Origin of the sequence: Weizmannia sp. CD-2023, assembly GCF_036225245.1 — a bacterium.
GTDB classification, from domain to species: domain Bacteria; phylum Bacillota; class Bacilli; order Bacillales; family Bacillaceae_C; genus Weizmannia; species Weizmannia faecalis.
Map to the genome: position 1 here is coordinate 1 of NZ_JARTJQ010000027.1, position 57,671 is coordinate 57,671.

The window sequence follows — 57,671 nt, forward strand, 5'->3', positions numbered from 1 at the left end:
ATCACAATTCAGCAATCAATATTAAAAATGAAGGTATACGCTTATTAGCGTTATCATAAGTAACAAAACTCTTGGAACAAGAGGGTTAGCTCGGTCAGTTTTCGTTGGCTAGTAAAAGCAACGATAAGTCGAGAAGCCCCCACTTCAATCAAACCGTAAGGTTGATAAGTGGAGGGTAGTTCACTGTTTATGGCATTCCGCTCCTTGTATCGAAGGCAAGCCAAAAACAGCTCGGTGAGAAAGTCATCATCGATTACAATCCGAATAAAGGGTACAAACTTTCTTCAGATCAGGAAGTTTACCAATACAATCTTGACTTGACAAGAGCCGAGTAAAAAGAGGTGCTTTGCATTGAAAGAAACTTTTCGTGCATTGGTCATGGAAAATGCATCACAGCCGGCACGCTCCGTACAGGAATGGGATACGGGCCGGCTGCCGGCAGCGGAAGTCACCGTAAAAGTCGCCTATTCAAGTGTCAATTACAAAGATGCGCTTGTTGGCGTGAAAGGGGACTTTGTCAAATCGTATCCATTTATACCGGGAATTGATTTGGCAGGGACGGTGCTTGCATCCGCTGACAGCCGCTTTAAAGAAGGCGATGAAGTGATCGTCACAAGCTATAAGCTGGGCACCGGGCATTTCGGCGGATTCAGTGAAATGGCGCGCGTGCCGGCTGCCTGGGTGGTACCGCTTCCGAAAGGGCTGACATTAAGAGAATCCATGATTTTAGGGACAGCCGGCTTTACGGCAGCGCTGTCCGTGCAAAAACTGGAAGACCACGGGCTCAAACCGGGACAAGGGCCGGTGCTTGTTGCCGGAGCAAGCGGCGGTGTCGGCAGTGTCGCTGTCGATATTTTGGCAAAAAGGGGTTATGAAGTCACGGCCTCAACCGGGAAAAAAGAGGCACACGCTTATTTGAAACGGCTCGGTGCGGCCCGCATCCTTGATAGGGAGGCCGTTATGGACCATGAAGACCGGCCGATCCGCAAAACGGAATGGGCAGCGGCTGTCGATCCCGTCGGCGGGAAAACGACACAATACATCATCAGCTCCCTGCAGTACGGCGGGGCGGTGGCAACGAGCGGCCTCACCGGCGGAAGGGAAGTCAAAACAACCGTAACCCCGTTTCTCGGGCGGGCCGTCAGCTGGATCGGGATTGATTCTGTTTTTTGCCCGATGGATCTCCGCGTGAAAGTTTGGGAAAAACTTGCTGGCGAATTCAAACCGGAACATTTGACAAGTGAAATTGTCCGGGAAATCAGCCTTGAGCAAGTTCCGGCCGCACTTTCGGATATTTTGGAAGGCAAGCTCCAGGGCCGGACAATTGTAAAAATGTAACAAAAAAGGATGCGTGGCACTCGCGCATCCTTTTTTACCATCCAGAAAAAGCGCTGGTTAAATGGATAAAGGCACCGGCTGGCGTGCTTTTATCCATTCCGGGTTTTACCTTTCCTTCGAATGCACCTCCATCACCGGCTGGCATGCATGCAGAGTCGGGTTTCAGCTTTCCGCCGGCTCTACATGCACAATGACCTCATATACTTCACAATCGCGGATCAGTGAATTCTCCACTTTTGTGGAAATGTCATGGGCATGACGCAAATCAAGAGACGGATCAACGCCGATGACAAGATCAATGACCGTATTGTTTCCGTACTGCCGCGCTTTAATATCCTTCACGCTTTGGACGCCGGCTACACTTAATACTTTCGCTTTATAATTTTCCAGCTCCGACTCATCAAATCCGTCTGTTAAAAGATGGGAAGTATCACGGAAAATTTCCCAGGCGGTTTTGCAAATCAATAAGCCGACAACAATCGCAGCCGCCGGGTCAAGCCACGGAAGATGGAACTGCGAACCGATGATGCCGATGCTCGCGCCGATACTCACCCAGGCATCGGACAAATTATCCATCGCGCTTGCCCGCACCGCCTGGCTATTGATGCGCTTTGATAATCGTTTATTGTACAAATAGACAAAAAACATGACGGCGGCACAAAGGAATCCGGTCCATGCCGCAGCCATATCCGGGGATTCGGATTTTCCATGTATGATCGAGACAATGGCATCATAGAGCACCTGGATGCCGACCGCCATCATAATGAGAGAAGCAACCATGGAGGCGACATTTTCCGCTTTCCAATGCCCGTAAGGATGGTCGCGGTCCGCCGGTTTCCGGGAGAGGCGAAGCCCGATCAGGACGGCGATCGAAGACAGGATGTCCGTAATATTGTTCAGCCCGTCTGCCTTCAGGGCGCTTGAATCCGTATAGAAGGCAATTACCAGTTTCAGCACCGACAGGCTTAAATAGGCCGCCATGCTGACCATAATGCCATACTCGCCTAATTTTAAATTTTGGTATTTTTCTTCATTCATTGCATTCACTTCCAATTGGTTTACTTCTCTATCATAACAATGAAGGGCAGGGTGGGTCTACAGCAACGTTTTTTCCGGCCACTATAAAAGTTAGATGCGGGAAAATTCGCCTTCACATTCATTAAGGTCTGGGATTTCAACAAATTTATGCTAATATGGAAATAGAAAAATTTTTACAGGAGGCCAACATGAGCACTGATTGGAAAACTTCTTATGAAAAATGGAACCGCTTTGCAGAGCTGGATGCCACATTAAAAGCAGAATTATCCGGTGTGAGCGGGGATGAAAAAAATCTGGAAGACCGCTTTTATAAAAACCTCGAGTTCGGAACGGGTGGTATGCGCGGGGAGCTGGGCGCCGGCACGAACCGCATGAATATTTATACAGTCCGGAAAGCATCAGAAGGGCTGGCAAACTTCATTCTCGACCAAGGGGAAGAAGCCGTAAACCGCGGGGTCGCGATTGCCTACGATTCAAGACGCAAGTCGCCGGAGTTTGCGCTTGAAACCGCAAAAACGCTTGGCAAGCACGGGATCAAAGCCTATTTATTTGATTCCCTCCATCCGACGCCGCTTTTGTCCTTTGCGGTCCGGTACTTGAACGCTTATGCCGGCGTTGTCATCACAGCGAGCCATAACCCGAAAGAATACAACGGCTACAAAGTTTACGGGCCGGATGGCGGGCAGATGCCGCCGAAAGAAGCGGACGAACTGACAGGATATGTGAACCGTGTCGAAAATGAGCTGCTTGTCGAAGTCGGCGAAGAAAAGTATCTGATCGAAAAAGGCTTGCTCGTTTATATCGGCGAAAATGTAGACAAAGCTTACCAGGACCAGCTCATCAAACTCCGTCAAAACAAGGAAGTGATCAGCTCGGTTGCAGATTCTTTCAAAATCGTCTATACGCCGCTGCATGGGACAGGCAATCTCCCGGTCCGCCGCGGCCTTAAAAATTTCGGTTTTCAAAACGTCACCGTTGTAAAAGAACAGGAATTGCCGGATTCCGAGTTCTCAACAGTAAAATCGCCAAATCCGGAAGAACATGCCGCTTTTGAACTTGCCATCCGCTACGGCGAAGAAATCGGCGCTGACATTTTGCTTGGCACCGACCCGGACACTGACCGCCTTGGCGTTGCCGTAAAAAACCCGGAAGGAAAATACGAGGTTTTAACTGGTAACCAAACAGGTGCATTACTGCTTCATTATCTTTTAACACAAAAACAAAAGCAAGGGACATTGCCTGAAAACGGTATTGTCATCAAAACGATTGTGACGTCAGAAATCGGCCGCGATATTGCCCGGTCTTTCGGCATCCCGACGATCGACACTTTGACCGGTTTTAAATTCATCGGTGAAAAAATCAAAGAGTTTGAAAAAACCGGTGCCCATACTTTCTTATTCGGGTATGAAGAAAGCTATGGTTATTTAATCGGCGATTTTGTGCGCGATAAAGATGCGGTGCAGTCGGCAGTGCTTGCTGCGGAGGTGGCCGCTTACTATAAGTCGATGGGAAAAACATTGTATGAAGGCCTGCTTGACATTTTCGAACAGTACGGCTACTATAAGGAATCCTTAACATCGCTCACTTTGAAAGGAAAAGAAGGATCGGAAAAAATCGCCGGCATCCTTGCCAACTTCCGTGCCCATCCGTTAACAGAAGTGGCGGGCATCCCGGTATCCGCCCGCGAGGATTATCAATCACAAGTGCGGACCAACGCGAAAACGGGAGAAACGTCAAAAATTGAACTGCCAAAGTCCAATGTGCTGAAATTTTTCCTTGAAGACGGTTCATGGTTCTGCATGCGCCCGTCCGGAACAGAACCGAAAGTGAAGTTCTACTTTGGTGTGAAAGCGGACAGCCTCGCGGAGAGCGAACAACGGAACAAACGCTTAAGCGATGAAGTTATGAATCTCGTAAATCGTATGCTTGAATAGTATTTATGGGGTCCCCCGGGCGGATCCAACGTCCGGGGCGTTTTTTTGCATTATTGCAGAATACTGCCGGACTACCGCAGCCCAGGCGGATCAACATTTTCACCGATCCGGCCATCTCTCCGGGACCGCCCCCGAATTTGCCGCCCCTGCTTTTTGCCTCGGCCCTTCTATCCTCTTTTCATGCAGGTTCAGTACAATTGCCCTTTCTGCAAAAGCAGGCATAACTTGCAGAAATTTGCCGAAAAAATGAGCCTGATTTTTCTTTACTTTAAAAATAAGGCATGATATATTCTGGGCAGATGCACCTTTCGGCAAAAAAATCCAAAATATTGATACCGGTTTCATTTCGGCCGGATCAGCCATTTGGTTGCCTTTGGATGTGCAATTAAGGGGGAAAGAGAATGAAAAATGCCGGTACGGCTAAAAAACTAGTATTCTTGCTTTTAACGGTTGTACTCATTTTTTCAAACGGGATCCTGTTGGCGCCATCGAAATCAAAAGCCGCCGGAAAAGAGAAAACGAATCCATTGGTGAAAATGCCTGACCGCAAGAAACCGGACGGGCTCGATCAGGCGGAAAAATATAAAGAGGACCGGCAAGTGCGCGTCATCATTGAGCTCGCCGGCTCGCCGGCCATTACTTACGCAACAAAGCGCGGCATCCGCTATAAAGATCTCTCCAAAGACAAAAAAACAGAACTCCAGCAACAAATCAAAAACCAGCAATCTGGTGTTCTTTCAGCCATCCGGTCCAAAAAACTGTCGCTTAAGGTAGAAAACCAGTTTACAACAGTGGCTAACGGCATCAGCGGCACCATCCCATACGGCAAAATAAAAGAATTAAAGAAAATTGAAAATGTATCCCATGTTTATATCGTCAACCGGTATAAACGGCCGCAGGACAAGCTACAATCCGTATCCAGCAACGGCCTTACCGGCGCGCCTGAAACGTGGAATTTAAAGTATAAAGGGCAAGGCATGGTCATCGGCGTCATTGATACAGGGATCGACTACCGCCACAAAGATATGGTGCTGTCGGAAGGCACGGTGCCGAAACTGACCCAGGCAAAAGTCTCCGACCTCGTAAAAAAAGATGCCCTTCCCGGGAAATATTTTACGGCAAAAGTCCCGTACGGCTATAACTATGCAGATAAAAATACCAACATTATAGATGAAGGGGACGGCGCTTCCATGCACGGCATGCATGTCTCGGGCATTGCGGCGGCAAACGGCAATGAATCGGAAGGCGGCGTGAAAGGGATTGCACCTGAGGCCCAGCTTTTGGCGCTAAAAGTGTACAGCAATGACCAGGATCAGGCATATACGTACGGCGACATTTATATGAAAGCCATTGATGATGCCATTAAACTCGGTGCGGACGTATTAAACATGAGTTTTGGCACGCCGGATGTTTCCACGGACGGGAATGATCCGGAACAAAAAGCGGTCAGCCGCGCAGTCGACAATGGGATCTTCATGTCCGTTGCAGCCGGAAACGAAGGCCAAATTGGCGGGGAAGAACATAGCCCGTTCGCATCCAACCCGGACATTGGCACCGTCAATGCACCGGGTACCGCACCGAATGCCATGTCTGTTGCCTCGATGGAAAATACGAATGTCCATGCTGATCTGCTTGATTATACAGTTGCAGGTGGAAAGACGGCCTCCATTCCATTTTTCTCGGCAGGAAGCAGGCACCCGAACGATGTCGTAAACAAAACATACGATGTTGTGGATTGCGGGTATGGCACAGCAGAAGATTTTGCAGGGAAAGATCTATCGGGCAAATACGCTTTGATGGCGCGCGGCGGCAATACAAATCTTATTGAAAAAACAGCCAATGCCCAAAGTGCTGGCGCTAATGGGGCCATCATTTACAATAATGAAAGCGGTATTCTCGAAATGGCTTCAGACCGGTTCATCAAGATTCCGCAAATTTCGGTATTGCAGGCGGACGGGGAAGCGATGAAAGCCGCTTTATCGGAAGGAAAACAGGTAAGCCTCACCTTTACCGGAAAGAAAGCCGAAATCCAAAATCCAGAAGCCGGAAAAATGAGCTTTTTCTCCTCTTGGGGAACGGCGTCCAACTTGGACTTCAAGCCGGAAATCACGGCACCTGGCGGGGAAATTTATTCGACATTAAACAATGACCAGTACGGCACCATGAGCGGCACATCGATGGCCACCCCGCATGTTGCGGGCGGCGCTGCGCTTGTATTGCAGTACATCCAGTCTGCATTTCCGTCACTAAAAGGCGCAGATAAAATAAAACGGGCAAAGACACTGCTCATGAACACGGCAATGCCGCTAACAGACCCGGATTCCAAAACGTTTTATTCGCCGCGGAAGCAAGGCGCAGGGCTGATGCAAATCGACAGGGCGGTGACAACGCCGGTGTATATTGTCCGGAAAGGGACAAGCGACGGAAAAGTGGCGCTTAAAGAAATCAGCGCCAACAAATTTTCTTTTACCTTAACAGCAACCAACTTTGGCAATCGAGACGCTGAATATACCGTTAGCACAAAACCGGTCGCGGACAGGGTCGATGCGCAAGGCAAGCTGGCGTTATCTTCCGCGGAAATCGAAGGCGCCACTGTCACGATAGACAATCCGTCTGTGAACATTCCAAAAGGCGGGTCAAAAGACATCACGATTACGATTGACTTGTCTAGGGCGGATGCGAATTTGGCAAAGAAAATGAAAAACGGCTACTTTGTTGACGGTTTTGTCACGTTCCATGAAGAAGGATCTGGGCTTCCGGATTTGTCCGTCCCTTATTCCGGTTTTAAAGGGGATTGGGGGAAGGCACCTGTACTTGACCAGATGGTGTATAACTGGAAACAGTCATTTTTCCAAATCTCCGGCATGGTGGATGGAGACGGTTACTACCTCGGCGAGGATCTATTTGAAGAAAACCATTTCGACCAAAATAAAATTGCCATTTCGCCGGACGAGGATGGTTCGGGCGATACTGCAACACCGGTCCTGTCTTTCTTGCGGAACAGCAAAATGGCCGAATTCAGCATTTTGGACGGGAACAAAAAAGAAATCCGGAAGCTCTATACTGAGTATGATTTGCCGAAAAACATCTGGGATGACCTGCCGTATACTTATCTTCCGGATGAGACGACATGGGACGGCACTGCGAACAATAAAAAAGTAGCGGACGGAAAGTATTATTACCAGATTAGGACAACACCGGGCGATTCCGGAAAACCGGGGCAGACGATGCAGATTCCTGTACTGGTCGACACAAAAGTGCCGGAGATCAGCCATATCAGCTATGACCATGACGCCGATGAAGTCAGCTTTTCCGCCATGGACAACGGGGGAAGCGGCGTTCAATACATCCTGCTGTTTGTTGACGGGAATTTGGAAGGCGCAGTGGAGCCGGACGCCGGACAAACGTACCATGTCCCGCTCAGCGTGAAAGCCAATCAATCGATTACCGTAACAGCCTACGATTATGCCGGTAACCATGCCACTAAAACAGTAAGCGGGAAAAATGCTGTTTCCGGCATCCATTTGGAGGAGCCGTTTGCGCTGACACCGTATGATTCAAGGGATATAGATGTATACGGAACGATTACGAGTCCGTATAAAGTCAGATTTGTTACGGTGGAAGGAAAAGATTTGGCTGTTTCGCCGGTGAAAATACCGGTAGATGAGGATGTGGACGGAACTTATTTGTTTGATTCAACAATGGCCGGCCAACCGATCCGGTTCAAAAAAGACGGCATATTTGACCTGAAAATTTCCGCTATCGATGAAAAACAAAATAAAATGGAATTCAACAGAAAAGTGATCATTGACTCGACAGAACCGGAAATCAAAGCGGATGGTTTGCCGAACGACAATCGGACAGAAGCAGGGACTGTCAAGGTGACGGTAACGGACAATTTTGACCGGCTCCGTTTCACGGAAAACGGGAATGAAATTTTCAATCATCCATTCGGCAAGGACGTAAAGAGCGGGGACCAGTTTGCCATGCGGAAATTCAGCAAAACGATGACGCTCAAACTGGCAGACGGGAAAAATGTTTTTAAAGCAGAAGATTTTGCTGGCAACATCACTGAACTGGCAGTCATTAAAATTCCGCCGAAGCCATCGCATGTGGACAAAGTGGGTGACCGGGATACGAAAGTGACGGGCTCCGCCAAAAGCGGCCTTGTTGTCGAAGTAAAAGCCGGTTCTAAAAAGCTTGGCAGCGCGGCTGTAAAAAACGGTAAATTCTCCGTCCCGATTCCGAAACAAAAAGCGGGCACAGTATTATCCGTCTCGGCCAAACAAACAAGCACCGGCTATGCCAGCAGAACGGTGCAAGTGAAAGTAGCGGATGAAACACCGCCACCTCCGCCAAAAGTGCGGACCGTCACCAACTTTTCAAAAAAGGTCACCGGCACAGCGGAGCCATATGCGAAAATCACGGTGAAAGCCGGTAAAACAACAATTGGAACCGGAAAAGCCGATAAAAACGGGAAATTTGCGGTCAAGATACAATCGCAAAGCATTGGCAAAAAACTGTATGTCTATGCAACCGATGCAGCGCGCCATACAGGAAAGGCCGCAGCCACAACCGTAAAACCGCCGGCACCGTCCGCACAGGGCGTTAAAGCAGGCGCAACGAAAGTGACCGGAACTGCACTTAGCGGGTCCAAAGTCTATGTCAAAACCGGAAAAACGGCAATCGGCCATGCTGTTGCCGGAAAAAATGGCAGGTTCACCGTGAAAATCAAAAAGCAAAAGGCAGGCGCAAAATTGTCGTTGTATGCTGTTAAAAACGGCATTTGGAGCGACGCTAAAACGATTACGGTACAAAAATAGGAGAGCGGATCACCCCATTCAAAACGATATCGCTTTTCAAAAGGAGCATAACGTTTCAGGGCCAAAAAGGCCGGGAGCCGTCCCGGTTTTTTTGCTTATGATAAAGGGCAAATGCCATGCTTTTTTCTTCCGCGGAAACGGCTGAAAAGGGCGGCTTCTTTTTTTGTCCGTTGGAAGAAAAACGCCCAAAAAGGATGCAACATTTTTCTTACTCATGTAAAATGGAAAGAGCGAATAGGAGGCTTTGCCATTGCTCATGAAGAAAAAACAAAGCGCGCTGGTGCTTGCAGGTCTCTGCATCCTGTTTATGGCTGCCATGTTTCTTTTCTCCAACCAGCCCTATAAGGAACAGGACATGCGGCCGGAACTGGAAAAGCTGGTACACCTCGATGCAAACACATTGCCGAAAATCGAATTTTATTACGGGGGTGCGCTTGTCACGTCAACGCTGCCGTATGATTTTATTGAATTCTGGATCCGGAAATCCTGCCATGTGGCGGAATATGCCGTCTGTACTTTGCTGATCCTTCTAACTTTGCGCACGGTTTTGGTTCCTGTCCGTTTTGCAGTTCCGGCCGGCTTTCTGGCAAGTTTTCTCTATGCCAATCTTGACGAATGGCATCAAAGTTTTGTCAGCGGCAGAACAGGGCATTTTATAGATGTCATCACTTTTGACAGCTTCGGAATCATGATTGGCGTCTGTCTGTTTTTATGGTTTACGCGAAGGAAAAAATCCCGATAATGCTTAACGAACGGCATTTGTTTCTTTATAATAATCGTATTGAATATACAACAGGGAGTTCTAATCTATGAGCATATCTGTCAGATTTAAAAACGTTTCGAAAAAGTATAAAATGTACCGGAGCAATTCGGAAAAAATTCTCGACATCATTTTGCCGGGCGGTTACGGGGATGATTTTTACGCCCTGCAGAATATTTCTTTTGAGGCGAGCAACGGGGATGTCATCGGCGTGATCGGCGTTAACGGCGCCGGCAAATCAACCTTGTCCAATCTGATTACCGGCATTATTCCGCCCACAACCGGAACGATTGAATTAAACGGCGAAACATCGCTGATTGCCATCAACTCCGGCTTAAACAATGAATTGTCAGGCCTTGAAAATATTGAACTGAAATGCCTGATGCTTGGGTTCACAAAAAAGCAGATTAAGGAGCTAACCCCGCAAATTATTGAATTTGCGGATATCGGGCAGTTCATTGATCAGCCTGTTAAAAAATATTCAAGCGGGATGAAGTCACGGCTCGGATTTGCCATCTCGGTCAACGTTGACCCTGATATTCTTGTCATTGACGAGGCGTTATCAGTCGGCGACCAGACATTTGCCGATAAATGTTTTGAGAAGATGAATGAATTCAAGGATGCGGGCAAAACGATCTTTTTCATCAGCCACTCGATGGGCCAGGTAAAGAAATTTTGCGAGAAAGCGATGTGGCTGGAAGCAGGGGAAATTAAGCAATACGGCGCGATCGATGATGTCCTGCCAAATTACGAAAAGTTCCTGAAAGAATTCAAATCATGGCCAAAAGACAAACAGAAAAACTTCAAACAGATGATTCTCGAAAAACGGAGCAAAGAAAGAAAAGAAAAAGTGGCAGAATAAGGAGGCGGCTGCCCGGAATGCTTGTTGCGTGCCGGGCAGCCGCTTTTTGCTTACCGGGATTTTCGCTGGAAAACCGGGAGTGAACGGCTGAAGAACGATTCCAGCCAGGCAAACTGTTTTTCGCAAAAAATAGATATAAAAATTGACAGCGCTTACTTTTTAGCGGTATAGTGAAAATGTGTACATACTCACAATGGGAGGGAATCATAATGGCCAGCTTAGAAAATAAAATTGCAATTGTCACAGGCGGCGCTTCCGGGATCGGGCTTGCAACCGCAAAAGCTTTTACGGAAAAAGGGGCGAAAGTGGTCATTTCCGATTACAACGAAGAAAGCGGCAAAGCGGTTGAAAAGGAACTTAAAGAAAAAGGAGCGGATGTATGCTTTATTCGTGCCGATGCATCTGATGAACAGTCCGTCGCCGATCTTATCGCAGAAACCGTCAACCGGTACGGCAGAGTGGATATTATGGTGAATAATGCCGGCATTGGCGTCATGGCCACAACCCATGAATTGAGCTTTGAAGACTATCAAAAGGTCATTTCCGTCAATCAAAACGGTGTATTTTTCGGTTCGAAATATGCCATCCGTGAAATGTTGAAAACAGGCGGTGGCTGTATTGTCAATACATCCTCTATTTTAGGGTACGTCGGCGAACCGGGCGCTTTTGCCTACAATGCAAGCAAAGGTGCCGTCAACCTGATGACAAAGTCGCTGGCCCTTGAATATGCATCAAAAGGCATTCGCGTGAATGCGGTGAACCCGGGGTATGTTGAAACCGGCATGGTGAATAAGGAAGCACTCGGCGATTTTTATGACGGCCTTGTCGCAAGGCATCCGATCGGCCGGCTCGGGCGTGCGGATGAAATCGCCCATGCCATCGTGTTCCTGTGCGAAAATGAATTTGTAACCGGCATTGCCCTGCTCGTGGACGGCGGTTATACAGCGCAATAAGTGCGGCATAACCAGCGCCAAAAGGCATCCATCCGGTCCGGGTTGATACCGGTTGATGCGTTCAAGCCATAAACCGGCCCTCGGGAAGAATCGCCGATTTGGCCGTATTTGCAAATGCGTCTGTCCGGACAAGCCATAAAAAAACCTGCATCCGCTAAAAGGATGCAGGTTTTTTTGGTTAAAAGTGCATAACCCAGATGGTTCCGTAAACAACGACGATCGCAATGATGATGCTGTAGATCATATTGCTGACATTGATCTTTCCGTTTTCGCCTTCTTTGACGTGCATGAACATAAATAATTGCACGCCAGCCTGGAGGAAGGCAAACAATCCGATTGTCCAGATGATCGCCGTTTTAGAAAGGTTGGTATACAAAGCAACATACAGTGCCACAAGGGTCAATACGATTGAAAGCAGAAAACCGATGACATGGCCGATCGGATATTTTGAATGATGCTCCATTATTTCATCAACCCTCCTAAATAAACGAAAGTGAAGATAAAGATCCAGACAACATCAAGGAAGTGCCAGTAAATACTTACAACGAAAAATTTGCGTGCCGTCATCGGCGTTAAACCGCGGCGGATCAGTTGTATAATAATCGATATTCCCCATAAAATCCCGAGGGAAACGTGGCATCCGTGCGTTCCGAGCAATACATAGAATGCGGAAAGGAATGCGCTTGTCGGCAGTGTTGCCCCATCATGAACGTACGTGACAAATTCATTGATTTCAAAGCCGACGAAAGTTAAACCGAGAAGAAGGGTAACGATAAACCAGCCGAGCATCGCGCCTTTATTCCGGTTGCGCATATTGAAGACGGCAATTCCGCATGTAAAACTGCTTGTCAAAAGGACAAAGGTTTCAATCAGGACACCTTTGAGCTCAAAGATGTCCTGCTGAACAGGCCCGCCTGCTGTTTGGTGCTGGAGTGTAAAATACGTTGCAAACAGCGTTGCAAACAAAGTGATTTCAGCCGCCAGGAAAACCCAGAAACCGAAAATGGTTAAACGGTCCTGATTGCGCTGGTATTCGAGGGGCAATGATGTATCCAAATGTTCGTCGCTCATCGTTTTACACCTCCTGCTCTTGTATTTTCTGTGCGAATGATTTCTTCTACACTGATATAGTGCCCTTTATCCGGGTCAAACGATCTCCACGCAAGGCAGCCGAGCATCATCAAACCGCCGAGAATGGCGAGCCACCACCAGGACCAGACAAGGCCGAAACCTGCAAGGCCCATCGATACAGCGGAGAAAAATGGCATTGCCGAGTTATTTGGCATATGGATCGGTTTGTACTCTTCATCCCGGTAAATCGGTGTGCCGTTTTCTTTGTATTCTGCGAACGCATCAAGTGTAGAGACAACCGGCTGTTTCGCAAAGTTATATTCCGGAACCGGTGTAGGGGTTGCCCAATCTAATGTGCGGCCATCCCAAGGATCACCGGTCGTGTCGCGAACGCCATGTTTAATGCTGTAAACAATGTTCCAAGCCAGGACGAGGAACCCAATCCCCATGATATAGGCACCTACTGTAGAGGCGAAGTTCCAACCTGTCCAGCCAAGTCCTGCTTCATAAGTGTACATCCGGCGCGCCATTCCGTCGAGGCCGACAAAGAATTGCGGCAGGAAGCAAAGGTTAAAGCCGACCATCCACAACCAGAACGTAATTTTGCCCAGTTTTTCATTCAGCATATAGCCGAACATTTTCGGATACCAGTAGTGGAGCCCTGCGAAACATGCATAGGCGACTGCCGGAATCAATGTATAGTGGAAGTGGGCAATCAGGAAATATGAATTGTGATATTGATAGTCTGCTGCTGCCATGGAAAGCATAACACCCGTAACCCCGCCGATCAAAAATGTCGGGATAAAGGCAAGCGACCAAAGCATAGGCGTTGTTGTTCTAATTTTCCCTTTATGCAATGTAAAGATTTCGTTAAATAATTTGACACCCGTTGGTATCGCGATAATCATCGTTGAGATCGAGAAGAACGAGTTTACGACTGCTGTGTTCCCCATTGTAAAGAAGTGGTGAACCCATGTGAAATAACTGAAGAATGCGATACCAGCCATCGCAACGACCATGGAGGCATATCCAAACAATCGTTTACCCGAGAATGTAGCGATAATGTCCGCGTAAATCCCAAGAGATGGCAGCAACACAATGTACACTTCCGGGTGGCCCCAGATCCAGAACAAGTTTGCCCATAACATCGGGCTGCCGCCTGAACCCATGGTAAAGAAGTGTGCGCCGAAAGTACGGTCAAACGTTACTTCTGCCAAAGCCACTGTCAAAACAGGGAAAGCAAAAAGCACGATGATAAAAGTAATCAAAGTAGACCATACGAACATCGGCATTTTCATTAATGTCATGCCCGGCGCCCTCATTTTCAGAATCGTGACAATGAAGTTCACGGCTGTTGCCAGTGTCCCGATCCCGGAAAGCTGCAGGCCCATTGCATAATAGTTGTTTCCGACACCTTTTGTAAATTCCGTGCCTGCAAGCGGGAAGTAGTTCGTCCAGCCGGCAGTAGGGGAACCCCCGATAATAAATGAAATATTAAAGAGGCACATCCCTGCAACCATTGCCCAGAAGCTGAATGCGTTCAAAAGCGGGAAGGCAACATCGCGCGCCCCGATTTGGAGCGGAACAGCAACGTTAATCAGGCCGAACAAAAACGGCATCGCCATAAATAAGATCATGACAACCCCGTGGGTCGTAAAGATCCCGTCATAATGGTTGGCATCAAGCAGATGCTGGTTCGGCAGTGCAAGCTGTGTTCTCATCATTAAAGCATCGACACCGCCGCGGAATAACATTAATACCGCAACGATAATGTACATAATCCCGATTTTTTTATGGTCAACGGTTGTCAGCCATTCTTTCCATAACCATTTCCATTTCTTGAAATAGGTTAGAGAAAAGATCACAGCGGCCGCGCCAAGTGCCATGCCAACTTCGGCGGCATATATGGCCGGTTCACCGGTGACGAAAAAATCACTAAGTTTCACACTGTTTTCCTCCTATTCCAATGATTATTTTCCGCCCATATCCATACCGGACATATCGTGGTGGTGATGGTGATTTTGTTTCTCACCTTTTTCCGATTCTTCATAATAGCTTTTTTGTTCATCCGGTTTATCCCATTTTAAATGGGTTCCCGTGTAAGTCTGTCTTCCTACGAGGCCTTCTTTTTTAATCAGTTTTTCATAATCCGATTTTTTCATTTGAGGCGCTCTGCTTTTGACTTCCTTCACCCACGCATTAAAATCTTTCGGTGTTTGGGCCAACACATCGAAGTCCATCTTTGCAAAGCCTTCCCCGTTGAAGTTTGCGTTTCTTCCTGTATATTCGCCAGGGTGGTCTGCAGCCAGAATCAGCCTCATCGTCATGTTCGGCATCGTATATTTCTGTCCGCCAAGTTCAGGGATCCAGAAAGATGCCATCGTACCGGATGATGTCAATTCGAAATTGATTGGCCGCCCAGCCGGGATGTTTACATAGTTAACGGTTTCAATGCCCTGTTCCGGATAACTGAAAATCCATTTCCATTCCGATGACGTGACATAAATCGTTAAAGGTTTTTCGCTTTTCATGGATTTTGGCGTTTCTTCAACCGAATAGTTTGCTTTAACGGTTGGAATGGCAATGGCGATAATAATCAGCACCGGGATAATGGTCCACACCGTTTCCAGCACTTTATGGCCGTGGATTTGCGGCGGTTTATAATCAGCCGGCAGACGCGACGCCCTGTATTTTATCACCATATAAAGATACAACCCAAGGACAACGACGAATACAAAGGCCATTAAGATGGATGAGTAAACAATCAAATGATATTGTTCCCGCGCCATTGGGCCTTGTGGGTCGAGCACTGCAAATTTGGTGTCACATCCGCCGAGCAAAAAGAGCGATGTGAGGGACAAAAGCAGCACCAGTTTCCAAGGTAGTTTCCTCAACACATTTTTTCTCTCCTTCCGGTTTGGTAAAATAGTGTACAAATAAAAGCAAATGAAAAAAAGGTGGTACTTTTATTTTTTCACCTTTATTATGGTGCTAACCTATTTTACATTAAAAAAATATAGATGTATTGTCTTTTACCCTTATTCCGCCATGTTTCATAAAAATTTCATAAAAAGTTCATATATTTTTCATAGAATTGTCAAATACTGGCATTATCCAGAAATAATTTACAACTTTGTGAAGGAATACGGTATTTAATATTTTGGAAAAGATTTCAAAACCATTTTGGGAGGAAAAGTGTTTTTAACGTATAATGTTAAGGGAAACAGAAAGGGGTTTTACGGATGATAAAAGCTGTGATTTTTGATTTCGACGGGCTGATTATGGATACGGAATCGGAACACTATGAAGCGCTTTGTGAAATTTTTCGCGGCTACAATTGCGAGATGCCGCTTGAACTATGGGGAAAGGGGGTAGGCACGCATTCGGGTTTTAAGCCGTTTAAATATCTTGAAGAGCAGATCAAAAAGCCGCTTGATACAGAAAAACTGGACCACGAGCTGGAGGAAATGTTTTTAAAACGGCTCGAAAAAGGCGCGGCCCGCGAAGGCGTGGAAGATTATTTAAAGTCGGCCAAGAACCTCGGGCTTAAAGTCGGACTGGCTTCAAGCTCTGACAGGAAATGGCTGCACCGCTATTTGCGCCAGCTTGGCCTTCTCGCTTATTTTGACTGCATCAAATCTTCCGATGACGTTGAAAAAGTCAAACCGGACCCAGCTTTGTATTTGAAAGCGGCCGGCTGTCTCGGCGTGGAACCGGAACAATGCCTCGTCTTCGAAGATTCGCCAAACGGGTCGCTTGCGGCAAAACGCGCCGGTATGGCATGCGTAGTCGTCCCGAACCGGGTAACAAAAGACCTCAAGTTCGGCGAGATTGACCACCGCCTCGGGTCAATGGCAGAAACGCCGCTTGAAGAAGTAATCCGGTTTATTGAAAGCCGTTGACAGAACAACCCGCTTCTGCATGCCGGAAGCGGGTTGTTTGTTTCCACTATTCCTTAGTCACCAGACAGATTTTCTTCCAGCATTTGCGTGACTTTTTCTTTTTCAGCATCTGACACCGCCAAATAATAGATCCCGTCAAAGTTGGCATCGGTGCCTTTTACTTCATACTGGGTAATGTTTTTGGCGGCATTCCGGTAATTTTTCTCAATCGTAAGCATGTCATTAAACGTCATATTTGTTTTGACATTGTCGCCAAGCGTATCAAGGATACTGCTGTATTTTGCCACAGAAGAAATGCTGGTTGCTTTCCGGATCAGCGCCTCGATCACTTTCCGCTGCCGTTTATTGCGGCCAAAATCGCCTTCCGGATCAAGATGGCGCATTCTGACATAGCCGAGCGCCTGGGCTCCGTTCAGATGAATTTCCCCTTTTTTGTAATGGTACCCTTTTTTATAGTACCCTTCGTCATGCCAGTCAATTGTGTTGTTGACGGTAATGCCGCCAACCGCGTTGACCAGTTTTTTCAGGGCCTGCATGTTGATTTTCACATAGTAATCCATTTGGATACCGGTAAAGTCCTCAACGGTCTGCAGTGCCATACTGGTTCCGCCATATGCATACGCAGCATTGATTTTGTCATATGTGCCGCGTCCGGCGATCAGCGTCCTTGTATCCCGCGGGATGCTGACCAGCTGTGTCGTGCCTTTTTTCGGATTAATGGTCATCACAATGATGGCATCGGAACGGCCGCTGTCATTTGCACGTTCATCCACACCAAGCAGCAAAACGGAAATCGGCTGCCCGTTCTGGCTTGAGATGCTTTCATTTGAAGTGCCTGCCAACGATTCATGCATTTTATTAGCCGCAGCTTTTGCCGAGTGATAAACATAGTAGGCATAACCGCCACAGGCGATGACCAGGATCCCAATTAAGCTTAAAAAAGACATCAGGATTTTTTTCTTCATCGGCGGCCCTCTCTTTTTTCGTCATATAATTGTTTATTATAGCATGATTCGCTACGCTTGAATATCCTTTTTTGTCGATTCCCATCATATCCCGGTTGTATCAGGCATGGCTGTGCTGCCGCTTTATAATCATCCGCATTTTGAAAAGAAAGCATTAAGAAAAATTTAAGTTTGCGCCCCATAATGAAGCCGGAAAGCAGAACAGATGGTTCCTGTTAAAATTGGAAAACAAAAAAGGAGAACATAATGATGAAGAAGTGGATATTGCAGCCGTTTTGATTGTTGCGGCCATCGGGGGAGGGCCGCTTTTCTATGTAAAAAGCAAGGCAGACCGTGCAGACGCAAGCACAAAGACAGTCCAGACGGCCACAGTGGAGAAAGGGATGGCCGTGCCCAGCATCTTCCGGCACAGCTTTCCGGCGGCCAGCAGCAGGTGAAATAGAGCGGCAAATGAGCAGCCGCTCTTTTAGCTGTTTTACATTTACCGGTCCCGGCTTATTACCCACTCATCCTTGGGCCCGTCCAGCTCCATTTTTTGCAATTCCAGCCTCATTTTTTCTGTTTCCAGCAGGAAGTTTTCGTTTTTTAACTTTTCGAGCTCCAGTTCTTTCTCCAAAACTTGTACTCTTATTTTTTCACGCGACTTAAAAAAATTCGTTACAATTGCGACAATCGGCACAGAAAAAATTAAAATGACTGAAATCAATCCGATAAAGTCATCCATTGGCCCACCCCCGGCATATTCTTAAACCCATTATACAATAAGTGCTGCATTCTTTTTACCATTTCCGTCAAAAAAGGGGGCTCCCGCCAGCCTTTTCGGGGCAGCCCTTCAGAAAAACATCCGGAAAATGAGAAAAACCGCCGGGAAAAAATGATTTTCCCAACGGTTTTTTTGTTTTAAAAAGAGCTTTTGGGATTGCTATCAGCCTGTATTCCGGAGCCCTGCGGCGATGCCGTTGATCGTAAGCAGGACCTCCATCAGCAGGTGCCGGGCTTTTTCATCTTTGTTTTCGCGTTCACGCAGTTGCGAAATAAGGTAGACTTGGAACAGGTTCAGCGGGTCGACATACGGGTTGCGGAGGCGCACTGATTCTTTAATGTTCGGCGTGTAATCCAGCAACTCTTTTTGGTCCGCAATCTTTAAAACCATTTCCTTCGTCAGTTCGTATTCCGCTTTGATCAGGCCGAAAATCCGGCCGGCAACTTCAGGATCTTTCACCAGCCTTGTATATTCTTCAGCCGTGGAAAGCTCCGCCTTGATCAATGCCATTTGCAGGTTATTGATCGTTGCATGGAAGAACGGCCATGATGCATACATTTCACGAAGCAACTTGAAATTGCCGGTTTCTTCCACATATTTGCTCAGGCCTGTCCCGGCTGCGTACCAGGCGGGAAGGAGCTGGCGGCTTTGCGTCCAGGAAAATACCCACGGAATGGCGCGCAAGTCTTCGAAACGGGCGCTCCCTTTCCGGCTCATCGGGCGGGAGCCGATGTTGAGTTCACCGATCTCATTTAAAGGCGTTGCCTGTTTGAAATAAGACAGGAAGTCAGGGTCGCGGAAGACGAGTTCCTGATATTTTTCAAGCGCATATTCGGAAATTTTATCCATTGCCCTGACAGCTTCTTCGTTTGGCGTTTTGCCATTTTTCTCGTTCTGTTTTTGTTCTGTGATGGCACACATCATCGTGGATGTCGCCTGCTCAAGGCTCCGGTAGGCAATGTCGCGCAGCAAATAGCGCGATGACAGCACTTCGCCCTGCTCGGTGATTTTCACGCCGTCGCCAAGTGTAACCGGCGGCTGGGACAAAAGGCTTGAATAAAGCGGGCCGCCGCCGCGTCCGAGTGAACCGCCGCGCCCGTGGAAAAACTTCAGCTTAATGCCGTATTTGGCACCCATTTCGTGGATCTCTTTCTGTGCTTTGTACAGCTGCCAGTTCGCCGTCATCGTGCCGCCGTCTTTGCTGCCGTCGGAATAGCCGAGCATGACTTCCTGCAGATTGCCGCGCACCTTTAAATGGTTGCGGTAAATGGGCATTTGGAAAAGGGTTTCGAGCATTTTCGCGCCGTTCCGCAAGTCTTCGATCGTTTCAAGAAGCGGGGCGATATGGATCTCACTTAAAATTTCGCCGTTCGGGTAGACGCGGTACAGGCCGGCTTCTTTCGCGAGCACGAGCACTTCCAGCACGTCGCTGACCGAATGTGCCATGCTGATCAAATACACCTGGATGGACCGTTCGCCGAATGTTTGGTGGGCGCGTTTGATCATCCGGAATGTGTTGATGACTTCCTGCGTTTCCGGCGTAAACGTATCATAGATTGAAATCATCGGCCGCGGGTCGTTTAAAGCCTTCAGGAGCACCGCGACTTTTTCATTTTCGGGCAGATTTTTATAGTCTTTCGCGATATTGACGTTATAAAGCACCTCGGCAAGTGCCGATTCATGTTCGCCGCTATGGTTGCGGATATCGAGTGATGCTAGGTGGAACCCGAACAATTCGACCTGGCGGATAACTTTGCGGAGCAATTTAATCGGATGCCCGGCCGGATGGTGCTGGTTCACGCTGTCCCGGATCATATACAGATCGGCAAGGAGCTCCTCTGCGGATTGGTAGCCGCCATTGCTTTTTCCCACACATTCCAGTTTATGGATCATAATCGCCAGCTTTCTGCGGTAAATTTCATCTTTTGTCGGCCATAATTTTGCAGCCGGCATTGTATTTTCTTCGCTTTCCACAGACGCAAGCAGGGCATGGCTGGCGCTTATTTTTTTGGCAGAATGGCTGAGCAGCTCCCGGAGTGTGGTAAGCGACTTTTTATATTTTTCCAATACGAGTTCACGCTGCATCTCGAGCGTTTTCCAGGTGATGTCCGCGGTCACGTTCGGGTTTCCGTCCCGGTCGCCGCCGATCCACGATCCGAAATGAAGATAAGAAGGGACTTTAAAACGCTGTCCGTACGATTCGTACAGATAGTCTTCTAGGTCTTCGTGTATGCGCGGCAGCACGTCGAACAGGACATTGTCGAAATAATAAAGCCCGTTTTTCACCTCGTCTAGAACGGACGGTTTCTTCTCGCGGATTTCGGAACTTTGCCATAAAATGGTAATCTCATTCAAAATCGTTTCTTCAATGACTTTTTTCTCATAACGGGTGTTGGCATATTCGAGCGCTTTTAAAAGGTCTGCAATACGTTTGTGGATTTGCAGAATGGTCCGCCTCGTTGCTTCTGTCGGGTGTGCCGTTATAATCAGTTCAAGCGATAAACTGTCCAGCAGTTCTGCAACCATTTCAGCCGGCACTTTTTCTTTCCGCAGCGTTTCGATGCCATCTTCAAGTGAACGCGGTTGGACCTGGTCTGTATCTTCCGACTGGTACTCCCGCCGGCGCTTAATTCTGAAATTTTGCTCGGTAATATTAAATAATTGCAGATAGGTAGAGAAAGCGCGGATGACTTCCTGCCGTTCTGGCGGATTCAGGTCTGTAATTTCTTTTTTTAATTGAAGGTAGAAAGCCTCATCGCCGGTTTCCCTCGCTTTTTGTGCCAGGGAGCGAATATTTTGGATTGTTTTGAGCAATGCTTCGCCGCCTTCAAATAGGATCACTTTATCCAGCAGCCCGGCGAGAAAATCCATGTCTGCCTGCAGGGCCATCCGGGGGGCTTTCTTTTCATCAATTTGATGCAAGGATAATCGCTCCTTTCACTTGGTCAGAAAAATGCACAAAGAAAATGATACTTATTATTATACTTGTAAAATGAAAAAAGTCTAATACTTTATAAAATTAAAAACCAGTAAAGGAACATTTCCCGCATAAAGGGATAAATTAAGGATAAAATGCGAACGATTGAAAGTCAATGATGAATATCATTCGTGTTTTTAATGTGGCAAGTACCGGAGATGGAAAGAAAAGAATTGGCAGTGAAACCGTTCTCTTCTTCTTTAATAATAAATGAAAGCAGCCGGTATGGAGAGAAAAAATTTACTTATATAAAATTGATTTTATGGCCGGCTTTATTATGCCCGTCGTACTGGCTGTCCGCACGGTGTCCATTTATGATGCAGACATGAATGGCTGGGCAGTTGCGTTTTTGTCGATGCCTGGCGTGCACGTCTCCATGCATGTGAAGCGGGTTTTTTTAAGCAGGCAGCACCCGCTTTTTGAGGGGAGGCATTCAGGATAAAAAATGGCAGAGATCATTTGGGCGGGATCAGCCATTTATTCCTCCATCCGGGGCACTTTGTGAAAATCAGCACAAGAATGAATAACGCTTACATATCTGGCTCTTTCAAATAAAGCCATTTGTGAAAAATGTAAACGGATAATTTTGAAAAACCGTCATTTTCCTTTAAAACCGGGCATTTGGGCAGATAAATTTTCAAATTTTCGCCATAAAATATGTGAATCTGATCACAAAAATAGTGGTATACTTACCCATGTGGAATGAAGGAAAATGAACGGAACAGTCAATTTCAGCCATAAAAGGGCATGCCGTCCATCTATTTCACAAACCGCACGGCAGCAATTGCTGCAAAAGTTTAATTGTCCTGCTTTAAAGGAAAAGCAGTATGGAATCCATTAGGAGTTGGCACAATATCCATAGACTGGATAGGGGCCCGCCATGCCGGGCTTGCAAAACTGCTTTCATACAGTGGATATATTTTTTACTTTTGATGGGAAGGAAGATTATACATGAAAAAAGTCAATCGTATTGCAGTGGTTGGAACGGGTGCAGTTGGTACAAGTTACTGCTACGCCATGATTAATCAGGGTGTTGCAGAAGAGCTTGTTTTAATCGATATTAACGAAGCAAAAGCAGAAGGGGAAGCCATGGACCTGAACCACGGCCTGCCATTTGCGCCTACGCCGACCCGCGTTTGGAAAGGCGATTATTCCGATTGCGGCACTGCCGATCTTGTTGTCATTACGGCAGGTTCCCCGCAAAAACCGGGCGAAACAAGGCTTGATCTTGTTGCCAAAAACGCAAAAATTTTTAAAGGCATGATTAAGAGCATCATGGACAGCGGCTTTAACGGGATTTTTCTTGTTGCCAGCAACCCGGTTGACATTTTGACATATGTAACTTGGAAAGAGTCCGGCCTGCCGAAAGAACATGTTATCGGTTCGGGCACAGTGCTTGACTCCGCGCGTCTCCGCAACTCTTTGAGCGCCCAATTTGGAATTGACCCGCGCAATGTGCATGCTGCGATTATCGGCGAACACGGCGATACGGAACTTCCGGTATGGAGCCATACAAATATCGGTTACGATACGATTGAAAGCTATCTACAAAAAGGAATTATTGACGAAAAGACGTTAGATGACATTTTTGTCAATACGAGAGATGCGGCTTATCATATTATTGAACGAAAAGGGGCCACATTTTACGGCATCGGGATGTCCCTGACCCGGATTACAAGGGCAATCCTGAACAATGAAAACAGCGTATTGACGGTCTCTGCATTTCTTGAAGGCCAATACGGAAACAGCGATGTGTACGTTGGCGTTCCGGCCATCATCAATCGCCAGGGCATCCGTGAAGTGGTTGAAATCAAACTGAACGAAAAAGAACAGGAACAGTTCAATCATTCTGTAAAAGTGCTAAAAGAAACAATGGCACCGGTATTGTAAGCATTTGTGCCGGCCGGGCTTCATGGGAGGCCCGGCTTTTTCTTTGAAAAAAATCCCGGCGCCTGCTTAAGGCGGACTGCCGAAAAAAGTGCCCATGCTTGCCCCGCTTTCCGGGAAAAGCATGGGCCTGTTTTTTGCCGGGGTTAGGAGCGGGCCTGCCATAGGCGGATATAAAAAAGCAGCCTTGAATCGATTCAAGGCTGCTTTTTCTTAATTCAATATGATCACTTTGACCGTACGGCGCCCCCATGCGATGGAAGCTTTTTTGTTCGGCATCAGGACATCGATGATATGGCCCTTAATGGCACCGCCGGTATCGGCTGCGATGGCAACCCCGTATCCTTCAACCCAGACTTTGCTGCCGAGCGGAATGACCGATGGATCGACAGCGATCAATTTCATGTTCGGGTTTTTCTTAATGTTATATCCCAAAGCGGTAATATCCAGCTTCGTATCTTCATGGTTATAAGATGTCGCCGTCACATAAAAGGATTTGCCTTGTGGCGTGCTGTGGCCGGAAGATGCGGCGGATTTGGTTCCGGCCGTTTTCCCGGCACCGGCTTCCGCTGGTTTTTTCGCTTGTGTTTCTGCTGTTTTTTCAGCTTGCGCTTCCGCTGCCTTTTCGGCTTCAGCTTCGCTCGCTTGTTTTGCGAGGGCTTCTTCCCTTGCTTTTGCGGCCGCCTGCTGTGCCTTTATTTCTTTTTGCAGGTTGCTGATTTTCGTATTCAAGTCGGTTTGTTTTTGTTCCGCTTTTGACAGCTCATTTTGAATGCTGTCATACTTCGATTTTAATCCCGACAATGCTTTTTCCTTTTCTTTTAAATTTGTTTGCAGTTTTGCCTGGCTGCTTTTCAAGTTTGCCTGCTCCTGTTCGAGCACTTTTTCCTGGTCTGCAATGGCTTTTTTATCGGCTTCAATTTTCGCAAGGTCCGCTTTTTGCTGATCCAAAAGGCTTGTATCAGCGTTCAGCAGTGTCGCGACTGCACTGACCCGGTTGATCAGGTCGCCAATGCTTTCCGCGTTTAAAATCGTTTCAATCACATAGTCGTATTGGTTGTTTTTTTGCATGGCAACGAGGCGTTTTTTAATCACGCCTTCCCGTGCAGAAACTTGGTCCTCCAGCTTTACGATTTCCTCTTTTTTCTTTTCAATCAAATCTTTTGCTGACTGGATTTTCGCTTCAGTTGCTGCGATATTTTCTTTATTTTTCTGAATGGATGATTGCAATGCGTTCCAGTCTTTTTGCAAATTTTCCATTTTGCTTTCGACGGCTTTTTTCTCCGATTCTTTCTTTTGAATGGTTTGCGTATTTTCATCCAATTTTTTCTGTAAGGAACCTTGATCTGTTTCTGCATAGGCATTTAGTTGTGCCGTGCCAACGAATATGGCAAACGCCATAACTGCAATTCGCCTTTTTAAGTGCATAAGACAACTCCCTTCTCCGTACTCTTGTTATAACACAAATAGGCAGAAAGGAAGATTACAATACGATTAAATTCATATTACGAGAATGAAAACGGACTCAAATCATGCGAAAAAGGGAAAAGATAGATTTGGGTGCTTTTTCGCATGATGATGGGCAGTTATAAGACTTCTGCCTCCAGGCGTATGAAAAGCAGCAAAAAGAAATAAAGCGGGTACAGCGGCAAATCACTGTGCTCAAGCAATGGTCGGATAAAGCATATCGAGAAGTGGGAAAAAGTGATAACATAAAAGAATTCGCGGGGGTAAAGGCAAAGAAAGTAGATAAAAAGAAGCAAGGATCTGCTTCTTTTTCAATTCAGACAGGACAGGAAGGAATATTCTGCCGACTAAGGATCCATTTTGATGTTTAAGAAGCCAAAAAAGTGCTGAACTTTTCGATTTTCATTCATGTATAGCCGCGCCGTTTTGGTATGATGATAGGAATAGGTTTTGAATGAGAAGAGAGGAATTTCTTATGGAAATGGTGGAAAAAGCAATTGAATTTGCGGCAAAAGCACATGAAGGCCAATACCGGAAAGCGTCCGACCTTCCGTATATTGCGCATCCGTATGCGGTTGCCATGATGCTTTTAACAGAAGGCTGCCGCAAAGAAGTGGTCACAGCAGGGCTTCTTCATGATACGGTTGAAGATACTGCGGTGACAAACGAGGAGATAGAAGCTGAATTTGGAAGCGATGTTGCCCGCATTGTTGCAGCCTGCACCGAACCGCCTAAAAATGTGCGGTGGGAGGAACGAAAACAGCATACCATCGAGCTATTAAAAACGGCAGAAGAGGAAATTTGTATGCTCATATGTGCAGATAAACTCCACAATTTGAAAACGATACACGAAGGATTGCGAAAAAATGGGGAGAGCGTGTGGAACGCGTTCAGCCGTGGGAAAGAAAAGCAGGAATGGTACTATCGAAGTATTGCAGAAAGTATTGCGTTGAACCATTCTTTTCCTTTACTGGAGCAGCTGCAGGCGGAAATAAAGCAGGTTTTTGGACATGAATAAGGTGCAGGGGAAACGGACATTGCCTGTGAAATAACGGACTTGCTGCTTGTAAAACCGCAAAGTGAGGGCACCGGCTTTCATCCGTAATATTTACGTTACTGCAGACGCCTGCTTGTGCGGGCCGCAAATCAATTACATAAGGAAAATGGCTTGTTTGACGCTAGCCTGTGCGTGTCCTGAGACGCACAGGCTTTTTTGCGTGTACATGACAGTTCAAACGGTTGGAAAACATAAAGGTACAACAACATTTGGAGGCTGCCAATGGAAAAAGTATGGAAGATTTATGCAACTGATTTGAAAAAAATGACAACAAACTGGGCAGCAAGCCTGATCATTGCCGCCTTGATTATTCTTCCATCATTGTATGCCTGGTTTAACATCAAGGCATCCTGGGACCCATACGGCCACACAAAAGGAATTGCAGTAGCCGTTGTGAATCTGGACCGGGGGACAGCGATCAACGGAAAAAAAGTACACGCCGGCAATGAAGTCATGAAAAAGTTGAAACAAAATAAAACGCTCGGCTGGAGGTTTGTGCAGGAAAAGGAAGCCACACGCGGCGTAAAGACCGGAGAATATTATGCGAGCCTGACCATCCCGGAAAATTTTTCGGAAAAACTGGCTTCCATCCTGGGTGATAAGCCGGAGAAACCGGTCATTACTTATACCGTTAATGAAAAAATCAATGCGATTGCGCCTAAAATAACAGGGTCGGGTGCGTCTGCCATTACACAGCAAATTAGTGCGCAATTTGTAAAAACCGTTAGCAAAGCGATTTTTACAATGTTTAATCAAATCGGCATTGAACTTGAAAGGGATTTGCCGGATATTGAAAATTTTAAAGCATGGGTTTTTAGATTGGAGGGAGACATTCCGGAGCTTAACCGGATCATCAGGACGGCAGATCGGGACATTACGAAAGCAGACGCAGTAAGAAAACAGGCAGAAAGCGCGATGCCCGATGTCCAGCGGCTTGCAAAACGCGGCAAAACCGTCTCAGGGGACATGGCCCGCTTTTTTGGAAGCACCGGAAGTTTGCTTGAGCAGACGGATACCGTGATCAAAACCGGACTGGAAGCGCTGAATGCCGCTCCTGCAGTCTCGAACCAGGTGAGTATGCTGGCAGACAAAACGAAAATTGCAGAAACAGCGCCAAAAAATACGATGATTTTGCAAAATAGTAAACAAATCTCTGACGCGTTCAGTGATTTGCTGAGAACCGCTGCTGAAGAAACAGGTTCTCAGCATCTCATCACTGTTGCCGCTCGGTTTACTGCCCTAAGCCAGTCCTTTCAAAAACAGCAGGACCTAAACGGGAAAATTCTCCAACAGGTCAATGACGGGTTGCTGCCGGAAACATTGCAGGCAGATCTAAAGCAGGAAGCCGGCCGTGCCGGGGCCATCGCCGGCAGCCTGCTTGAAAACGATGGTGCAGCCATCGCCGCGGATTTAAAAACATTTGTGGCACAAGCCGGGCAGGACAGTGCAAAAGCAAACAAGCTGTTTCAAAAATTGGAAGGCAGCCTGCCGGATATCCAGGCGATTCTCCGCGATACGAAAACCGAGCTTGCAATCGGGAAAGCAAAATTGAAAACGGCTGAAACGGAACTGCCGGCTGCTGAGAGAAAAATCAGGGAACTGGCTGGTAAAATCCGGGCGTTTGAAAAACAGGGAAATATAGACCGGTGGATTCAACTGCTGAAGAACGATGCACAAGAAGAAAGCGGGTTTTTAAAACAGCCGGTATCGCTGAAGGAAGAAGTTCTATATCCAATCAAAAATTACGGTGCGGGCATGGCTCCGTTTTATACAGTCCTGTCTTTTTGGGTGGGGGCAATGCTATTGGTATCCCTGCTGTCGGTTGAACACCACCATGGCGGCGCATATGCCAGCTGGCAAGTCTATTTCGGCAAGCTGCTCCTGTTTTTAACGATTGCGTTTTTCCAGTCGGCGATAACGGCGGCGGGCGATCTTTTTATTTTACATGTGGATGTGCAGGAAAAAGCCTGGTTTATTTTGTTCGGTATCGGGATTGGTGCTGTTTTTACCGTGATGGTCTATACACTCGTTTCTGTTTTTGGCAATGTGGGAAAAGCACTTGGGATTGTCCTGCTTGTCCTGCAAATTTCCGGTTCGGGCGGCACTTTTCCAATCCAGATGGAACCGTCTTTCTTTCAACATATCCATCCGCTCCTGCCATTTACTTACGGAATTGGCTTAATGCGTGAAGCTGTTGGCGGGATGCTGATGGAGGCTGTGATCACAGATATCATTTATCTGGCAGGATTTCTGGCAATTGCGCTTATTTTCGGGACCGCAGCCAAGAAACTGCTCAGCCGTATGACCGAACGTTTTACAAGAAAAGGGAAAGAAAGCGGGCTATTCGAATGAAAAAAGCGGAATAGACAAGAAAAATGAGAAGGAAGACATGAAAAATAAAGTTGGTTTATAATAAGAAAGAAGAATATTAGGAGGGGATTGCATTGGCGATTGCCGATATTACCATATTTCCGGTCGGAACGGATTCAACAAGCATCAGCAAATATGTGGCGGAGATTGAGAAGGCGCTGGGAAAAGAACAGGGAAGGGTGAAAATCAAGCTGACCCCGATGAGCACTTTAATAGAAGGGGACATCCATGACCTGTTTGAAATCATTGAAAAACTGCATGAAATCCCTTTTTCAAATGGCGTAAAGCGTGTTGAAACGAATATCCGCATCGACGACCGCAGGGACAAACAGCTCACGATGGAAGGAAAACTGGCCTCCGTCGCCGAAAAACTCGGCCAATAAAAACCGGCACAAGGCCGGTATGATAAAAGGAGGTTTGGCCAGGCTCTGGGGGAAGCCCGGCCAAATATGGTTTGCTGCAATTCCTTGCCGCTGTCCTAAATGTAAAACATGAAAAAGAAAAACTTGTGAAATGAAAATGATAAAATGATGAGAATTTCCCCGGAAAAAGCAAAAAGCGGACCGGGACCCGCCTTTTGAATCGCTAAAATTTTACCCGTGCAAAAATTTTACACAAACCCCTTCCGGAACCGGGACGTCTTTTTGCAGCAAAGTGAGGATCCCGGTTTCCGGATCGCGGGCGTATAAAACGAGCGTGCCCGATTCTTGGTTTGCGGCAACGACAAATTTTTCGGTCGGGTCAAGCACAAAGTCGCGCGGCCAGCTTCCTTCGGTTGAAGTGTATTCAACAAGGGACAGTTTGCCGTCCGGGCCGGCTGCAAACACGGCAATGCTGTCATGGCCGCGGTTTCCGGCATAAACAAAACGGCCGTCGGAAGAGAGATGGATTGCGCTTCCCTGGCTGTTTTCCGTAAAATCTTCCGGAATCGTTTTGATATACTGGACATCTTTAAACGTGCCGGAAGCTTCGTCAAATTCGAGCACAATCACTTCATTGCTCAATTCTGTCATGCAGTAGGCCAATTTCCGGCCCGGATGAAAGGCAAGATGGCGCGGGCCGCTTCCCGGGCGGACGGAAAGGACGGCTTTTTCCGTTAATTTGCCGCCATCATGCGCGTACGTTGTAATCGTATCATTGCCGAGGTCCACCGCGACGACATATTTTTTATCCGGGGTAAAGCCTGCGAAATGGACGTGCGGTTTTTCCTGGCGTTCAGGGTTCGGGCCGGAGCCGGTATGTTCGATAACACTTACTGCCGGCTGCAGGCTGCCGTCTTTGTTTGTCAGATAGGCGCTGACCGTCCCGTTATGGTAGTTGGCGGAGACGACCGTTTTCTTGGCTGAATCCACGCTGACATGGCACGGGGAGGCGCCGCCGGATAACTGGCGGTTCAACTCTGTTAGAGCACCGGTTTCCGCATCAATTGAAAAAGCCGCAACCCCGCCCTGGCTGCCTTCTTTGACAACGGCATACAGATTGCGGTTGTCTGCCGTGATATTAAGATAAGTTGGATTGCCCAGTCTGGCGGCAACTTTCACATCTTCAATTTGCTTTTTTTCTGTATCAAGGGTAAAGGTGTAAATCCCTTCGCTGGCGCCTTTTGTATAGGTGCCGGCATACCCTGTCCATTTTGTCTTTCCCATGGCTGATGCTCCTTCCAATCTGTAATGTGAATATTATAACATAGAAAACGTTTCCCGTTCATTCCGGCGCTTTTCCGTGTATGATGCCATGAGCGGAAACGGCGTGATAAACGGGAAGCATGTTCAAAATTGCCGGCATGCAAGCGAAAATATGGCAAATGTTTCATTTTTGTATCAAAATTGAAAGCGAACTGAAACTTTTTGCCGGAGATGTTTTGATAAAATAAAGTAATCGACAAAATTCTACACATCGCTGCATCCCGGATGCAATATGATAGAGATATAAAAGGCCGTGTGAGGAGGAAAATCATGAAGCCGGAAGACCAGTTTGTTCAAAAATCTTATTATGAAACGTTTATCAAAGAAGGGGAAGAGCGCCATCCGCTTGAAGTGCTCGGGGAAGCGTTCGAAAAAGAAAACGCCCTTGAAAATGCCGATCTTTCCTATATCCGCTTTGCACAAGGGGAAATTTATTTTCATTATAAAGATTACGAAGCGGCCGTTTTTAAATGGGAAAGCATACATAACGACTTTGAACCGTGGGCGCAAAAAAACATGGGGGATGCTTATTTTGAACTCGGCCTCACCAGCATGGCCGAAGAAATTTACAAGTCGGTCCAGACAGACTCCATGGTATTAAAGACGGAGATTGCGCTTCAGCTTATCTCGCTTTATATGGAGGAGCAAAAGCATGAACAGGCTGTCCAGACGATCAAACAAGCGGTCGCCATGAACCCGGACTATCCGAATGTGACGAAAATCGCCCGTGCCTACTTTGAAAAAAACGAAGACTGGATGAATGCGGTTGAACTGGCTGTCAATGAATCCATCCGCACTGAATCGCTGTTCTGGTTTCAAAATTTAAAGTCGTATATTGAAAATGGGCATACCAAAACGATTGCGCCGGATTATTTTCGGGATGCGCTGTCCGTTTTATACAAGGTGGATCAAATTCAGTTTGAACAACTGGCGGTTGCGCTTTGGCGGTCTTACGAAACGGAGGGCGTGTATCTTGGCTGGCTCCGCGAATTTAACGGCCTTTTTGCCGGACTTGAACTCCATTCGCTTGAAACGTGGCACGAGCTGTCTGCCATTTACGGGGAAACCTATCTTTCTTTAATCAGCGGCAGCTATCTGTTAAAACAACTGGCACCGGTGATGCCGGGCATTTTAACGAACTGGCTGCGGATCACGGACCAGGCGCACGCCCTTCAAGCATCCACTGCGGTTCTCGCATGGGGCGATCTTTTTCCGGGCAGCATCGGGCCGCAGCAAATTGCCGATGCGGAAACGATTTTGCATCATGCGGAGCAAACATTGGACCAGCTTGAATATGCGCTTCGGCTCTTTGATTCCATTATGCAATGGGCAAAAAGGAACGGGCTATCTGTCAGCACCCGTTTGAAATGGATGGCGAGGGAGCTGATTGACTTTGATGTCCAGCACATTCTCGTTACCGGCATGAACGGCAGCGGCAAGACGGCCTTTATCCAGTCGGTGCTGGCCGACCCGCTCCCCGAACGGCCGACACAGTTTGTGATGGCGGTGCGCCATGATGATGAACATGCGCTTTCTGTGATCTCGGACAAAGGCATTTCGCCTGTAACGGAAGAGGACAATGCGGCGCCGGAGCCCGGAGACATGCTTGAATGGCGGGGTCCGAGCCGGTTTTTGGAAGAAAATGCGCTTATTTTCATCGATACACCCGGGCTGAACGGGCCGGGGCGGGGAAAGGCATACGAGTATTTGCGTTTTGTTGACGGCGTTTTATTCGTTTTAAATGCAAATGATCCCCTTACAGACAAAGAAGCGGATATGTTGTTGAAAATGAAGGAACAAGTGCCCGGGCTTGCGATTCACTTTTTGCTGTCCAAAATGGATATGATATACAGCAAGCAGGAAGCGGCAGATTTAGTGGAAGAAACAGTACAAAAGGTAAAAACAATTTTTCCGCAGGCAAACTTGCACCCTTATACGTCCAATTATGCATCCCGGGAAGCAGGGCTGGATCTTGCCCGCTTTTTCCGGCAAAATTTCAAGCCGGAAAACCTGGAAGAAAGCCGGATTGACAAACTTTCGCACTGCATCCGGGAATCGATTGCCGATCTGCTGAAACAAAGGCTGCAAAATGAACAGCATCTGGTAGAGTCAATCAACCGGCATGAAGATCTGTACGCAAAATTAAACGGAGCGGCAAACCAGCTTCAGGATGTCATCCATGAACAAACCGAGCTTGTCCGCTCGTCCTATCACAGCATGACGCGGAAAATCCGCGATGAACTGCAAAATAAGATTCCGGAAATTTTACGGAAAAGCGCCGATTTTATTAAGCCGGACAGTGATTTTCGGAAAATTCATCTCGAGTTGAATGAAGAAATGAACAACCGGATCCGGCACTTTTTGCAGACGTCCATTTCCCCGAAATACGAGGAACTGGTGACGGAGTGGATAGAAGCGTCGGAAAGGGAAATGCAGCAAAGCCAGGATTATCTTGATGAAATGGCGGAAGGGTTTAACAAGTTGTACGGGGAAGAGATTCTTGCGCTTGCCTGCGATTTTAAAATTATGGAGGACTGGCGGCGTGATGCGGATCGGATGGCAAACGGAATTCCTTTTGAACCGGTCAATATTTTGTTGCGCCATACGCCGCAGCAGGTCCTGTTAAAGAGTGCGGGCAAATTGTTTGGCGTGCTTTCGCAAAACAAAACAATGCTGTATAACCGCTATAAAAAATTTATCGAAAGCGAAGATTATACGGAAATTGCAAACCTTGTCACGAATAAAGTGATGCTGCAATTCGAGCTGTTTGAACAAGGGCTTGAGCGTGATGTCCGCCTGTTCTTTAAAAATTCGGAAACGGTTCTCCGCGAAACGATTGCGGAAACAGAGGCGGCCATTGCCGAGACAAAAGAGATGCTGGAGAATATGAAAGAGAATCCGGAAGTGTATCAGGATCCGCTGAAATTATTCGAACTGAAACTCCGCCAGTTTGAATGGATGCAGCTCGGACAGAAAACAAGCGGGAAAGTGTAAACTTTTCGCCAGGCGATGGCGGGGCAGGCACAAGGTTTAAGGGGAAACAGGGCTTGCTGAACGCATGGCGAAAGTGCGGATTCAGTAAGCCCCAATATGATCAATAAATGAACCGCCTGAATTTCGCCGGAAACACATGCATGAACCGGTTTGGGAACAGAAAATGAACCGGCCGGATGTTGCGGAAAGCAGATGGATGGAAGCGGCCGAAAATTGTTGAATGAACAGCGCCCATATGCGGCGTTGTTTTTTTATCCTATTTTTCGGGTGTACCGGGCGTTTTCACCTGAAGCAGCGTGGGTTCTAAAAGTGTATTAAAGATAAGCTCCTTTTGGCAAAAACTTGACACTTGTTCGCAATATATTCCTGCTATGATGGATGATACATTCGTGATACTATTAAGATACAGTTTATACTTAGAAATGGGGTGGCATTTTGAAAAGGATTGACCGCATTTACGCGTATCTTGTTGAACAGTCGCAAGGCAAAACGCTTGATGAATGGATCCGTATAGAAGGATTTACAGCTTCGGATATCGCAAAAGACCTTGGCATTTTAAGAAACAATGTCAGTGCCGAGCTGAACAAGCTGTTGCGGCAGAAACGGATTATCAAAATAAAAGGCCGCCCGGTTCATTACTTGGTCAAACAAATCATGGAAGACCTTCTCGGAACGAAATTGCCGGAAGATCAATATGAATATGAAAATATACTTGAAGTGACGGGCGGGCAATCCCCGGATCCGGGCAACGGTCCGTCCGCAAATCATGATACCGCCTGGGAAACGAATCCCTTTGATGACCTGATCGGTTCGAAAACAAGCCTGAAAGTGCAGGTCGAACAGGCAAAGGCGGCCGTCCTCTATCCCCCGCACGGCCTTCATACGCTCATTGTCGGCCAGACTGGTGTCGGGAAAACGCTGTTTGCCAATTTGATGTTCAATTATGCAAAACTGGCAGCCCCGTTTATGGACGAAGACGCCCAATTTATTGTCTTTAACTGCGCGGATTATGCGAATAACCCGCAGCTCCTCATTTCCCACATTTTCGGTCATATTAAAGGCGCCTTTACGGGTGCGGACAGCGAAAAAGACGGCCTTGTTTCCAAAGCGGACGGCGGCATGCTGTTTCTCGATGAAATCCACCGGCTCCCGCCTGAAGGACAGGAAATGCTCTTTTACTTTATGGATACGGGGACGTATGCAAAGCTTGGGGAAACCGAACGGAATCGCAACGCCAATGTCCTGATCGTCGGGGCGACAACGGAAGACCCGGAATCTTCCTTGTTGAAAACGTTTGTCCGCCGTATTCCGATCCTGATCCGGATTCCGTCTTTTGAAGAACGGCCGGCAATTGACAAGATTGAGATTCTGAAATTCCTGCTTGCCATTGAAGCAAACCGCGTCCAAAAACCGATTAAAATTGATGCGGAATCGATGAAGGCGTTAATTGGCAATACGTCATACGGTAACGTCGGGCAGTTGAAATCCAACATCCAGCTTGTCTGCGCCAACGGTTTTCTGCACTGCCTGCACGATGATGTCATTACCATCCACTTTAAAGATCTGCCATCCGAACTGAAAAACGGTTTCTTCTATTTTAGTAGAAAACGCCAGGAAATCCAGGAGCTTTCCGATTTAATTGATTCCTATTTAACGGTTTATCCGGAAGGGGAAAACAAGGCGCTCTTTGAAGAAGACCCGTACGAACCGGATTTTAACCTGTACAACATCATCGAGGACAAAGTCAGTTTTATGATGGAACAGGACGTGTCGGATGAAGACATTAACCGGTTTCTGAAATTGGACATCGATATCCATTTAAACAAGTTTTACAACAAGTTTTCAAGCTATGCGCTGAACCGTGAGAAAATCTTAAAAATTGTCAGCGAAGATATCCTTAATTTCAGCGAAGAAGTGCAGGATATTGTGGAAAAACGGCTGAAGTGCAAAGTAAATGAACGTTTTTTGCTGGCGTTCAGCCTGCACTTGACTTCCTTCCTGAAGCGGGTAAAAAACCAGCAGGTGGCCAATTATACGAATATCGAAAATGTCATCAATGACCGACCGCAGGAGTATCAGCTGTCACTTGATATTTGCAAAATGATCGGGGAAAAATACCGCGTGCATGTACCGGTAAAAGAAGCCATGTACTTAACGATTTTGCTCACATCTCTTATAGACGAACAAAAGGCCGAGCAGGTGGCGATCCTCGTTGCCGCGCACGGGTTCAGCACCGCAAGCAGCATGGTAAGTGTTGTGAAAAGCCTCCTCGGTGAATCGAATGTGGACTGCATTGATATGCCGCTTGATATGGACCCGAAATATGTTTTGGAGGAAATGAAGAGGCGGGTAAAAGAAATTGATATGGGAAAAGGCGTCCTGCTGCTTGTCGATATGGGCTCGCTGACCGGGTTTGGCGATGTGATTACACAGGAAACGGGCATCAAAACGCGGACCATCGATATGGTGACAACGGCGCTCGTCATTGAAGCGATCCGCAAAGCGACGATTATGGAAATGGATCTCGACGATATTTATGAGTCATTAAAGGAATTCCGCGGCTACGGATCTTACCAGATGGAAAGCAAACCGCGGGAAACAGGGAAGCCCGTGAAACCGCAGGCCATTCTTTCCGTCTGTTCAACAGGGGAAGGGACGGCGGAAAAATTAAAGCAGCTGATTACAAGACTGCTCAAAAACATCGGCAAAACCAATATTGCCGTTATCCCGCTGCCAATCAACGAAGTAGAAGAAAAGAAAGAAATGCTGATGCAGAAATATGACATTTTGCTCGCTGTCGGGATTGCCGATCCGAAAGTCCAGGCACCGTTTGTTCCGCTTGAATCTTTGTTTATGGGCGACGGGGAAACGCAGGTCACCCATCTCATTCAAAACCACCAGTTGCTGAAACAACCGCCAAGGTCTCCGGCAATGGTGCGGGAAATGACGGAAGAAAGCCTGAATGAATTTTTAACCTTTTTAAATCCAAAGAAAGTGATCACAGCGATTACGGCGTTTGTCACTGTCCTTGAAAAAATAGCGGAAAGGCCGTTTAACAACGCATCGAAAATCAATATGAATATTCATATCGGTTGTGCGCTCGAAAGAATGGTCACCCAGTCTGGCCTCATTTACAAAAATGACATCACGCCGGAAAAAACTGCTAAAATCAAAAAATATAAAAAGGCGGCGCAAATTTTTGAAGACCAGCTGAAATTGAAGCTGTCGGATGATGAACTTTATTATATTGCCGACATGATCGACCATTTATCTGCCGAGCAAACTGCAGCCGTGCGGTAATTTTTACCTGCAAATAGATTCTCACTATTTGCAGGCTTTTTTTATGCCGGGGAAAAAGACGGAGAGATATCCCTGATACGGAATGCACATGCAGGTCAAAAGTATCAAAATGATACAGGTATTGCAGAACTTTTTAATACAGTAGCGAAATGGAAAATAAAACCCTTTTTCAATGTGTATTAAACAAACGGTTTGTGTATCATAAGCATAAAAGGATTTCTGAAAACGCTTATTTGACAACGGTTGTTTTTTGATACTCAAAAGTTGGCACACATCTTGCATTATAATAGGCGGAAAGGCAAGTTTTTTACGATTGATTAGCAGGAGGTGGTCGGATGGCATTGGATATACGGCTTGCGCGCATTGATGATCGTTTGATTCATGGCCAGGTTGCCACGGTTTGGTCGAGGGCAGTGGGGATTGACCGGATTTTAGTGGCCAATGATGAAGCCGCCAATGACGAGCTGCGAAAGCTTTTATTGAAGCAAGCGACACCACCGAGCATCAAATCACATGTCATTACGAAGCAAAAACTGCTTGAACTTTACCAAAACCGGCTGTTTGACGAAATGAAAGTGATGCTGCTGTTTGTTTCGCCGCAGGATGTACTGGAAGTTGTCCAGGCAGGGGTTGGTTTGAAATCGGTCAATATCGGCGGCATGCGTTTTACGGAAGGCAAGAAGATGATCACCAATTTTATTTCAGTCAATGAGGATGATATCCAGGCCTTTGCGAAGCTGGCTGCACGCGGCATCGAATTGGAAATCCGCCAAGTGCCCGCCGACCGGAAAATCGATTTGATGCAGCTGATCAAAAAGGAAAAACGGCTACATCCATGAATTTAGTTACAGGTTCTTTAGAACTTATTTATAAGATTGATACTGTAACAATACGATTAGGGAGGTAAGAAGATGGTAGGAATTATCATTGCCAGTCACGGCGATTTCGCCAATGGTGTCTTGCAATCCGGAGAGATGATCTTCGGAAAGCAGGAAAATGTAAAAGCTGTTACATTGATGCCGAGCGAAGGCCCTGATAACGTAAAGGCAAAAATGAAAGAAGCAGTCGCCTCTTTCGACAACCAGGATGAAGTCCTCTTCTTAGTCGATCTTTGGGGCGGAACACCTTTCAACCAGGCCAACAGCTTGTTTGAAGAACACAAAGACAAGTGGGCCATCGTCTCAGGCATGAACTTGCCAATGCTCATTGAAGCATTTGCAGCACGCGCCACGATGAACAAAGCCCAGGACATTGCCGCGCATATTTTAGGCGCAGCGAAAGAAGGCGTGAAAGTAAGGCCTGAAGCATTACAGCCGGCCGCACCTTCCAAGCCTGCCGGAAAACCGTTAACGGCAGGGGCTCCTGGCAAGTTTGAATACGTGCTGGCACGGATCGACTCTCGCCTGCTCCACGGACAAGTCGCAACATCTTGGACAAAAACGACACGGCCTACACGTATCATCGTTGTATCGGATGCGGTAGCGAAGGACGAACTTCGGAAGAAACTGATTCAACAGGCTGCGCCCCCTGGTGTAAAGGCACACGTTGTTCCTATCCGTAAAATGATTGAACTTGCAAAGGATGACCAGCATTTCGGTGGCCAGCGCGCCCTGCTTCTTTTTGAAAACCCGCAGGATGTGCTCCGTGCAGTCGAGGGCGGCGTTCCATTGAAAACAATCAACGTCGGTTCCATGGCACACTCGCCGGGCAAAGTTCAGCCAAACAAGGTGCTGGCATTTAGCCAGAATGATATTGATGCTTTCAAAAAAATGAAAGAACTGGGGCTAAAGTTTGATGTGCGCAAAGTTCCGGGCGATGCAAAAGGCGACATGGACGAAATTCTCAAAAGGGCTCAGGAAGAGCTGAACAAACAAAAATAATCCTGCCCATCAGGAGAAAAGGGAGGACGACTCGTTATGGATTTAAATATTGTCCAAATGATACTAGTCTTTATCGTAGCATTTTTAGCTGGTATGGAAGGGATTTTGGACCAATTCCAGTTCCATCAGCCACTCGTTGCTTGTACGTTAATTGGCCTCGTTACAGGTAACTTAGTGCCATGTATTATCTTAGGCGGTACCCTGCAAATGATCGCTTTAGGCTGGGCAAACATCGGGGCTGCCGTAGCGCCGGATGCTGCGCTTGCATCCGTTGCATCTGCCATTATCTTAGTTTTAAGCGGCGCAGGCAAAGCCGGTGTATCTTCTGCAATCGCGATTGCCGTTCCGCTTGCGGTTGCCGGCCTCTTATTGACGATCATCGTTCGTACCATTGCAACAGGGATTGTCCACTTAATGGATGCCGCAGCGCGGGAAGGAAACATCAGAACAGTTGAGTTTTGGCATATTGTTGCGATTTGCCTGCAAGGGCTGCGTATTGCGATTCCGGCAGTCCTGGTTTTAGCCATTGGTGCAGGACCGGTGCGTGACTTGTTATCCGCCATGCCGACCTGGTTGACAGACGGCCTTGCAATCGGCGGGGGAATGGTCGTTGCTGTTGGTTATGCAATGGTCATTAATATGATGGCGACAAGAGAAGTATGGCCGTTCTTCGCCATTGGGTTCGTTTTGGCAACTGTTTCGCAAATTACCCTTATCGGCCTTGGCGGTATCGGTGTGTCACTTGCACTGATTTATTTGGCGCTCTCCAAACAAGGCGGCTCCGGTAAAGGCGGCGGAAATGCAAACACCGGCGATCCGTTAGGCGATATTATTGACAATTACTAAGAAGGAGGCGGACAGAAAAATGGCACAAGAACTAAAATTATCTAGAAAAGATCGTATTTCTGTATGGTGGCGTTCAACTTTCCTTCAAGGTTCCTGGAACTATGAACGGATGCAAAACGGCGGCTGGGCATATACCATGATTCCGGCCATCAAAAAATTATATAAAACGAAAGAAGACCGTTCTGCTGCCCTGCAGCGCCACTTGGAATTTTTTAACACTCACCCTTATGTCGCTGCACCGATTGTTGGTGTAACTTTAGCGCTTGAAGAAGAACGTGCAAACGGCGCTCCCGTTGACGACACAGCCATTCAAGGTGTGAAAGTCGGGATGATGGGGCCTTTGGCAGGGATCGGGGATCCGGTATTCTGGTTCACGGTCAGGCCAATCCTTGGTGCGTTAGGTGCTTCTCTGGCATTGAACGGCAACATTCTCGGGCCAATTATTTTCTTCGTTGCATGGAACCTCATCCGGATGGGATTCCTGTGGTATACACAAGAATTCGGCTACAGAGCTGGTTCAAGAATTACGGAGGACTTATCGGGCGGCATTCTTCAGGATATTACAAAAGGCGCATCGATCCTTGGGATGTTTATCCTTGGCGCGCTGGTTAACAGATGGGTATCGATTAAGTTTACACCAGTTGTATCACAAGTAAAACTTTCTAAAGGCGCTTATATTGACTGGAATCATTTGCCTGCCGGAGCACAGGGGATTAAAACGGCGCTTGAACAGCAAGCTGCCGGCCTCTCATTGGAACCGGTCAAAGTCACGACATTGCAAAACAACCTGGACAGCTTAATTCCGGGCCTTGCCGCATTGCTTTTGACGCTGTTCTGCATGTGGCTTTTGAAAAAGAAAGTGTCTCCGATCGTTATGATTCTTGGATTGTTTGTTGTTGGTATCGTATTCCATTTAATTCACTTAATGTAAGAAAAGGCAAATGCCCGGGCTTTCTGGCCTGGGCTTTTTTCAAAAAAACCGCCAGCCCCTGGGTTGTATACGGGTTCTGAGTATGTTTTGCTTCAGGCGGTAAAACTTCGTATAATAAGGGAGAGGCCAGCCGGGGAAGATTTGCCCCGGATTTACAAATACGGTTGCGGGAAGAATTGCGATGTACAGCCGTTTCACCGGTCAACCAGGACCCTTTTTAGAAGCGAAGATCCGGAAATCAAGATAAGCTGTATAGATATGAATTTTTGAAACCACAAAAAGAAAAGAACGGGGTGGATCAAATGGTCCAATCAATCAATACAAAAGTGGATTTGGTGATAAAGGCAGCCTCGCATATGGGATTGACAGATTACGGCAAAATCATGATCGGCGATAAAGGATTTGAATTTTTCAATGAGCGCGATGTGCGCAAATACATTCAAATTCCTTGGGAAGAAGTCGATTACGTGATCGCTTCCGTCATGTTTAAAGGAAAATGGATCCCGCGTTATGCGATCAAAACGAAGAAAAACGGGACATACACCTTTTCTTCCAAAGATCCGAAAAGGGTGTTGCGGGCGGTCCGCCAATATGTGGATCCGAATCGGATGGTTCAGTCACTGAGTTTCTTCGATGTTGTGAAGCGCAGTTTTAAGAGAAAACCGAAAAAGCAATAGTTTTAAAAGACAAGGCAGGTTAAACTTGTCTTTTTTTGTTGGCTGTTCCGGGGAAATGGCAGGAAGAGCACGGAAAGTTTCCCTGAAGCCGGGCTGTTTGAAAAGCCGGATCACAGGACCGTTCTGAATCGTCGTCCAAAGCCTGTGGGCGTTGTCATTTTGTAAATATTATGATATGTTTTTTTATGAAAGCATCAGGGGTATTGGCAACTTTGTTTTACATAAAACTGTAAGTGCTTACAGTTTTGGCAAAATACAGAAACGGAGGATGGATGGAGATGGGAAATACGACACAGTTTGTGCCGGGGCTTGAAGGGGTTGTCGCTGTTGAAACGGAGCTTTCTTTTCTTGACACGGCCCAAGGCGAGATCGTTTTAAAGGGGTATGACTTGATTGAGTTGTCGAAAACGAAAAGCTATCTGGACATCGTGCATTTGCTTCTTGAAGGCACGCTCCCGAATGATGCCGAGAAAAAAGCGTTGGAAGAAAGTTTAAAGAAAAACTACCGGATTCCAGACGCCGTGCTGGACATTTTGAAGCTATTGCCGGCATCCACCCACCCGATGGATGCGCTCCGTACAGGGGTTTCAGCGCTGGCGGGGTATGATGAAAACCTGCTGGACCGCTCCCGTAAAGCCAATTTAAACCGTGCATACCATTTGCTCGGGAATGTGCCGAACATTGTTGCAAACAGCTACCATCTTTTAAATGGCGAGGACCCGGTTGAACCGCGGCAGGATTTGTCGTACAGCGCCAATTTCCTGTACATGATCACCGGGAAAGTCCCTTCGGAAAAGGAAGAAAAGATTTTCGACCGTTCCCTTGTCCTGTACAGCGAACATGAACTGCCGAATTCGACTTTTACGGCAAGGGTCATTGCGTCCACCTTGTCCGATTTATACGGGGCGTTAACAGGCGCAGTGGCATCGCTCAAGGGCCATCTGCACGGGGGCGCCAATGAAGCGGTGATGGAGATGCTGAAAGAAGCCGGCACGGTGGAAAAATTTGAAGAAATGCTTTATACGAAACTGAAAAACAAAGAAAAAGTAATGGGGTTCGGCCACCGCGTCTACATGAAAAAGATGGACCCGCGCGCCTTGATGATGAAAGAAGCGCTGAAAGAACTTTGTGCGGAAAAAGGGGATCATTCGCTGCTTGAAATGTGCGAAGCCGGGGAAAAAATCATGGCGCAGGAAAAAGGGCTCTATCCGAACCTCGATTATTATGCAGCCCCGGTTTATTGGATGCTCGGCATTCCGATTCCGCTTTATACGCCGATCTTTTTCAGTTCAAGAACGGTCGGGCTGTGCGCACATGTGATGGAGCAGCATGAAAACAACCGCCTGTTCCGTCCGCGCGTCCAATACAAAGGCCCGCGCGGTTTGCATCCGCAAGATTAAGTTTTAAAAAGGCCTGCGACCGGATGGCTTGCATTCGCAAGATGAGGTTTTAAAAAGGCGGGACCATTAAGAGATAAAGTGAACAAAAAGCTGGGGTAAAACGCTGTCTTAAGGACCCGGTGTTGCACTGCAGATGAAGTTTGGAAAGGGGAATGTTTAAATTGGCCGGTACAACAGCTGTAAATGAAAAAACAGGGGAGCGGGATGCCCTGATAGAAGAAATTGCCCGTTATGTGCTAGACAAAGAGATTACGAGTTCCGAAGCTTTTGAGACTGCGCGTTACGGGCTTTTGGATACGCTCGGCTGCGGCATTCTCGCCCTCCGTTTTCCGGAGTGTGCAAAAATGCTCGGTCCGATCGTTCCGGGTACAACCGTGCCGAACGGGACGCATGTGCCGGGCACTTCCTATGTGCTCGATCCGGTTGCGGGGGCGTTTAATATTGGCTGCATGATCCGCTGGCTCGATTATAACGATACGTGGCTCGCGGCGGAGTGGGGGCACCCTTCCGACAACCTCGGCGGCATCCTTGCTGTTGCGGATTTTTTGAGCCGGACGCGCGTTGCCAACGGGAAAGCACCGCTAAAAGTGCGCGATGTGCTCGAGGGCATGATCAAAGCCCATGAAATCCAAGGTGTGCTTGCTTTGGAAAACAGTTTGAACCGCGTCGGGCTTGACCATGTTTTATTTGTCAAAGTGGCTACAGCTGCTGTTGCGACAAAAATGCTCGGCGGCGGGAAAAACGAAATCATGAACGCCGTTTCCCACGCCTGGATTGATAACGGCCCGTTGCGCACATACCGGCATGCGCCGAATACCGGTTCGCGCAAATCATGGGCGGCCGGCGATGCAACCAGCAGGGGCGTGGCGCTTGCGCTGATTGCGATGAAAGGGGAGATGGGTTATCAAACGCCGCTTTCCGCACCCGGGTGGGGATTCCAGGACGTGATGTTCAAAGGGAAAGAACTGAAACTGGCCCGCCCGCTCGGTTCCTATGTGATGGAAAATGTTTTATTTAAAGTATCGTATCCGGCAGAATTCCATGCACAGACGGCAGCAGAAGCCGCAGTCAAACTCCATCCGGTTGTAGCTGGGAAACTGGATCAAATCAGCCGGATTACAATTACGACGCATGAGTCCGCCATCCGCATCATTGACAAAAAAGGGCCGCTTTATAACCCTGCTGACCGCGACCATTGCATCCAGTATGTGACGGCTGTCGGCCTGATCAAAGGCAATATTACGGCGGACGATTATGAAGACGCAGTCGCCGCTGACCCGCGCATTGATGCATTGAGGGAAAAAATGGCAGTTGTTGAAAACAAACAATACAGCATCGATTACCTTGATCCGGATAAACGTTCCATCGCGAATGCCGTACAAGTCTTTTTTGAAGACGGCACATCAACTGAAAATGTGGAAGTCGAGTATCCGCTTGGCCACCGCTTCAGAAGGGAAGAAGCGATCCCGAAAATTATCACCAAGTTTTCGGATAATATCGCCACCCACTATTCCGCGAAGCAGCAGGAAAGGATCAAAGAAGCCTGCCTTGCGGGAGAAGCGCTTGAAAAAATGGCCGTTCATGAATTCGTCAATTTATTCACCTTGTAGAAAGGATGTTGCACCATGGTTTGGATTGTCAATCACCCGTCTTCACAGGAGGCGCTTGCCAAACGGTTTAAGGAACGCATACAGGCGCCAGGCATTTTGCAAATCCCCGGCGCGCATGATGCAATGGCGGCACTCATTGCAAAAAACACAGGGTTTGAGGCGCTTTATTTATCAGGCGCTGCCTATACCGCGAGCAAAGGGATTCCGGATCTTGGCATGATCACATTGACGGAAATGGCGGAACGTGCACGCGATCTCGTGCGTGCCACCGATTTACCGGTTCTTGTTGACATTGACACCGGCTTTGGCGGCGTGCTGAACGTTGCCCGCACCGCCCGCGAAATGGTTGAAGCAGGGGTTGCGGCTGTTCAGATTGAAGACCAGCAGCTTCCGAAAAAATGCGGGCATTTAAACGGCAAACAGCTTGTGGAGACATCCGACATGCGCGAAAAAATCCGGGCGCTCAAAAGTGTGGCACCGCACCTCGTAGTTGTCGCACGTACGGACGCAAGAGGCGTCGAAGGGCTGGATTCCGCCTTGACGCGAGCTGAGGCGTATGTGGAAGCGGGGGCGGATGCGATTTTTCCGGAAGCGCTCGAGTCCCGTGATGAATTCCGGCTGTTTGCGAAAAAAATAAAAGCGCCGCTCCTTGCCAATATGACCGAATTCGGTAAAACCCCGTATTATACGGCGGAAGAATTTCAGGAAATGGGATACGCGATGGTCATTTATCCGGTTACTTCGCTGCGCGTTGCCGCAAAAGCTTATGAAAGGGTGTTTGAAAAAATCAAAAACGAAGGCACGCAAAAAAATGCCCTTTCCGACATGCAGACGAGAAAAGAGCTTTACAGCACGATTTCTTTAGAGGAATTTGAAGCGCTCGACCAGTCGATCGCTAAAACGATTCTGCCTGTTACGCCTGATCCTTCCTCATCAACGTAAAGAAAAAGGGCAAACCCGCCTTTTCCGTGCGGGTTTGCCCTTTTAAACTTAGCGGCCGGCCTATTTGGGGCTTACTCAATAAGCAAAATGGATACTGACAGCTTTGGCAAAAATTTTAAATGCAAGGGTTTTTTTCGACATCCAGCACTTTTTCGCGAACATCTACCTTTTTTCTTGCGACGTTGAGTAGTTTTCGCCAAATTCGTTTTTCAACCCGGATGCCGTTGTTTGGCCGGAAACTTCTGTGGCAGGATCGGCTGTTCTGGGAGCGGCCGTTTCATTGAGGGCAGAAGCATCATTGTCTACGAGCACAAGATAGTGTCCGGCATCAATTTCAGTCGAATAGCGGTCCAGTTCGTCCTGCGGGAGATCCAGATTGGTCAGTTTTCTTGTCGTTTCATCATAATAGTCCGGCTTGAAGAACCCTTTGATTTTCTCCCAGACAGAGCTGTTTTGTTCATCCTGGACAGTGGTGGTGTGGTCCACATTTGCGCCGGTCTGCTTTTTCAATAAAGTTCCATCATTCCCGTTTGAAATAATAGAAATATTGGAAGTGCTGTAGCCTTGTGCGGTCAACCGGTCTACTACGTCAATCGTTTCCTGCAACGTTGTGTAAATACCAACTACTTCTTTTGCCATCTCTATCTGCCTCCTAATGGTGATAGTGCATTTTTACCCGGTAGAAAAAGGGTTAAACGAGTTTCATAGGTTTTGACATCTCCATAAAATTCAGTCAATATAGAATTAAATGGAGGGAGAGAGATGGAAGAATCTGCATATCTATCGTATGATGCAACAGGGCTGGCCGGACTCGTAAAGCGAAAAGAAGTAAGTGTGGAAGAAGTGCTTGAGGCGGCAATGGCCCGGATTGAAAAAACAAACAGGCGTTTAAATGCCGTCATCCGGACACGGTTTGAGAAAGCAAAAAAGGAAGCGGCCACGCTCCGTACAGATGAGCAGCCATTTGCCGGCGTGCCGATTTTGCTGAAAGACCTTTCTCAGGCAGTAAAGGGCGAGCTGCTCACATCCGGATCAAAACTGCTCCAGCAAAACCGTGCCAGAGAAGATGCTTTTTTTACGGCAAAATTGAAGGAAGCGGGGTTTATCATTCTCGGACATACAAACGTACCGGAATTTGGATTAAAAAATATTACGGAACCTGAACTTTATGGTCCGGCGCGCAATCCGTGGAATCCCCATTTTTCACCCGGCGGATCAAGCGGTGGTTCCGCGGCTGCGGTGGCTTCCGGGATGGTACCGGTTGCCGGTGCAAGTGACGGCGGCGGATCGATCCGCATCCCAGCTTCTTTTACAAGTTTAACAGGATTAAAGCCGACAAGGGGAAGGACACCGGTCGGGCCGGGCCGTGGACGGCAATGGCAAGGGGCGGCTATTGACTTTGTGCTGGCAAAAACAGTCAGAGACAGTGCAGCGCTCCTCGATGTGCTACAAACGGTAGAGCCCGCCGCTGCTTTTCAAACGCCGCTTTTTCCGGGATATGTAAAGGAACTAGAGCGGAGTGGAACGAAAAAATACCGGATCGCGTTTTCGGTTGAATCGCCGGTCGGGACGCCTGTCAGCCGCGATGCAAAACAGGCTGTCTATAAAACGGCAAAATGGCTGGAGCAGGAGGGCCATCTTGTGGAAGAAGCCAAAAACGGTGTTGACGGCAGGCGGCTGATGGAAAACTATTATTTAATGAACTGCGGGGAAATGGCGGCGGAACTTTCGGATTTGGAAAGCGCACTTAGACGCCCGCTTACGGAAAAAGATATGGAGCCGGTTTCGTGGGTCTTGTATGCTGCCGGGAAAAATGTCACGGCGGCGGAATACGCAAAGAGCCTTGCGGAGTGGGATAAAGCCGCAGCACAAATGGCTGCTTTCCATGAGACTTATGACCTGTATATCACGCCTTCAACCGCGTTTCCGGCACCGAAAATCGGGGAACTTACCCAAACCGGGAAAGAGCGGGATCGCTTGTTTGGCGTTACCGGACTTCCGAAAGAAAAGCAGCAGGCACTTGTCTATGATATGTTTGAACCGAGCTTAACGTTTTCCCCGTTTACGCAGCTGGCCAATTTAACCGGGCAGCCGGCGATCAGCCTGCCGGTTCATGTAACAGCGGCCGGGCTTCCTTTAGGGGTACAGCTGGTTGCGCCGAAAGGAAATGAACATTGGCTGCTGGATGTCGCTTATGCGCTCGAACAGTCGGAACTTTGGGTTGGCATGCAGGGAAACCCTTGCCTTTAAAGCATGAATAAGCGGCGTTACTTACGCACGGGTTGGAACTCTACGTTAAGGAAGGCCGCGAAAAATCCTCGCTACCTTAACGTAGAGTCACTCTACGTTAAGGAAGGAGACCAAAAATCCCCGCTATCTTAACGTAGGGCGTTCTATGTTAAGGAAGGGTGAAAAAAGCAGGATTTATCTTAACATAGAAAGGAAGCTCGACAAAAAGACATGCTTTCTTAATGTAGAGACGTCCTATGTTAAGGCTGCCCAAAAGTCCCGCTTCCTTAACGTAGAGGCGTTCTACGTTAAGGAAGCTCGAAAAAAATGCCCGCTTTCTTAATGTAGAGGCGTTCTATGTTGAGGAATGCCGGCAAAAAGTTCCGCTATCTTAACGTAGAACTCTCTATGTTAAGGAAGGTCGTCCAAAAGTCCCGCTTCCTTAACGTAGAGGCGTTCTACGTTAAGGAAGCTCGAAAAAAATGCCCGCTATCTTAACGTAGAGGCGTTCTATGTTAAGGAAGCCCGCCCAAAAGTCATGCTTTCTTAATGTAGAGACGTCCTATGTTAAGGAAGGCTGCCCAAAAGTTCCGCTATCTTAACATAGAGGCGCTCTATGTTAAGGAAGCCCGAAAAAAAGACATGCTATCTTAACGTAGAGGCGTTCTACGTTAAGGAAGTCCGAAAAAAAGACATGCTATCTTAACGTAGAGGCGTTCTATGTTAAGGAAGGCCGTCAAAAATCCCCGCTATCTTAACGCCCCAATCTTTACCAAGGCAGGCAAAGGCCGGCTTGCGCACCGCACCATCCTATTGAAAATTTTTTGCCAAAAAGGATGGCTTTCATGTTACAATAAAATTACAAGGAAAAAAAGCAGGGGAGCCGGTTTGGCTGAGAGGATGCCGCTTTGCATCGACCCTTCACCTGATCTGGATAATGCCAGCGTAGGGAGTCTCATATTGAAGCATGTTTCGGCATGTTTTGGATGGACAGGCTTTCTTGCGCATGCAATGAAAGCTTTTTTATTTGAAAAAAAGGAGGAGAATTTGATGGAAAAATCGAATCAAGTAACGGTTTCTTTTTCAGTTGTTCCGCATATTAAAAGTGATGACTTATACGGTGTCGTCGACCGCGCGATCGAAGTCGTCCAAAACGCCGGCGTACGTTATGAAGTCGGGGCAATGGAAACGACGATGGAAGGCGATCTTGACGAGCTGCTTGAGATCATCAAAAAAGCGCAGGATGCTTGCGTCCAAGCCGGTGCGATTGATGTCCTCACATCGATCAAAATCCATTACCGGCCAAGCACCGGGGTGACAATGGATGAAAAAATTGCAAAATATCGCGAACAAACGCCGCAGCCGGTTCGTTAACACGGCGCTCACGGCTGCCTGGCTCATTTTTTTGCTCTTCGTCTGGCAAGGGGTAACGGCCGGCTTTCATATCAGTGAATGGATGCTGCCAAAACCGACGGAAGTATGGCAGGAATTGAAAAGCCTGCAATGGATGGTTTGGCCCAATATTTGGCAAACTGCAAAAGAAGTATTGATCGGACTAGCCTTTTCCATTGTGATTGGCGCAGCGATTGCCGTTTTTATGGATATGGTTCCCGTTTTCCGGATGCTGGTCCGGCCGCTTTTGGTCGTTTCGCAAACGATTCCGATTGTGGCAATTGCGCCGCTTTTAATCGTCTGGTTCGGATTCGGGCTCCAGTCAAAAATCATTGTGGTCATTTTAATCTGCTTTTTCCCGCTGGCATTGAGCATCCTGGAAGGGTTTCAAACGGTGGATGATGACTTGGTGAAACTGTTAAAGACCATGCATGCTTCAAAATGGCAGCTATACCGGAAAGTCAAATTTCCGGCTGTGCTCCCTTACTTTTTTTCCGGTTTAAAAATTGCCGTTACATATAGTGTGATGGGTGCCATTATCGGTGAGTGGCTCGGCGCAAGCGAAGGGCTCGGCGTCATGCTGACAAGGGCGACGAAATCTTTTATGACGGCCCGCCTGTTTGCTATCTCTGCTGTCATCATTGGGCTCACATTTCTTTTATACGGCGCTGTTGAATGTTTGCAAAGGCTATCCGCACCATGGGTATACCGAAAGGAAGATCATCAATGAGGAAAATGTTAATCATCTTGCAGGCGGCCATGTTGCTGCTTGCTGCTGGATGCACCAGCAGCGGGCAGAAAGAAAACAGCAAAAAAGCGCTGCAAAAGGTGACGGTTGTGCTGGACTGGTTTCCGAACACCAATCATACCGGCCTGTATGTAGCTAAAACAAAACACTATTTTCAAAAGCAGGGCCTGGATGTGAAAATCATCCAGCCGGGGGACAATATTACGGCTGAACAAATGGTGGCTTCCGGGAAAGCGGATTTCGGGGTCAGCTATCAGGAAAATGTCACCACGGCAAGGACGGAAGGAATTCCGATTGTGTCCATTGCCGCGATTATCCAGCACAATACTTCTGGCTTTGCTTCTTTGAAAAAAGACAACATCACTTCTCCGAAAGACTTTGAAGGAAAACGTTACGGCGGCTGGGGTTCGCCGTCTGAAGAAGCCGTCATCAAAACGGTCATGGAAAAATATGGCGCCGACTACAGCAAAGTAAAAAATATTGTGCTCGGCCAGACGGATTTTTTCAAATCAATCGGGCGTGAAGCGGATTTTGAATGGATTTATTACGGCTGGGACGGCATCCAGGCAGAGCGGAGCGGGAAAAAACTGAATCTTATCATGGTCAAAGATCTCGACCCTGCGCTTGATTATTACAGCCCGGTCATCATTACAAGCGAAAAACTGGCCAAAGGGGATAAACCTCTTGTCAAATCTTTTATGAAGGCTACGGCTCAAGGCTATACATTTGCAATCAAGCACCCGGAACAGGCCGCCGATATCCTGATTAAGGACGTGCCGGATACAAATAAAGGGCTTGTCCGCGCCAGCCAGAAGTGGCTAAGCACGAAGTACCAGGACGATGCCGCGGAATGGGGGGTACAGAAGGAAGAAGTGTGGCGCCGTTATATGGACTTCCTTTATGACCATAAAGTCATTAAGAAAAAAATCAACATCAAGGCTGCCTACACAAACGAATTTCTTCCAAACCGGCCATGACGTATTTGCAATTGGAAGGTATTACGAAAACATTTGGCGGGAAAAAAGTGCTGGAAGGCATTTCCGCAACGATCCGGAAAGGTGAATTCTGTACTTTTATCGGGCCGAGCGGATGCGGAAAAAGCACGCTGTTAAATATCATTGCCGGGATTGAAAAGGCGAATGGCGGCAAAGTGCTGCTTGACGGCAAACCGGATGGGGTTCAGGATGCCGCCGGTTTCATGCCGCAGCAGGATTTGCTTCTGCCTTGGCGGACGGCACTGCAAAACATTGTTTTGCCGCTTGAAATAAAAGGGGTGCGGAAACGGGAACGGGTTTTGCGGGGGATGGAGGTGCTCCGGCAGTTTGGCCTTGAGGATTACGCCGGCCACTATCCCGCCTCGCTCTCTGGCGGCATGCGGCAGCGGATCAGCTTTTTGCGCACGTATTTATGCGAAAAACCGGTTATGCTGCTAGACGAACCGTTCGGGAAGCTCGATGCCTTTACTAAAATGGATGTCCACCGCTGGCTGCTCGAATCATGGGAGAAAGGAAACCAGACGATTCTTATGGTTACCCATGATCTTGATGAAGCCGTGCTGCTATCGGACCGTGTTTTTGTCATGTCGCAGCAGCCGTCCGCCATCATCCACGAATTGAAGGTGCATTTGCCGCGCCCGCGGAAATGGGAGATGCTCTCTTCGGATGCGTTGAAAAAAGACAAAGATGAACTGTTAAGAGAACTTGCCTCATTTTTGGGGAAATAAAAAAAGGTTTGGAGATGCTCCAAACCTTTTTTATAAGTTCAGCATATTGGATGCCGCATATTTTTCGACGGAAAGGCCGGTCCGGTCAATTTTGGCCGGTTCAACCAGTACATGCGGAAAATGGGCGTGGAGCGTTTCTGCCATGGCCTCTGCTTGCCCGGACGGCACGAGTGAAATAACCGTCGGGCCGGCGCCGCTAATGACCGTCCCGTACGCGCCGAGTGATTTGGTCAGCCGGCGGATCTCCAAAAATTCGGGGATCAATTTTGTCCGGTACGGCTCGTGAAAACGGTCCTGTTCCATCATTTTTCCGGCCAGTTCGTACTGGCCGCTTATGAGCGCCGCAATAAAAAGATTGCTGGCCGCACTTCCTTTTACTGCCTCTTTCCGTGCATAAAAATCAGGAAGCACTTTGCGCGCATCTTCCGTTTTTAACTCATAACCGGGAATAAACAGGAGCAAATCCGCCATAATGTCAAAAAACGGCACGACTTCGACTCGTCCGTCCCCTTGCTCGGCTGAAACAACGAGCCCGCCGAACAAAGATGCTGCGACATTATCCGGATGCCCCTCGATCCGGGAGGCAATGTCCAGCTTTTCCGCAAGCGAAAGCCCGAGATTTCCGGCAAAGTTAGCCAGTTCAATGCCGGCCACAACGGCTGAGGCGCTGCTGCCAAGCCCGCGGGCAAGCGGAATTTCGCTGTCAACAATGACTTTGCACGGGGCAAGCTGCACGCCGTATAAATCCGCAACCTGCCGCGCAATTTTTAAGATAAAAGGGTCGCTGTCTTTCGGAAGCGGCGGCAAAAGGGGTGATACTTGTTCAAAAACCCATTCCTCGCTATCGCGTACTTCAAGCGTTAAAAAACGGTTGAGCGCCATGCCGACTGAGTCAAATCCGGGCCCGAGATTTGCCGTGCTTGCGGGGACGCGGATAACCAGCCTGTTCATACATGGATCACATTTGAAAGATAATCTGTCACAGCTTCTTCCGTTGCCGGCAGCACGGCAGGCCGGACTTCGACTTGGGACATGGCGGTTTGCGGGTCTTTTAGCCCGTTTCCGGTCAGGACAGCAACCACTTTGCTCCCTTTTTTGATCTGTCCCGTTTTGACCTGCTTGATGACACCGGCGATGGACGCACATGAACCCGGTTCGGCGAACGTTCCTTCATTGCGGGCGAGCAGCCGGAACGCATCAAGGATTTCCGGGTCTGACACTGAGTCAATCACGCCGCCTGATTCATCGCGGGCGTTGACAGCCAGTTTCCAGCTTGCCGGGTTGCCGATCCGGATCGCGGTTGCGACCGTTTCCGGGTTTTCGATCACCCGATCCCGGACGATGGCAGCTGCGCCTTCCGCTTCAAAGCCGTGCATTTCCGGCAGGCCGGTTTCGAATTTCTCATTGAACTCTTTGAATCCTTTCCAATACGCGCTGATGTTTCCGGCATTGCCGACCGGGATGGCAAGGACATCGGGTGCTGAACCCAGCTGCTCACAAATCTCGAAAGCCGCTGTTTTTTGGCCTTCCAGCCGGTAAGGGTTAACCGAGTTTACAAGTGTAACAGGCGAAGTTTCGCTTACTTTCCTGACGATTTTAAGCGCCTGGTCAAAATTGCCATCAATTTCCACGATTTCAGCGCCGTACATAACGGCCTGTGCCAGTTTGCCAAGCGCGATTTTTCCGCTCGGGATCACGATGATTGCCCGGATTCCGGCTTTTGCGGCATAGGCGGCCGCAGAAGCGGAAGTGTTGCCGGTGGAGGCGCAGATAACGGACCTGCTGCCGTTTTCGATCGCTTTCGCAACCGCCATCACCATGCCGCGGTCTTTAAAAGAGCCGGTTGGGTTCAAACCTTCAAATTTTCCGTACAATTCCACGCCGAGCTTTTCCGAGAGGCGGGCAAACGGGATAAGCGGCGTATTGCCTTCAAATAATGTCAGTTCCGGTGTTTTGTCTGTGACGGGTAAAAATGATTTGTACTGTTTGAGTAATCCTGGCCATTGATTCATGTTTTTATGCCTCTCCTTCAACACGGTAGTAGCTGTTCACTTCTTTGACAACAGGCATTTCATTTAACTGTTCGAGCGCCTTTTGGAAACGGTCGAGCGACACTTTGTGGGTAACAATGATGATTTCCGCAAGCTCATCGCGTTTATCAGGCGTCTGCAAAATCCGTTTAAAGCTGATATTGAGGGCGCTGAAGGCGGCTGTAATTTTAGAAAATGCGCCGACCTGGTCTTTTAAATGCATACGGATATAAAATTGCCCGTAGCGCTGCTCAGGCGGCATGAGTTTCCGTTCAAAGCGCGGGCCCCTGAGGTTCCGGCCGTTCACGCCGAGCTGCATGTTTTTAATCGCGGCAATACAATCGCTCACGACCGCGGTCGCAGTCGGCATGCTTCCGGCGCCGGGCCCGTAAAACATCGCTTCGCCGATTGCTTCCCCGTTAATATAAACGGCATTGAATTCGTTTTTCACGGAAGCAAGCGGGTGGTTTTGGGCGATAAACGCCGGCTGCACGCTCACTTCAATATGTTCATCCTGGCATTCCGCCAAGCCGATCAGCTTCATCGTATACCCGAGCGTTTTCCCATAATGCAAATCTGCGGATGAAAGATGGGTAATGCCTTCCACTTCCACATCTTCAAGTTTCACATTTGTATAGAATGCGAGCCTTGCCAAAATCGCCATTTTCCTTGCCGCATCCAGGCCTTCCACATCTGATGTCGGGTCAGCTTCGGCAAAACCAAGTTCCTGTGCCTCTTTCAGCGCCTCGTCATAAGAAACGCCTTCATCCATCATTTTGGTCAAAATAAAATTGGTTGTCCCGTTGACGATCCCCATCACTTTTTGGATCCGGTCGGAAACAAGGCCGTCTGTAAGCCCCCTGATAATCGGGATGCCGCCGCCGACGCTTGCCTCATACAGCAAGTCACACTGGTTTTTCCAGGCCAGTTCCTGAAGCTCCGGGCCATAGAGAGCAATTAAATCTTTGTTCGCGGTCACGACATGTTTTTTATTTTCAATCGCCTTGACAATGTACCGGCGGGCTTCATCAATTCCGCCCATCACTTCAACGACGACATCGATTTCCGGGTCATTTAGTATCTCATCGGGATTTGTAGTGACAGAGGCGGGATCAATGTCTACACCGCGGTCCTTTTCGGTGTCGCGCACGAGAATTCGTTTCACCTTTACTTCACGCCCAAGCTGATGGACGAGTTCCTCCTGATGCTGCCGGATCAGTTTGACAACGCCGCAGCCAACGGTTCCGAGTCCAAGCAGTCCGATTGAAACGTCCGATTTCATTTGATCACACCTCTTTATGTATTTTTACAGAAAACAAATGTCTTTGTATAATAGACATTAAAGCATGATTACAGAGGAAGATCAAGTCTTTCTTTTTTAAAAAGTAAGAAAAAGAATCAGACGTGCAGTGCTGGTTGCGGGTGCCGCTCCAGGCAAACTTCGAGGATTTCAGCATTCATGGCGTCGTTTTTTTGGCTTATTTCAAATGCATGCGGGAGAAAGCGTTCAGCCGGCGAGACTGCGGTTTCCCCGCATATATCGATGCCGAATACTTGCTTTTGATCGAGAATGGCCGAAATACAGGACAGCAATTCCTGCTTGCCCATCCTCCCCTGATCCCAGTTTGTCTCGGCAAAAGCCGGGGAAAGGACGTCTTTGTCAATGCTGATATAGACGGTATCTGTTGGAATGGCGGATAAAATCCGTTTCCGGTTTTCAAGATTCCGGCCGTTAAAAGGAAAAATTTGGACGGTTTGTGGCGGGCGGCGATGTGTTTTGAAAGAAGTCGGGCCGATGATGACAACTCTTTTCAGCAGCGGGTTCGTTTTTAAGGCGTAGGAAACCCATGACCCGCATGATAGCAGTGTCTGTTCAAAGCTGTCGTCCATGTCCGGATGGTTGTCGAACAGCACAAGGGTGAACGGTTTCGGCGCTTTTTTTAAAAGCAGGGAGGTCACATAATGGTAGTTGCCACTTCCAAGAAAGGTGATGCCTTTTTGTTTGCGGCGGTCCAGTGCCGTTTCAATTTGGAAAAGCGCCTGTTTTTCACAAAAAAGATTGGTATGGCGGATATGTTTCAGATTAATAGTTTCATGGGGAAAAGACTGGATCCTTTTTTGTTCATCATACGTTTCGTCAAAAGCCAATATCGTGACACCTTTATGCAATAAACCCATCTCTTTCATCTCCTTTAAGAATTCACAGAACGGGTTGAAGCAGGTTCCTTTGAATGGCGGAATATTGAAACGATTTATTATGATTTTATCACATTTTTTTGAAACACGCATCGTTTCCGGCTCAGGCGGGAAGGAGCGGGAAGATGATGATACAGGTAAATTTTTGAAACGGCCACCGGCAAACGCCGTGCTCCCGTGTTCCGTTTGACAGGAAATCTTCATCCGGCTTTTTTAATTGCCGGATTAGCTGGCATGAAAGGCGGAATCGCGCTTGGCCGTATTTATTTTTTTGCATCAAAATAAGCCTCCCTCATGCAGGAAGGCTCATGCTCTATTAAACGATTAAACGATGACCGGCGGTTTGCGCACGAGGCTCAAAATGCCCGCAATCAGGTAAAGCAGCGCCGGGAGCACCCCGAATCCGACGGTGAAAAAGAACACAAGCAATGCACCGATAATAAGCAAAATGCCTGACAGCTTCGGCCTTTTGTTATTCCTCAGTTGAACAGCGGCGACAATGCCGATCACCGTTCCGATGATAAGCACCACAGCAATTCCCCAGCCGAGCGCCTGGATCGTATGAAGGACTGTTTGAAAGTCGGCTTCCCGTATGGAGGCATCATTTTTCAGCTGGTCGATAATACTTTGGCTTTTCATGGCTATCGTAAAGAAGATAACGAGGATTGTGGCAAGTCCGTTTAGCACCGCGCCAATGATGCTCAGTACAATTTCAGCAGTTCGTTTCATTTTTACCACCCCTTTCTTTCTTGTCTATAAAACCCATTCCCTTCCATAAATACGAAAAAAACAAAAAAAGGATTCGGAAATTAGAAATTTTATGTTGTCGCATTCAAGCAGTGTTACAATAAAACTATGAGAACGGGGGTGTTTGGCCATGCAAATTTATACAAGCAAAGAAATTAAGGAAGCCGATGCAAATGCAGCTTCTTTCGGCATGGATACGTTTACGCTGATGGAAAATGCCGGAAGCGGTCTGTACCGCGCCCTTGCACCGCTCCTTTCCAAACGCGACACGATTGCGGTGCTTTCCGGCAAAGGGAATAACGGTGGGGACGGGATTGTACTTGCCCGCTATTTAAAACTGAACGGATACAACGCGGATTTGATCTTTCCTTTAGGCCTGCCGCAAACGAAAGAGGCTGCGCAGCATTTTTCCTATTTTCAATCATGCGGCTTTGAAGCAGCCCCTTTTGACCGTGAGAAACATTATGACTGGATCGCAGACGGGCTGCTTGGCATTGGTACAAGGCTGCCGCTCAGGGATGATCTTGCAGAAGTAACCGATTGGATCAATACCCGGAAGGCAAAAGTGGCCGCCATTGACGTACCGACGGGAGTGGCGGGGGATACGGGTGATGCCGATCCGCATACCGTACACGCAGATTATACGTTTTCTCTCCATGGTTTGAAACCGTCCAGCCTGTTATTCCCTTCTTCCGCTTATTTCGGCGAAACAAAGGCTGTCGGGATCGGCCTGCCGCATACTTCAAAATGGAAAATTTGGTCAGAAGAAGATGTCATCCGTTCGCTCCCCGAAAGAAGCGGCAATGTCCATAAAGGCACATTTGGGACCGGGCTTTTGGTTGCCGGGAGTGACGGTATGCCGGGGAGTGCGGCACTGGCTGCGATCGGCGCCATGCGGATGGGGATCGGGAAACTCTCCGTTTTTACGGAAAGCGGTGTCCGGAATGTGATCGCTACACTCGTTCCGGAAGCGACTTATTTAAAAAGGGATTTTTCAAAGCGGCTTAACGATTTGGGGCAGAAATTTGCCGGGGTGGCCATCGGTCCCGGGATTGAGCCGGATGAGCAGCTGGAGTCTTTCATTCACGGCGTTTTAAAAGAACCGCTTCCTGTTGTCCTCGATGCGGGTGCATTACATAAAAGGACATACCCGAAACGCACGGCGCCGGTCGTTTTAACGCCGCATCCAGGGGAATTTTCAAGGATGGCGGACATACCGACCGGGCAAATCGCTGCAGATAGGATCAGGCTTGCTTCCGCATATGCACAGGAACACGGGGTCATCGTTGTTTTAAAAGGGCAGTACACGGTGATGGCTTTTCCGGATGGCAGCGGCTATGTAAACACAACCGGCAACAGCAGCCTGGCAAAAGGCGGAAGCGGTGATACATTAACCGGCATGCTCTTGGCAAATATATGCACGTATGCTAATATCAAGGAAGCGGTTGCCAATGCCGTTTATATTCACGGGGCATGCGCAGACTTGTGGATCCGGGAAAACGGGTCCGCTACACTCACTGCCCATGAATTTTCCCGGCTGCTTCCCAAAGTGATGCACCAATTGGAAACGGCCGCAAAAGATGCAGGGAAAGCGCCGGGTTTAGGAAACGGTGACCGTTTTATAAAGAGGTGACAAATGATGCAAAAAATCAAGAAGGCGATTATCCCGGCAGCGGGGCTTGGAACACGTTTCCTGCCGGCGACGAAGGCAATGCCGAAAGAAATGCTGCCAATTGTCGATAAGCCGACAATCCAATATATTGTGGAAGAGGCCATTGATTCCGGCATTGAAGATATCATCATCGTAACCGGGAAAGGGAAACGGGCGATTGAAGACCATTTTGACCACGCATTTGAGCTTGAGGACAATTTGATCGCAAAGAAAAAATTTGATCTGCTTGAAAAAGTGCGCCAGCCTGCAGAAGTGGATATCCATTATATCCGGCAAAAGGAACCGAAAGGACTGGGCCACGCGATTTGGTGTGCGCGCAAATTTATTGGGAATGAACCGTTTGCCGTGCTCCTCGGTGATGATATTATTCAGGCTGAACCGCCTTGCCTGAAACAAATGATCGATGTTTATGAACAGGTCCATTCCAGCGTGATTGCCGTCATGGAAGTCGCGCGTGAGGAAACAAACCGTTACGGGATTATTGACCCGCTCGATCAAAAGG

45 protein-coding genes and 1 riboswitch (1 of these 46 running past the window's edge) are annotated in these 57,671 nt (G+C 47.8%); of the genes, 29 read left to right on the forward strand and 16 right to left on the reverse strand.

The window, feature by feature from the left end; translation table 11 throughout:
* Nucleotides 1-351: 351 nt before the first annotated feature.
* Nucleotides 352-1,338 carry an acrylyl-CoA reductase family protein gene (locus P9687_RS03070; RefSeq protein WP_035189414.1) on the forward strand — a complete coding sequence of 329 codons (987 nt, stop codon included), beginning with the start codon at nt 352-354 and terminating at the stop codon, nt 1,336-1,338.
* Nucleotides 1,339-1,500: 162 nt separating this feature from the next.
* Here P9687_RS03070 and P9687_RS03075 read toward each other — a convergent pair whose 3' ends face one another.
* Nucleotides 1,501-2,376: a cation diffusion facilitator family transporter gene (locus P9687_RS03075; protein WP_199772165.1), complete on the reverse strand. Its 876-nt coding sequence runs from the start codon at nt 2,374-2,376 to the stop codon at nt 1,501-1,503.
* Between the two features lie 188 nt (nt 2,377-2,564).
* On the opposite strand from P9687_RS03075, the gene P9687_RS03080 reads away from it, so the two are divergent.
* The 5 genes from P9687_RS03080 to P9687_RS03100 all read left to right on the forward strand — a co-directional run bounded on the left by P9687_RS03080 (nt 2,565) and on the right by P9687_RS03100 (nt 11,708).
* On the forward strand, nt 2,565-4,310 hold the full coding sequence (locus tag P9687_RS03080; protein ID WP_168985911.1) for a phospho-sugar mutase: 1,746 nt from the start codon (nt 2,565-2,567) through the stop codon (nt 4,308-4,310).
* Nucleotides 4,311-4,711: 401 nt separating this feature from the next.
* On the forward strand, nt 4,712-9,133 hold the full coding sequence (locus P9687_RS03085; RefSeq protein ID WP_168985912.1) for a S8 family serine peptidase: 4,422 nt from the start codon (nt 4,712-4,714) through the stop codon (nt 9,131-9,133).
* Between the two features lie 256 nt (nt 9,134-9,389).
* On the forward strand, nt 9,390-9,875 hold the full coding sequence (locus tag P9687_RS03090; protein ID WP_035182391.1) for a VanZ family protein: 486 nt from the start codon (nt 9,390-9,392) through the stop codon (nt 9,873-9,875).
* A 67-nt stretch (nt 9,876-9,942) separates the two neighbouring features.
* Entirely contained in the window at nt 9,943-10,755 is an 813-nt protein-coding gene (gene tagH, locus P9687_RS03095; RefSeq protein ID WP_017552234.1) for a teichoic acids export ABC transporter ATP-binding subunit TagH, read from the forward strand.
* A gap of 209 nt (nt 10,756-10,964) precedes the next feature.
* Nucleotides 10,965-11,708: an SDR family NAD(P)-dependent oxidoreductase gene (locus P9687_RS03100; RefSeq protein WP_017552232.1), complete on the forward strand. Its 744-nt coding sequence runs from the start codon at nt 10,965-10,967 to the stop codon at nt 11,706-11,708.
* A 178-nt stretch (nt 11,709-11,886) separates the two neighbouring features.
* On the opposite strand, the gene qoxD is transcribed toward P9687_RS03100, so the two are convergent.
* From qoxD to qoxA, 4 genes are read right to left on the reverse strand one after another with little or no spacing between them, the layout of a single operon-like run.
* On the reverse strand, nt 11,887-12,171 hold the full coding sequence (qoxD, locus tag P9687_RS03105; RefSeq protein WP_029141973.1) for a cytochrome aa3 quinol oxidase subunit IV: 285 nt from the start codon (nt 12,169-12,171) through the stop codon (nt 11,887-11,889).
* A complete protein-coding gene (gene qoxC / locus P9687_RS03110; RefSeq protein ID WP_017553873.1) occupies nt 12,171-12,779 on the reverse strand; it encodes a cytochrome aa3 quinol oxidase subunit III in 609 nt (202 codons plus the stop codon). Before qoxC ends, qoxD begins: the two co-directional genes overlap by 1 nt.
* Complete coding sequence (gene qoxB / locus P9687_RS03115; RefSeq protein ID WP_035189426.1) at nt 12,776-14,725, reverse strand: cytochrome aa3 quinol oxidase subunit I; 1,950 nt, start codon at nt 14,723-14,725, stop codon at nt 12,776-12,778. The genes qoxC and qoxB overlap by 4 nt, the downstream gene beginning before the upstream one ends.
* 24 nt (nt 14,726-14,749) lie before the next feature.
* Complete coding sequence (gene qoxA, locus P9687_RS03120; RefSeq protein WP_035189427.1) at nt 14,750-15,676, reverse strand: cytochrome aa3 quinol oxidase subunit II; 927 nt, start codon at nt 15,674-15,676, stop codon at nt 14,750-14,752.
* 345 nt (nt 15,677-16,021) lie between these two features.
* Between qoxA and P9687_RS03125 the strand changes: the two genes are divergently transcribed.
* The gene (locus tag P9687_RS03125) at nt 16,022-16,681 is read left to right on the forward strand and encodes an HAD family hydrolase (protein ID WP_035189428.1); all 660 of its coding nucleotides are present in this window, start codon (nt 16,022-16,024) and stop codon (nt 16,679-16,681) included.
* A gap of 53 nt (nt 16,682-16,734) precedes the next feature.
* Here P9687_RS03125 and P9687_RS03130 read toward each other — a convergent pair whose 3' ends face one another.
* The gene (locus tag P9687_RS03130) at nt 16,735-17,646 is read right to left on the reverse strand and encodes an LCP family glycopolymer transferase (protein ID WP_035189430.1); all 912 of its coding nucleotides are present in this window, start codon (nt 17,644-17,646) and stop codon (nt 16,735-16,737) included.
* Between the two features lie 221 nt (nt 17,647-17,867).
* Between P9687_RS03130 and P9687_RS03135 the strand changes: the two genes are divergently transcribed.
* On the forward strand, nt 17,868-18,083 hold the full coding sequence (locus P9687_RS03135) for a hypothetical protein (protein ID WP_046721203.1): 216 nt from the start codon (nt 17,868-17,870) through the stop codon (nt 18,081-18,083).
* Between the two features lie 44 nt (nt 18,084-18,127).
* On the opposite strand, the gene P9687_RS03140 is transcribed toward P9687_RS03135, so the two are convergent.
* Nucleotides 18,128-18,370 carry a hypothetical protein gene (locus P9687_RS03140; protein ID WP_035189433.1) on the reverse strand — a complete coding sequence of 81 codons (243 nt, stop codon included), beginning with the start codon at nt 18,368-18,370 and terminating at the stop codon, nt 18,128-18,130.
* A 201-nt stretch (nt 18,371-18,571) separates the two neighbouring features.
* A complete protein-coding gene (ppc, locus tag P9687_RS03145; RefSeq protein WP_429892585.1) occupies nt 18,572-21,280 on the reverse strand; it encodes a phosphoenolpyruvate carboxylase in 2,709 nt (902 codons plus the stop codon).
* 1,057 nt (nt 21,281-22,337) lie between these two features.
* On the opposite strand from ppc, the gene P9687_RS03150 reads away from it, so the two are divergent.
* Nucleotides 22,338-23,276, forward strand: a complete 939-nt coding sequence (locus P9687_RS03150) for an L-lactate dehydrogenase (protein WP_046721206.1) — start codon at nt 22,338-22,340, stop codon at nt 23,274-23,276.
* Between the two features lie 210 nt (nt 23,277-23,486).
* On the opposite strand, the gene P9687_RS03155 is transcribed toward P9687_RS03150, so the two are convergent.
* Complete coding sequence (locus tag P9687_RS03155) at nt 23,487-24,701, reverse strand: 3D domain-containing protein (RefSeq protein ID WP_061565691.1); 1,215 nt, start codon at nt 24,699-24,701, stop codon at nt 23,487-23,489.
* 514 nt (nt 24,702-25,215) lie between these two features.
* On the opposite strand from P9687_RS03155, the gene P9687_RS03160 reads away from it, so the two are divergent.
* The 3 genes from P9687_RS03160 (at nt 25,216) to P9687_RS03170 (ending at nt 28,550) form a co-directional block, all read left to right on the forward strand.
* On the forward strand, nt 25,216-25,758 hold the full coding sequence (locus P9687_RS03160; RefSeq protein WP_061565693.1) for an HD domain-containing protein: 543 nt from the start codon (nt 25,216-25,218) through the stop codon (nt 25,756-25,758).
* 261 nt (nt 25,759-26,019) lie between these two features.
* Nucleotides 26,020-28,149 (forward strand): YhgE/Pip domain-containing protein, encoded by a 2,130-nt coding sequence (locus tag P9687_RS03165; RefSeq protein WP_328228653.1) that lies wholly within the window; start codon nt 26,020-26,022, stop codon nt 28,147-28,149.
* A 92-nt stretch (nt 28,150-28,241) separates the two neighbouring features.
* Nucleotides 28,242-28,550 (forward strand): MTH1187 family thiamine-binding protein, encoded by a 309-nt coding sequence (locus P9687_RS03170; RefSeq protein ID WP_013858492.1) that lies wholly within the window; start codon nt 28,242-28,244, stop codon nt 28,548-28,550.
* A 210-nt stretch (nt 28,551-28,760) separates the two neighbouring features.
* Here P9687_RS03170 and P9687_RS03175 read toward each other — a convergent pair whose 3' ends face one another.
* Nucleotides 28,761-29,813, reverse strand: coding sequence for a lactonase family protein (locus tag P9687_RS03175; protein ID WP_328228652.1), 1,053 nt, complete (start codon nt 29,811-29,813; stop codon nt 28,761-28,763).
* Nucleotides 29,814-30,122: 309 nt separating this feature from the next.
* Here P9687_RS03175 and P9687_RS03180 point away from each other — a divergent pair, with 309 nt between their 5' ends.
* From P9687_RS03180 to prpB, 10 genes are all read left to right on the forward strand, one after another.
* Complete coding sequence (locus tag P9687_RS03180) at nt 30,123-32,846, forward strand: hypothetical protein (RefSeq protein ID WP_061565695.1); 2,724 nt, start codon at nt 30,123-30,125, stop codon at nt 32,844-32,846.
* A 435-nt stretch (nt 32,847-33,281) separates the two neighbouring features.
* Nucleotides 33,282-36,146, forward strand: a complete 2,865-nt coding sequence (locus P9687_RS03185; RefSeq protein WP_168985918.1) for a sigma-54-dependent transcriptional regulator — start codon at nt 33,282-33,284, stop codon at nt 36,144-36,146.
* Between the two features lie 335 nt (nt 36,147-36,481).
* Nucleotides 36,482-36,985 carry a PTS system mannose/fructose/N-acetylgalactosamine-transporter subunit IIB gene (locus P9687_RS03190; RefSeq protein ID WP_014096012.1) on the forward strand — a complete coding sequence of 168 codons (504 nt, stop codon included), beginning with the start codon at nt 36,482-36,484 and terminating at the stop codon, nt 36,983-36,985.
* Nucleotides 36,986-37,057: 72 nt separating this feature from the next.
* The gene (locus tag P9687_RS03195; protein WP_014096011.1) at nt 37,058-38,026 is read left to right on the forward strand and encodes a mannose/fructose/sorbose PTS transporter subunit IIA; all 969 of its coding nucleotides are present in this window, start codon (nt 37,058-37,060) and stop codon (nt 38,024-38,026) included.
* 36 nt (nt 38,027-38,062) lie between these two features.
* Nucleotides 38,063-38,872: a PTS mannose/fructose/sorbose transporter subunit IIC gene (locus P9687_RS03200; RefSeq protein ID WP_014096010.1), complete on the forward strand. Its 810-nt coding sequence runs from the start codon at nt 38,063-38,065 to the stop codon at nt 38,870-38,872.
* 19 nt (nt 38,873-38,891) lie between these two features.
* Complete coding sequence (locus P9687_RS03205; protein ID WP_014096009.1) at nt 38,892-39,803, forward strand: PTS system mannose/fructose/sorbose family transporter subunit IID; 912 nt, start codon at nt 38,892-38,894, stop codon at nt 39,801-39,803.
* Nucleotides 39,804-40,105: 302 nt separating this feature from the next.
* Complete coding sequence (locus tag P9687_RS03210) at nt 40,106-40,480, forward strand: DUF956 family protein (protein ID WP_061577634.1); 375 nt, start codon at nt 40,106-40,108, stop codon at nt 40,478-40,480.
* Between the two features lie 278 nt (nt 40,481-40,758).
* Complete coding sequence (gene mmgD, locus P9687_RS03215; RefSeq protein ID WP_017551979.1) at nt 40,759-41,880, forward strand: citrate synthase; 1,122 nt, start codon at nt 40,759-40,761, stop codon at nt 41,878-41,880.
* A gap of 152 nt (nt 41,881-42,032) precedes the next feature.
* The gene (prpD, locus tag P9687_RS03220) at nt 42,033-43,490 is read left to right on the forward strand and encodes a 2-methylcitrate dehydratase (RefSeq protein WP_061577635.1); all 1,458 of its coding nucleotides are present in this window, start codon (nt 42,033-42,035) and stop codon (nt 43,488-43,490) included.
* Nucleotides 43,491-43,505: 15 nt separating this feature from the next.
* Entirely contained in the window at nt 43,506-44,432 is a 927-nt protein-coding gene (gene prpB, locus P9687_RS03225) for a methylisocitrate lyase (protein ID WP_014096005.1), read from the forward strand.
* 162 nt (nt 44,433-44,594) lie between these two features.
* Here prpB and P9687_RS03230 read toward each other — a convergent pair whose 3' ends face one another.
* Nucleotides 44,595-45,071, reverse strand: coding sequence for a general stress protein (locus P9687_RS03230; RefSeq protein WP_014096004.1), 477 nt, complete (start codon nt 45,069-45,071; stop codon nt 44,595-44,597).
* 123 nt (nt 45,072-45,194) lie between these two features.
* Between P9687_RS03230 and P9687_RS03235 the strand changes: the two genes are divergently transcribed.
* From P9687_RS03235 to P9687_RS03255, 5 genes are all read left to right on the forward strand, one after another.
* Nucleotides 45,195-46,682 (forward strand): amidase, encoded by a 1,488-nt coding sequence (locus P9687_RS03235; protein WP_014096003.1) that lies wholly within the window; start codon nt 45,195-45,197, stop codon nt 46,680-46,682.
* An 845-nt stretch (nt 46,683-47,527) separates the two neighbouring features.
* Nucleotides 47,528-47,630, forward strand: a riboswitch (TPP riboswitch).
* Nucleotides 47,631-47,711: 81 nt separating this feature from the next.
* On the forward strand, nt 47,712-48,035 hold the full coding sequence (locus P9687_RS03240; protein WP_013858509.1) for an MTH1187 family thiamine-binding protein: 324 nt from the start codon (nt 47,712-47,714) through the stop codon (nt 48,033-48,035).
* On the forward strand, nt 47,986-48,783 hold the full coding sequence (locus tag P9687_RS03245; protein ID WP_035182360.1) for an ABC transporter permease: 798 nt from the start codon (nt 47,986-47,988) through the stop codon (nt 48,781-48,783). The genes P9687_RS03240 and P9687_RS03245 overlap by 50 nt, the downstream gene beginning before the upstream one ends.
* Nucleotides 48,780-49,778 (forward strand): ABC transporter substrate-binding protein, encoded by a 999-nt coding sequence (locus P9687_RS03250; protein ID WP_035189444.1) that lies wholly within the window; start codon nt 48,780-48,782, stop codon nt 49,776-49,778. The genes P9687_RS03245 and P9687_RS03250 overlap by 4 nt, the downstream gene beginning before the upstream one ends.
* Nucleotides 49,775-50,524, forward strand: a complete 750-nt coding sequence (locus tag P9687_RS03255) for an ABC transporter ATP-binding protein (protein WP_013858512.1) — start codon at nt 49,775-49,777, stop codon at nt 50,522-50,524. Before P9687_RS03250 ends, P9687_RS03255 begins: the two co-directional genes overlap by 4 nt.
* Before the next feature lie 30 nt (nt 50,525-50,554).
* Here P9687_RS03255 and thrB read toward each other — a convergent pair whose 3' ends face one another.
* The 5 genes from thrB to P9687_RS03280 form a co-directional block, all read right to left on the reverse strand.
* Nucleotides 50,555-51,475, reverse strand: a complete 921-nt coding sequence (thrB, locus tag P9687_RS03260) for a homoserine kinase (protein WP_035189445.1) — start codon at nt 51,473-51,475, stop codon at nt 50,555-50,557.
* The gene (gene thrC, locus P9687_RS03265; RefSeq protein ID WP_014095998.1) at nt 51,472-52,536 is read right to left on the reverse strand and encodes a threonine synthase; all 1,065 of its coding nucleotides are present in this window, start codon (nt 52,534-52,536) and stop codon (nt 51,472-51,474) included. Before thrC ends, thrB begins: the two co-directional genes overlap by 4 nt.
* A 4-nt stretch (nt 52,537-52,540) precedes the next feature.
* On the reverse strand, nt 52,541-53,836 hold the full coding sequence (locus P9687_RS03270) for a homoserine dehydrogenase (RefSeq protein ID WP_014095997.1): 1,296 nt from the start codon (nt 53,834-53,836) through the stop codon (nt 52,541-52,543).
* A 116-nt stretch (nt 53,837-53,952) separates the two neighbouring features.
* Nucleotides 53,953-54,732: an arginase family protein gene (locus P9687_RS03275; protein WP_035182353.1), complete on the reverse strand. Its 780-nt coding sequence runs from the start codon at nt 54,730-54,732 to the stop codon at nt 53,953-53,955.
* Nucleotides 54,733-55,074: 342 nt separating this feature from the next.
* Nucleotides 55,075-55,479 (reverse strand): DUF4064 domain-containing protein, encoded by a 405-nt coding sequence (locus tag P9687_RS03280; protein WP_035189447.1) that lies wholly within the window; start codon nt 55,477-55,479, stop codon nt 55,075-55,077.
* 148 nt (nt 55,480-55,627) lie between these two features.
* Here P9687_RS03280 and P9687_RS03285 point away from each other — a divergent pair, with 148 nt between their 5' ends.
* The gene (locus tag P9687_RS03285; protein WP_035189448.1) at nt 55,628-57,130 is read left to right on the forward strand and encodes a bifunctional ADP-dependent NAD(P)H-hydrate dehydratase/NAD(P)H-hydrate epimerase; all 1,503 of its coding nucleotides are present in this window, start codon (nt 55,628-55,630) and stop codon (nt 57,128-57,130) included.
* 3 nt (nt 57,131-57,133) lie between these two features.
* Nucleotides 57,134-57,671: the 5' portion of a UTP--glucose-1-phosphate uridylyltransferase GalU gene (gene galU / locus P9687_RS03290; RefSeq protein WP_013858519.1), read on the forward strand. 350 nt of this gene lie beyond the right edge of the window; only the first 538 of its 888 coding nucleotides appear in the window; its start codon is at nt 57,134-57,136; its stop codon lies beyond the right edge, outside the window.

Excerpts from the sequence above, each read along its gene's own strand:
- mmgD (WP_017551979.1), top strand. The coding sequence starts at position 40,759 with ATGGGAAATACGACACAGTTTGTGCCGGGGCTTGAAGGGGTTGTCGCT.
- qoxD (WP_029141973.1), bottom strand. The coding sequence starts at position 12,171 with ATGGAGCATCATTCAAAATATCCGATCGGCCATGTCATCGGTTTTCTG.
- thrB (WP_035189445.1), bottom strand. The coding sequence starts at position 51,475 with ATGAACAGGCTGGTTATCCGCGTCCCCGCAAGCACGGCAAATCTCGGG.
- P9687_RS03275 (WP_035182353.1), bottom strand. The coding sequence starts at position 54,732 with ATGGGTTTATTGCATAAAGGTGTCACGATATTGGCTTTTGACGAAACG.
- P9687_RS03250 (WP_035189444.1), top strand. The coding sequence starts at position 48,780 with ATGAGGAAAATGTTAATCATCTTGCAGGCGGCCATGTTGCTGCTTGCT.
- P9687_RS03270 (WP_014095997.1), bottom strand. The coding sequence starts at position 53,836 with ATGAAATCGGACGTTTCAATCGGACTGCTTGGACTCGGAACCGTTGGC.
- P9687_RS03210 (WP_061577634.1), top strand. The coding sequence starts at position 40,106 with ATGGTCCAATCAATCAATACAAAAGTGGATTTGGTGATAAAGGCAGCC.
- P9687_RS03280 (WP_035189447.1), bottom strand. The coding sequence starts at position 55,479 with ATGAAACGAACTGCTGAAATTGTACTGAGCATCATTGGCGCGGTGCTA.
- P9687_RS03230 (WP_014096004.1), bottom strand. The coding sequence starts at position 45,071 with ATGGCAAAAGAAGTAGTTGGTATTTACACAACGTTGCAGGAAACGATT.
- P9687_RS03285 (WP_035189448.1), top strand. The coding sequence starts at position 55,628 with ATGCAAATTTATACAAGCAAAGAAATTAAGGAAGCCGATGCAAATGCA.
- P9687_RS03235 (WP_014096003.1), top strand. The coding sequence starts at position 45,195 with ATGGAAGAATCTGCATATCTATCGTATGATGCAACAGGGCTGGCCGGA.
- P9687_RS03160 (WP_061565693.1), top strand. The coding sequence starts at position 25,216 with ATGGAAATGGTGGAAAAAGCAATTGAATTTGCGGCAAAAGCACATGAA.
- P9687_RS03165 (WP_328228653.1), top strand. The coding sequence starts at position 26,020 with ATGGAAAAAGTATGGAAGATTTATGCAACTGATTTGAAAAAAATGACA.
- P9687_RS03180 (WP_061565695.1), top strand. The coding sequence starts at position 30,123 with ATGAAGCCGGAAGACCAGTTTGTTCAAAAATCTTATTATGAAACGTTT.
- P9687_RS03125 (WP_035189428.1), top strand. The coding sequence starts at position 16,022 with ATGATAAAAGCTGTGATTTTTGATTTCGACGGGCTGATTATGGATACG.
- P9687_RS03255 (WP_013858512.1), top strand. The coding sequence starts at position 49,775 with ATGACGTATTTGCAATTGGAAGGTATTACGAAAACATTTGGCGGGAAA.
- prpD (WP_061577635.1), top strand. The coding sequence starts at position 42,033 with ATGTTTAAATTGGCCGGTACAACAGCTGTAAATGAAAAAACAGGGGAG.
- P9687_RS03175 (WP_328228652.1), bottom strand. The coding sequence starts at position 29,813 with ATGGGAAAGACAAAATGGACAGGGTATGCCGGCACCTATACAAAAGGC.
- P9687_RS03240 (WP_013858509.1), top strand. The coding sequence starts at position 47,712 with ATGGAAAAATCGAATCAAGTAACGGTTTCTTTTTCAGTTGTTCCGCAT.
- P9687_RS03085 (WP_168985912.1), top strand. The coding sequence starts at position 4,712 with ATGAAAAATGCCGGTACGGCTAAAAAACTAGTATTCTTGCTTTTAACG.
- P9687_RS03100 (WP_017552232.1), top strand. The coding sequence starts at position 10,965 with ATGGCCAGCTTAGAAAATAAAATTGCAATTGTCACAGGCGGCGCTTCC.
- thrC (WP_014095998.1), bottom strand. The coding sequence starts at position 52,536 with ATGAATCAATGGCCAGGATTACTCAAACAGTACAAATCATTTTTACCC.
- qoxC (WP_017553873.1), bottom strand. The coding sequence starts at position 12,779 with ATGAGCGACGAACATTTGGATACATCATTGCCCCTCGAATACCAGCGC.
- P9687_RS03205 (WP_014096009.1), top strand. The coding sequence starts at position 38,892 with ATGGCACAAGAACTAAAATTATCTAGAAAAGATCGTATTTCTGTATGG.
- P9687_RS03130 (WP_035189430.1), bottom strand. The coding sequence starts at position 17,646 with ATGAAGAAAAAAATCCTGATGTCTTTTTTAAGCTTAATTGGGATCCTG.
- P9687_RS03245 (WP_035182360.1), top strand. The coding sequence starts at position 47,986 with ATGAAAAAATTGCAAAATATCGCGAACAAACGCCGCAGCCGGTTCGTT.
- P9687_RS03090 (WP_035182391.1), top strand. The coding sequence starts at position 9,390 with ATGAAGAAAAAACAAAGCGCGCTGGTGCTTGCAGGTCTCTGCATCCTG.
- prpB (WP_014096005.1), top strand. The coding sequence starts at position 43,506 with ATGGTTTGGATTGTCAATCACCCGTCTTCACAGGAGGCGCTTGCCAAA.
- tagH (WP_017552234.1), top strand. The coding sequence starts at position 9,943 with ATGAGCATATCTGTCAGATTTAAAAACGTTTCGAAAAAGTATAAAATG.
- P9687_RS03195 (WP_014096011.1), top strand. The coding sequence starts at position 37,058 with ATGGTAGGAATTATCATTGCCAGTCACGGCGATTTCGCCAATGGTGTC.
- P9687_RS03140 (WP_035189433.1), bottom strand. The coding sequence starts at position 18,370 with ATGGATGACTTTATCGGATTGATTTCAGTCATTTTAATTTTTTCTGTG.
- P9687_RS03190 (WP_014096012.1), top strand. The coding sequence starts at position 36,482 with ATGGCATTGGATATACGGCTTGCGCGCATTGATGATCGTTTGATTCAT.
- P9687_RS03155 (WP_061565691.1), bottom strand. The coding sequence starts at position 24,701 with ATGCACTTAAAAAGGCGAATTGCAGTTATGGCGTTTGCCATATTCGTT.
- P9687_RS03150 (WP_046721206.1), top strand. The coding sequence starts at position 22,338 with ATGAAAAAAGTCAATCGTATTGCAGTGGTTGGAACGGGTGCAGTTGGT.
- P9687_RS03080 (WP_168985911.1), top strand. The coding sequence starts at position 2,565 with ATGAGCACTGATTGGAAAACTTCTTATGAAAAATGGAACCGCTTTGCA.
- ppc (WP_429892585.1), bottom strand. The coding sequence starts at position 21,280 with ATGGATTTTCTCGCCGGGCTGCTGGATAAAGTGATCCTATTTGAAGGC.
- P9687_RS03200 (WP_014096010.1), top strand. The coding sequence starts at position 38,063 with ATGGATTTAAATATTGTCCAAATGATACTAGTCTTTATCGTAGCATTT.
- P9687_RS03075 (WP_199772165.1), bottom strand. The coding sequence starts at position 2,376 with ATGAATGAAGAAAAATACCAAAATTTAAAATTAGGCGAGTATGGCATT.